Origin of the sequence: Streptomyces sp. S3(2020), assembly GCF_013044505.1 — a bacterium.
Classification (GTDB): Bacteria; Actinomycetota; Actinomycetes; order Streptomycetales; family Streptomycetaceae; genus Streptomyces.
Window position 1 is genome coordinate 1 of the sequence record NZ_JABERD010000062.1, and the last position, 48,874, is coordinate 48,874.

Sequence of the window (48,874 nt, forward strand, 5' to 3'; positions counted from 1 at the left end):
GATGGGTTCGACGGGGGTCGGAATGAGGCGGTTCGGGGTCGCTCTTGGCCTACTTTGAGGTGGGGTCGGTTCGGGTGCGAGAGAAGTGCGTCGGATGCGGTCCGGATCAGTCAGTTTCGGGCGGGATCAGTCGGCTGTGCGCAAGCCAGTCGGACGGTTGCCCGCGGACCGGACGGGCCGGACGGACCGGACGGGTGCAGACCGGTCAGGCGCTGACCAGTCGGCCGCGGGCCGACTGAGAGCAGGCCGGCTGAGCGCGGACCGGCAGGGCCCGGACTCGCAGGGCGCGACCGGTCGAGCGGTGTCGGTCGAAGGCGAACCTGCGAACAGGCGGCCAGCGCCGACCCAGGACACCCGGCCAGGGCCCGGCCCAGCACCTCCCCTCCACAGCGATGTCGCTCCGGCTTGCCACCGGACCGGAACCAGCTCGGAATGGGCTCGGAATCGGCTCGGAATCGGCTCAAAGAATGTGCGGCGCGAATGGGAACCGAGCCGGTACGAGCGGTGTACCAAAAGTGACACTGCCGCGACGTTGTGTCACATCAGATCGCGCAGGCATCGGTCTCGGACCATGAGGGCGGCCCGCTTGTCGGGCAGCTCGACCTCGGCGGAGAACCGGAAGCCGGCGCTCAGGAAGGCGGAGACGGAAGGGGTGTTTCGCATGGCGGGTTCGGCGATGACACGGGCACAGGCAGGGCGCTTGTCGAGCGCGAGGTCGGCGACGGCTCGGAGCAGTGCGCTGCCGAGACCGCGGCCACGGTCCGTGACCGCACCGATGAGAAGGTGGATGCCCGTGTCATGAGGTCGGGCGGGATAGTGGCGGGCCAAGGGATCGAGGTCGGCCCGGTAGATCTCCCAGTAGCTCATCGGCGTGCCGTCCAGGACGCCGAGGCAGGGGACGCTGCGGCCATCTCCGCCGAGTTGGGCATGCACGTGGTCCGCGGCCAGGCTCCGGGGGCCGGACAGTTGCCAGAACTCCGCGACGGCGGGGTCGTTCATCCAGCGGCTGATGAGCGGAAGGTCCTGTTCGGCCTGTACGGGGACGAGGTGCAACTCCCCCACGGGTGTGGCCACAGGTCCCCAGTCGGCGACACCGTCGAGGAGGTCTCCGCAGGCCCGGGTGGTCGAGCCGGACCCTGCCGCACCGCGCCGGCCGCACCGTTCCTCACCGCATCGTTCCTCACCGCATCGTTCCTCACCGCATCGTTCCTCACCGCATCGTTCCTCACCGCATCGTTCCTCACCGCTGTCGGAGGCTTCGTCCGCGATGAGTGCGAGGAGTTCGTCGGGCAGGCGCAGCTCAAGGGTGTCCTCGCTGTCCGAGCCCCAAGCTGGATCGGCGTCAGTACCCCGGACGGGATCGGTATCGGCACCCCGGACGGGATCACGATCGGCATCCCGCACAGGGTCGGCATCGGCGACGCTCAGGCCGATATCGACGGCGGTGCGGCGGTTGTCCAGGCCGGGGTTGGGACAGGTGCCGGCATCGGTGACGGGGACGGTACCGGCGTCGGCACGCGCGTCGGTGGGAGACACGGCGACGCTCCTCTCAGGAGACGGGTCGGGGCATGTTCCTCAGGAATGAAGGGGGTTGACGGTGATCACGAACGAAGGAGCGCCGGGGATGACGCGATACCCGACGGTGATCACGAGTGCAGGGGGTTGGCGATGGTGACGTACACGGACTGGGTGTCGACCGGACCGACGAGCTCATCGAGGCCATGCAGGCGGGTCAGGAGGTTGGCCTTGCAACGAAGAACGGGCGAGTCGAGCAGGCGGGCAGGCAGTGAGGTGCGCAGCGGGGCAGGTCCGGAGGCTGCCTCGCTCAGGAAGCGGCGGAAGGCGGCGAGCAGCAGACGTTCGTCGGCGAGGCGCTGGGAGCCGAAGGCACCGATGAGACCGAGGACGTTGTTGATGCCGAGGTAGTACGCGAAGCGCTCGTCGGTCACCTCGTCGGAGACGAATGTGTCGCTGTACTCGCCGATTCCGGGAAGTCTGGCGTCGAGTTCCGTGCGTCGGGACTCTCGGAAGTAGTAGCCCTGGTTGTCCCGGTAGCGGCCGCCCACGGGCCAGCCGTCGCCGTCCAGTTGGACCAGCGTGTTCTGCTGATGCGCCTCCAGGGCGATGCCCGCCTCCGCGTCGAACCACAGCACCGGACGCACGACCTGCTCCAGATAGCGCAGGAACCACTCCGCGGCGACGGCACCCAGCGGTCGACCGGTCCGGCCGGCGAGGCGTGTCACGACATCGGCGAGACGGGAGCGCATGGTCAGCGGGTCGGCCGTCCCACCGCCCTCGGTGCCGCCCGCCTGAGGGCAGGGCCTGGGCGAGACGAGCCCGGCCACGCAGGAGACATCGTCCGTAGAACGGAAGGGGTTGTGCCGGATCATCACGTCGAGTCCCGGCACAGGGCTGCCGTCCGGCCCGTCCACGGCCAGCCAGGCCGGGTCGCGGACGATATCGAAGCCGGGGTGAACGGCCTGCCACCGCTCGGCGAGCCCGCTGCGCAGAAGACGGTGGACCTCGACGCCTCGGTGGAGTTCCTTACGGAGGTTCTCGCGACGGGAGTTGGTGATGCGCAGCCCCAGCGAGAGCTTGAGCATGGCGAGGGCACCAGTGCGGTACACGGTGCGGACGGAGGAGGTGGGGTGCCACGCGGAGCCGAGTGCTCCGAGATCCCTGAGCAGTCCGGCGTCGAGCAGGGCCGCGGTCGCGGGATGGTGCCGGACTTCGCGCAACTGCCAGGGGTGGAGCGGCAGAGCCGCGTGACCGTCGGGCAGGGGCAGTCCGTTTCCCGCGAGGCGTGCTGTGAGTTGTGCCGCCGGGATGAGGCGTCCGCGTTCGGTCCAGGCCGAGTCGGTGGCGAGTACGGAAGGAGCGACGGCGATCCAGTGGAGGGGGAAGGAACCGTGCAACTCGGGTGAGTAGAGCGGCGCTTCGGCCTCGGAGAGACCCTCACGGCTCTTCGGGGCGGGGTGCAGCGGGTGTCCGAGCACCAGGGCCTGTTCGGCGGCGAGGAAGAGATCGGCCTTGTCGGAGGGATGTCTTCTGCGCTCGTCGATGAAGGTGCCGGTGCGGCGCACGGAGTCGGCGACGCGTGCGACGAGGTCGGTGCCGTCGGTGCCGTTCCTGGGCGTGGAGGTGGCTCGGCCTGCCGAGGAGGCGACGGCGGCCGGCTCAGTGACAGCGGCCAGCCCAGTGGAGGGGGCCGGGCTGGAGATCGCGGCTGACCCAGTGAGAGGGGCCGGGCTGGAGACCGCGGCCTGGGCACGGGCCTCGGGACTTCCTCCCGACGTCTCCCTGGTCAGCAGTGCCGCGACCGTGACGGCGTCGACGGGCGGGGAGTGTGGGGGAACGTCAGCCAGGCGGGCAGTGCCGAAGCGGTGCCAGCCTGTTGGGGACCAGTAGTGGACGGGGGCCAGCAGAGCGGTGCCGCTGGCGGGCAGGGGGATGCGGAGGGTGCCGTCGGCAGGAGCGGGGAGGTCGGCTTCGCGCACCCAGCAGCGGAGCAGGTTCTCCACGGCTGCGGCCTGGGCCGCGGTGTGCGGGTCGGGATGGTCCAGGGGTTCCGTGGCGGTGCTCCACAGCCGATCGACGCTCTGGCGGTTCCCCGGCGTGGAGGTCCCACCCTGGCCAGGAACATGGCCCGGAACTCGTTCCTGACCTCGGCTGTCGCCCCCGACGGAAGCCTTCCCTTCCTGTGGACCCCGTCCCTGTTCCGGAACCCGCTCCTGCGGGCGCGGGGCCGCAGCGGCCGTCGGTCCGGACTCGGGCTCCGGCTCGGGCCCGGACCCGGAACCGGGCTGCCGGAGAGTCTCCGTGGCGCAGGCGCCTCGGGCGGGTGGGTGGACCAGGCCGTCGGGTGCGGAGGTGCTGTTCAAGGCTGTTCCTCGTGAGCGGGTTCTGGGTCGTGAGAGCAGGCCGGGGTCATGTCGGGGTCTGTGAGTGCGTCGGTCGGTGGTGAGTCGAGTGGGGGTGTGATGCCGTTCCGGAGTTGGAGGAGTGAGTCGGGGTTGGTTCAAGTGGCGATGTGTGTATGGGTGCTCGGACGAGGCACGGCCGCGCCCGTGTCATCGACCGGCGGCCTGTTCCACGCGTGCGGAGCGATCGCCGTGACGGTGGTGCGCGGCCAGGCCGGCGTGACCCGATGGGTCCGTCTGGCGGTGCGAGGTGTGGCCGCGAGCCAACGTCTCCACGGCGTCGGACAGCCGGTCGAGCACCGCGTCCGCCTGCTCGTCGCTGATGGTCAGGGGTGGGAGGAGGCGCACGACGCTCGTGTGGCGGCCGCCGAGTTCGACGATGAGGCCGCGTCGCAGACACTCCCGCTGGACGGCGGCGGCGAGTTCGGGGGCAGCGGGATGGGGATCGGTAGCCGCACTCTCGGTAGCCCCGTACCGGCCGGCATCGGCCTCGGCAGGCCCGGACCCCGTCTCGGGATCCACCAGTTCGACCCCGAGCATCAAACCCCGCCCCCGTACCTCCCCCACACACGCAATCCGTCGTTCCAGATCCCGGAGTCGGCTGAGCATCCGCGCTCCCAGCACCGAGGCGCGCTCGGCGAGCCCGTTCTCGCGGACGTAGGCGAGCGTCGCGGTGCCCGCGGCCAGGGCGAGTTGGTTGCCGCGGAACGTGTCGGTGGGCGCGGCGCGTTCGAAGGGGGCGAGGTCGTCGCGGTGGACCAGGACGGCAAGCGGCAGGCTGCCACCGATGGCCTTGGAAAGGATCATCACGTCGGGGGTGATGCCGCTGTGCTCCACCGCCCAGAAGGCGCCGGTGCGACCGACACCCGTATGGATCTCGTCGGCGATCAGGGGGATGGAGCGGGCCGCCGTGATCTGCCGCATCCGCCGCATCCAGGCGTCCGGTGCGGGGATGACTCCGCCTTCGCTCTGTACAGGTTCGACGATCATCCCGGCAGGACCCGGGACACCCGACTCGGGGTCGTCGAGGAGGGACTCGGTCCAGCGGGCCGCGAGTTCCGCGCCGCGAGTGCCGCCGACACCGTACGGGCAGCGGTAGTCCTGCGGATAGGGCAGCCGTGTGACACGGACGTCGGCCGCCTCCTCGGATGCTTCGAGGGCCGTGGTGGTGATGCCGTGGCGGGAGCCGGTGAAGGCGAGCATGCCGGTGCCCCCTGCTGCTCGCACGAGCTTGAAGGCCGCCTCCACCGCGTCCGTGCCGCCCGGTCCGCAGAACTGCACGCGTGCGTGGTCGGCGAGACCGGCCGGCAGGGTGTGGAGCAGCTCGGTGACGAAAGCGTCCTCGGCGGGGGTCGCCAGGTCGAGAGCGTGCAGCGGCGCGCCCGAGTCGAGGACCTTGCGGATGGCCTCCAGCACCACGGGATGGTTGTGCCCGAGGGCCAAGGTTCCCGCACCGGAGAGACAGTCCAGGTAGCGTCGGCCGTCCGCGCCCTCGATGGTGAGTCCGCGCGCCCGCACGGGCACGATCGGCAGGGCACGCGCATAGGTGCGCGCCGCCGACTCGCGTGCCGACTGTCGGCGCGGACTCCCCTCGGACACGCACCCGCCGTACGAAGACTCGGCCACGTCTCGCTGCCCTCCCGCCGTCGTCCCACGCCCACGGGCGAGCCGAAGTCGCACCACGGGCACAGGGGACCGCCCACGGACAGCAGGCCCCACGGCTACCAACCCCGGACGGTTCACCCGGTTACGGGTTGCCTCAAGATCCTTGCCGTGACGGAACCGTTGCCGTTCCGTCGGGAGTCCCCCACAGCGAGCGCATAGTGTGTGTTGCCGTTCCAAGAGGCCGTGCGCCCACAGGAGATCGGCACCGGACGGACCAGAGCCGCCGGGGGTGTCGATGTGGGGATCACGGCCGCAGCGCCCAGTTCGTTCACCTCAGGGGGAGTCAGATCATGCGATCCATACGGCCGTTGTCCACCGTCCACCGGGAAAGGGGGGCGCGCCGCAGAACCTCCCCCGTGCTGGCCGCCGTCGCTCTCGCCTCGGCGCTCGCGCTCACCGCGACCGCCTGCGACTCGGGGGACGCCGAGGCAGGCGGCGGGTCCTCCGCCTCCGCCACGTCGGACGACGGGAAGATCACCATCCCGGACGACATCAAGGACCGGCTCAAGGAGCACGGGATCGACGTCGACAAGTGGAAGGACGGCGCCTGGAAGGACTGGAGCAAGGACGACTGGCTGCGCGAGGCCGAGGACTACATCAACCCGATCATCGAGGGCCTGTGGGACCCGGACCGGATGCGGGAGGCCGAGGAGCCGGACCAGGGAGTCGACGACAGCGACCTCGACGGTGACCAGGGAGTGACCGACCCGGAGCCGGCGCCGGTGGACGCGAAGGCCGTGTCGCCTACGTATCACGACAGTGTCCCCGAGGCGGGCAAGGTGTTCTTCGACTCCCCCGAAGGACAGATGGTCTGCTCGGCAACGGTCGTGCAGGACCCGGCCAACCCCGGCAAGTCCAACATGGTGTGGACGGCGGGCCACTGTGTCCACGCGGGCAAGAGCGGCGGCTGGTACCGCAACATCGCGTTCGTGCCGTCGTACAACGACAAGGGCCTGGCCACCGCGGAGTTGGAGAGTGCCTCCCGGGAGGAGGTCGCTCCGTACGGCGTGTGGTGGAGCGACTGGGCGCAGACCTCGGACCAGTGGATCGAGCAGGGCGGCACGACGGGCGGTGACGGTGCCTCGTACGACTTCTCCGTGCTCCATGTGACCCCGGAGGAGGGCGGCAGCGGCAAGTCCCTGGAGGAGACGGTCGGTTCGGCTCTGCCGGTGGACTTCAACGCTCCGGCCGCGACGAAGATCCAGAACATGACGGCGACCGGATACCCGGCGGCGGAACCCTTCGACGGCCAGACGCTGTACCAGTGCCAGGACAAGCCCGGTCGGCTCTCGCTCAGCGCCTCGGACCCGACGATGTACCGCATCGGGTGCACCATGACGGGTGGCTCGTCCGGCGGCGGCTGGGTCGCGACCGGTTCGGACGGCAAGCCCGCGCTGGTGTCCAACACCTCGATCGGCCCGGTGACCGCCGGCTGGCTGGCCGGACCGCGGCTGGGGGAGGTGGCCAAGGGCGTGTACGACTCGGTCAGCGACAAGTTCGCCGGTCAGTAGTGCTCGCGGCGGTGAGGTGGACCGGGAACCTTCACCAGCTCACCGCCGTTCGCCCTCAACTCCACGGGCATAGTGGGGTGTCACGCGGAGAGGCATCCACACGGACGGACCTCTTGCGCTGACAAGCACATGACACAGACGTTCCAACGGGGGTTACCGCACCATGCGTTCCACACGTACGTCCGCGACACCGAGCCGCAGGCGACGCACCGCTCTCGCCGTCACCGGTCTCGCCGCCGCCCTGGCGCTGACCGCGACCGCCTGCGAAGGCTCGGACACGGCGAGCGACAAGCCGGACGCCACCGCGTCCCAGGCCGCCGACAGCGGCAACGACAAGGTCCAGATCCCCGCCGACCTCGCCGACAGGCTCAAGGAGCACGGCATCGACGTCGACCAGTGGAAGGACGGCGCCTGGAAGGACTGGGACAAGGACAAGTGGCTCAGTGAGGCCAAGGACTTCGTCAACCCGGTGATCGAGGGCCTCTGGAAGCCGGAGCGGATGAAGTCCGCGAAGGAGGCCAACAAGACGTACTCGACGAAGGACGCGGCGGCCGACGCGGGCGTCAGCGACCCGGACCCGGCGCCCGTCGAGGCCTCGGCCGAGAAGACGCCATACCACGAGAACGCGGCCCCGGTCGGCAAGATCTTCTTCGACACTCCCGAGGGAGCGGCCGTCTGCTCGGGCACCGTCGTCAAGGACGTGAACCACCCGGGCAAGTCCAACCTGGTGTGGACGGCAGGCCATTGCGTGCACGCGGGCGACGGCGGCGGCTGGTACCGCAACATCATGTTCGTCCCGGCCTACAACGACTACGGCAAGTCCGAGGCGCAGCTGACGAATTCCGACGCCACCGAGATCGCGCCGTACGGCCAGTGGTGGGCGGACTGGGCGTCGACGTCGAACGAGTGGATCGCCGGCGGCTCGGAGACCGGCGGTGCCGGTGCCGCGTACGACTACTCGGTGCTGCATGTGAAGCCGGAGTCCGGTGCCAAGTCGCTGGAGGAGACGGTCGGGGCCGCGCTGGACGTGGACTTCTCCGCCCCGTCCGCGACCGAGGTCGCCAAGATGGGTGCCTGGGGCTACCCGCAGGCGGCGCCGTACAACGGTCTGAAGATGTTCAAGTGCATCGACCAGCCGGGACGGCTCTCGCTCAGCACGACGCTGCCGACGATGTACCGCATCGGCTGCACGATGACCGGCGGTTCGTCCGGCGGCGGCTGGTTCCGGGTGGTGGACGGCGAGACCAAGCTGGTCTCGAACACGTCGATCGGCCCGGCCGACAACACCTGGCTGGCCGGCCCGCAGCTGGGCCAGGAGGCCGAGGCGATCTACCAGAGCATGAGCAAGACGTACGGCGGTCAGTGACCGGAACATGATGAAGGCCCGCCCCCTGCGGAGGGGGCGGGCCTTCACTGCGTTCCTGAAACGCTACGGCCGTCAGGCGACCGATACCGGCACCGGAACGTACGGCGCGAGATCCGCCGCCAGCTCCTCGTGGACCCGCACCTTGAGCAGGGTGCCCTCCGGGGTGTGCTCCTCGGAGATCACCTCGCCCTCGGTGTGGGCGCGGGCGACGAGCTTGCCGAGCGTGTACGGCACGAGCGCCTCGACCTCGACCGACGGCCGCGGCAGCTCGTTGTCGATGAGGGCGAGCAACTCCTCGATGCCCTGGCCGGTACGGGCCGAGACCGCGATGGAGCGCTTCTCGATCCGCATCAGCCGCTGGAGCGTCAGCGGGTCCGCCGCGTCGGCCTTGTTGATCACGACGATCTCCGGCACACGCGTGGCGCCCACGTCCGTGATCACCTCGCGTACGGCGGCCAGCTGCTCCTCCGGGTTCGGGTGCGAGCCGTCCACCACGTGCAGGATCAGGTCGGACTCGCCGACCTCCTCCATGGTGGAGCGGAACGCCTCGACCAGGTGGTGCGGCAGGTGGCGTACGAAGCCGACGGTGTCCGCCAGCGTGTACAGCCGTCCGCTCGGGGTCTCGGCCCGGCGCACGGTCGGGTCGAGGGTCGCGAACAGGGAGTTCTCGACCAGCACACCGGCGCCCGTGAGGCGGTTGAGCAGCGAGGACTTGCCGGCGTTGGTGTAGCCCGCGATGGCCACGGACGGCACCTTGTTGCGCTTGCGTTCCTGGCGCTTGATCTCGCGGCCGGTCTTCATGTCCGCGATCTCCCGGCGCATCTTCGCCATCTTCTCGCGGATCCGTCGCCGGTCCGTCTCGATCTTGGTCTCACCGGGACCACGGGTGGCGAGGCCGCCGCCCTTGCCGCCGCCCATCTGACGGGACAGCGACTGACCCCAGCCGCGCAGTCGCGGCAGCATGTACTGCATCTGCGCGAGCGCGACCTGCGCCTTGCCCTCTCGGGACTTGGCGTGCTGGGCGAAGATGTCGAGGATCAGGGCCGTACGGTCGATGACCTTGACCTTGACGACGTCTTCGAGATGGATGAGCTGGCCCGGGCTGAGCTCACCGTCGCAGATGACCGTGTCGGCGCCGGTCTCCAGGACGATGTCCCTGAGCTCGGTGGCCTTGCCGGATCCGATGTAGGTGGCCGCGTCGGGCTTGTCGCGGCGCTGGATCACGCCGTCGAGCACGAGCGCGCCGGCGGTCTCCGCGAGGGCGGCGAGCTCCGCGAGGGAGTTGTCCGCGTCCTGCGCGGTCCCCGTGGTCCAGACGCCGACGAGCACGACCCGCTCCAGACGGAGCTGGCGGTACTCGACCTCGGTGACGTCCTCGAGCTCGGTGGAGAGGCCTGCCACGCGGCGCAGGGCCGCGCGCTCGGAGCGGTCGAACTGGTCGCCGTCCCGCTCTCCGTCGATCTCGTGGCTCCAGGCGACGTCCTCTTCCATCAGGGCATCGGCCCGAAGACCGTCGGGGTGTGTGTGCGCGAAGCGCTGCGAGTCCTGGGAAGGGGATGAAGAGGAGGTCATTGGGTCCTTACGTCGTTGGGGATGCCGGTTCGCCCGCCGTCACTGGTGACAACGCACGAGCACTCCGGGAGATTCCCGTGTCCCGTGCCGCGCCGACCTGAAGATGGTCGCACGGCACGGCCCGTCTCGTCATCGCCTTATTTCGCGGCTGCCCCACTGGGTGCGGCCGACTTCCAGTCCGGGTGGCCCGGCATCGGCGGGGTCTTCTCGCCGTAGAGCCAGTCCTGGAAGAAGCCCCCCAGGTCGCGGCCCGAGATCTCCTGGGCGAGCGCGACGAAGTCGGCGGTCGTGGCGACGCCGTCCTCGTGACGGCTCACCCAGGCCCGCTCCAGGTCCTCGAAGGACGGGCGGCCGATCTCCTCGCGCAGGGCGTAGAGGATCAGCGCGGCGCCGTCGTAGACGTTGGGGCGGAAGATGCTGATCTTCTGGCCGGGGTTCGGCGCCTTGGGCGCGGCCGGCGGTCCGCCTGCGGCGCGCCAGCGGTCGGAGGCGCCGTAGGCGGCCTTCATCCGCGTCTCCATGGGCTTGTCGGCCTTCTCCTCGGCGTACAGGGCCTCGTACCAGGTGGCGTGTCCCTCGTTGAGCCACAGGTCGGACCAGTTGCGGGGGCTGACGCTGTCGCCGAACCACTGGTGGGCCAGTTCGTGCACCATGATCGACTCGACGTACCACTTGGGGTAGGCGGGCTCGGTGAACAGGTCTCTCTCGAAGAGAGAGAGGGTCTGTGTCTCGAGTTCGAAGCCGGTGTCGGCGTCGGCCATGAGGAGGCCGTACGTCTCGAAGGGGTAGCGGCCGACCTTGCCCTCCATCCAGGAGATCTGGTCGGGGGTCTTCTCCAGCCAGGGTTCGAGCGCCTCACGGTGCTTGGTGGGCACGACGTCTCGGATCGGCAGTCCGTGCGGGCCGGTGCGGTGCAGCACGGTGGAGCGGCCGATGGACACCTGGGCGAGCTCGGTGGCCATGGGGTGTTGGGTCCGGTACGTCCACGTGGTCTCGCCGGCGACCCGGTCCACGCCGGTCGGCAGGCCGTTCGCGACGGCGGTGTAGCCGTTGGGCGCGGTGACCCGGATCGTGAACATCGCCTTGTCGGAGGGGTGGTCGTTGCACGGGAACACCAGATGGGCGGCGTCGGCCTGGTTGGCCATGGCGAGCCCGTCCGTGGTCCGCACCCAGCCGCCCTCCCGGTCCTCGCCGGACACGGGGTCGCTGGTGTGCTTCACGGTGATCCGCATCCAACTGCCGTCGGGCAGCGGTTCCTCGGGCGTGACGACCAGGTCCTCTCCGGCGCCGGTGAACGCGGCGGGCTCGCCGTCCACCTCGACCGACTCGACCTTGCCGTGGGCGAAGTCGAGGTTAATGCGGTCCAGTTCGGTGGTCGTCCAGGCGTCGATGGTCGTGACGGCCTGAAGCGGCTTGCTGTTGGAGCCGGGATAGGTGAAGGAGAGGTCGTACGACGCCACGTCGTACCCGGGGTTGCCCAGGTGCGGGAAGAGGCGGTCACCGACGCCCAGCGGGGCGGCGGGCGCGCTCGCGGCGACGAGACAGACGGAGACGGCGGAGGCGAGCAGCGCGGCCGCCTTCAGCCGGCGAGGGCTCCTGGCGTGGGGGGTGAGCAGCATGCACCACGGCTACCAGCGCGCGCGTGCCGTGCGGCGACGACTCGCGCCCGGCCCACCCGAACGGGTAACGGCCTGGTTGGATGCGGGCATGGACGTGCACGAGGAATCCGGACTCACGAAGGCGCTCTGGAGCGACGCCGATTTCGAGCAGATGGGGTGGCACGACGTCACCGTGCACGGCATGTACGTACAGCGAACCGATGACGTGCTGCCGCGCCTGCTGTTCGATCTCGACTACCTCACGCGCTGGGTCCATCCGGTCCCGCCGGAGACGTACTTCAGCTTCTGGATCGCGCCGTCGACGCTCGTCTTCGACGACGTCTGGGATCTCGAAGGGGATCTCGACTTCAAGGGCCTGGGCGTGGACCTGGAGATCGACGCGCTGCACCGGCTGACACCTCAGGACGACCGGCCCGGGTGGTCCGATGTGCCGCTCTGGCACATGGAGGGGCAGGCGTTCGATCTCACGTTCCGCGCCCCCGGCTTCCGCCAGTACGTACGGCAGCCGCCCCGTCTCTCGTCCCGCCTCGTCCTGGGCCACGCCGAGCGCGGCGGCTGCTCCTTCGCCGAGACGGCATTCGCGTAGCAGTCGCCGAGACGGCATTCGTGTAGCTGTTCGGTAGGACGAGCCGGTCACACACCCGTCGTCTGCGCCCGGCTCACGTCGTACACACCCGGGACGTTCCGCATCGCCCGCATGAGCGCGGGCAGCAGTGCCGCGTCCGGGAGCTGGACCGTATAGGTGTGGCGGACGCGCTGCTGGGTGGGGGGTTCGACGGTCGCCGAGACGATCTCCGCGCCTTCGAGTGCCATGGCCTCGGTGAGGTCGGCGAGCAGATGGGGGCGGCCGAACGATTCGGCGAACAGCGTGACCCGGCACTCCGTGGTGTCACCCCAGCGCACGTCGACCTCCGTGCGCCCCGCGTCCTTCATACGCGCCACCGCGGCGCATCCGACGCGGTGCACGGTGACCACTCCCCCGCGCACGGCGAAGCCGGTGATGTCGTCGGGCGGTACGGGCGTGCAGCAGCCGGCCAGCCGTACGGTCGCACCGGGCGGGTCGACGAGGACGTCGGCGCTGGTCGGGCGGGCGGCCGGACCGTCCGCGACCGGCGCTTCGGCGGCGGCCCGGGGCGCCGGCTCGCGCTCCTCGACCTCGTGCGACGCCTCGTTCGGCTCCTCATGCGTCGGGTGCGTCGCGATCCACCGCTGGATGGCGATCCGCGCGGCAGGCGTGTGCGCGTGCTCCAGCCACTCTCTGGAGGGCTCGGAGGCCGGGTCCTGGCCCATGAGGAGCTGGACGGTGTCGCCGTCCCGCAGAACGGTGCTGAGCGTCGCAAGCCGGCCGTTGACACGGGCACCGATGCACGCGTGCGCGTCCTCGCCGTACTGCTCGTAGGCGGCGTCCACACAGGTCGCCCCCTCGGGGAGACCGAGGGTGCCGCCGTCGGGCCGGAAGACGGTGATCTCGCGGTCCTGGGCAAGGTCCTCGCGCAGGGTGGACCAGAAGGTGTCGGGGTCGGGTGCGGCCTCCTGCCAGTCGAGGAGGCGGGAGAGCCAGCCGGGACGTGTGGGGTCCTCGCGCTCGCCGTCGGCGGACTCCTCCGATGGAGGAGCGTAGGGATTGGCGAGCGCGACGACGCCGGCCTCGGCGACCTTGTGCATCTGGTGGGTGCGGATGAGGACTTCGGCGACCTGGCCGTCGCCGCGGGCGACCGCGGTGTGCAGCGACTGGTACAGGTTGAACTTCGGTACGGCGATGAAGTCCTTGAACTCCGAGACGACGGGCGTCAGACAGGTGTGCAGCTCGCCGAGTACGCCGTAACAGTCGGCGTCCTCGTTGACCAGCACCAGCAGCCGACCGAAGTCGGCGCCGCGCAGCCGGCCGCGCTTGCGGGAGACGCGGTGCACGGAGACGAAGTGCCGGGGACGGATGACGACTTCGGCCTGGATGTCCGCGTCGCGCAGGACACCGCGCACCTCGTCGGCGATCTCCGCGAGGGGGTCGTCCGCGCGGGAGGCGTTGTCGACGATCAACTCCCTTGTGTGCTCGTACTCCTCGGGGTGCAGGATCGCGAAGACCAGGTCTTCCAGTTCGGTCTTGAGCGCCTGGACACCGAGCCGTTCGGCGAGCGGGATGAGGACGTCGCGGGTGACCTTGGCGATGCGCGCCTGTTTCTCGGGGCGCATCACGCCGAGGGTGCGCATGTTGTGCAGCCGGTCGGCGAGTTTGATCGACATCACCCGGACGTCGTTGCCGGTGGCGACGAGCATCTTGCGGAAGGTCTCGGGCTCGGCGGCGGCGCCGTAGTCGACCTTCTCCAGCTTCGTCACACCGTCGACGAGGAAGCGGACCTCCTCGCCGAACTGCTCCCGCACCTGATCGAGCGTCACATCGGTGTCCTCGACCGTGTCGTGGAGCAGAGACGCCGTCAAAGTCGTGGTCTCGGCGCCGAGTTCGGCGAGGATCAGGGTCACGGCGAGCGGGTGTGTGATGTACGGCTCACCGCTCTTGCGCATCTGGCCGCGGTGCGAGGACTCGGCCAGGACGTACGCGCGGCGCAGCGCTTCGAGGTCGGCGTCGGGATGATGGGCGCGGTGGGCCTCCGCGACGTGGCCGATGGCGTCGGGCAGCCGGTCGCGGGCGGCCGGGCCGAGCAGGGCGGCGCGGCCCAGGCGGCGCAGGTCGATCCGCGCCCGCCAGCGGGCCGCAGGTCCTGTTACCGGACCTGGGGTCGCGGGGTTCGTGGCCTCCGCACTCATGGGCACCTCCGGCTGCGTTAACCGGCGGACGGGGTGCCCCAGGGCGGACACGGCTCAGGGGATGGCATCAATCCCCCGTCCGGGCCGGTGCTTGATGCTACCGAGCCCACCACGCGCGGCTGACCGCCTCTCGTCGAGCGTGAAACGGATCACCCATTCGAGCGACGGTTCCGAGGTTTACGATTTCGCGCCAGCTGACCTGCGGTTCTCCGTCGTTTCGAATCGCCGCGGACACCTGGAGCTGCGGATCCCAACGTCCGAAGTCGCCGAACCCATGATTCGCGCGCTCAGCGGACCGCGTTTTCCAGCCATTCCGATTCGATCTCGCCCTCTGCGACGATCACCGCGGGACCGGTCATCTCGATCTCGCCGTCGGGCCGCTCGGTGATCACGAGGGTGCCGCCGGGCACATCGACGGTGTAGGTCACCGGCGTCCCGGTCACGGCCGGGTCGGTTCCGTCCCTGCGGGCGGTGGCCACGGCGACGGCGCACGCACCCGTGCCGCAGGACCGGGTCTCGCCGGAGCCGCGCTCATGCACGCGCAGGGCGACGTGACGGGGGCCACGGTCGACGACGAACTCCACATTGACCCCGTCCGGGTAGGCGGCGGCCGGGCTGAAGGGCGGCGGGGAGTAAAGGTTGCCCGCGTGGGCGAGGTCGTCCACGAAGGCCACGGCGTGCGGGTTGCCCATGTTCACGTTCCGCGCGGGCCAGCTGCGCTCGCCGACGCTCACGGTGACGTCCCCTTCGGGGAGCCGGGCCGTGCCCATGCCGACGGTGACGTCACCGTCCTTCGCGAGGTGCACGGTCTTCACGCCCCCGCGCGTGGCCACGGCCAGGTCACCCTCGGTGATGTGTCCGGCGTGCTGGAGGTAGCGCGCGAAGACGCGTACGCCGTTGCCGCACATCTCCGCGACGGAGCCGTCGCCGTTGCGGTAGTCCATGAACCACTCCGCCTCGGCGGCCATGTCCTGCGCCTCCGGATGGGCGGCGGATCGCACCACGTGCAGCAGGCCGTCACCGCCGATGCCGGCACGGCGGTCGCACAGGGCGGCGACGGCGGCCGGGGGGAGGTCGATGACGTTCTCGGGGTCCGGGACGATCACGAAGTCGTTCTCGGTGCCGTGGCCCTTGAGGAAGGCGATCCGCGTGCTCATTCCTCGATCGTACGGGGTGGGTACGACACCGGGTCACGGACGGCCGTACAGCGTCGCACGCGTACGTGGCCGTACGGCGTCGCACGCGTACGCACGTCACGCCACGCGCGCGTGGAGGTTCAGCGCAGCCGGGCCACGCGGAACACGGCCAGCGCGATCACCGCGGCCACGACCACGACGTACAGCAGCACCACACGCCAGTCGGGACGCCGCCCGGAGCCCCGCTGCGGCAGCCCGGGCCACGTGTAACCGACCCGGCGGGCGGCCATCATGCCCCACCCTGCCGCGCAGGAGCAGATCAGCAGGCCCAGCATGGCGATCACGGCCCCGCTGTCGCCGAAGTCGAAGGCCAGCGGGAAGGCGAACATCAGGGAGCCGACCGCGGCCAGGGCGACGATGGGCGCGAGCTGCCAGATGCGCATCCGGCGCTGCGGGCGCAGCTCGACCTCGACCTCCGGTCCGCCCGCGAACATCTCCTCGGGCTCGGGACCGTCGGCGGTCACACCGCCTTGGGTGTCGTCGGGCCCGTCGGGGCTCAGACGGTCCCCATCCTGCTCCGGTTCACCGCCGTCTGCGGTGAGGGGCTCGGTGTCTTGTGCGGTGTCGCGAGGGCCGGCCTCCATCGCCACGCGCCCTCCCAACTCGGACTCCACTTGGTCGATCGAAGCTCGATGATGGCACGGCGCCGGAGGGCCGGATGACGGCCTGAGCGTCCCGATGCCAGGACGTGATCAGGCTGTGACCGGTCGTTCGACCAACGCCAGCGCCAGCTGCGGAAGTTCTGTGAGATCCGCCGCAGCCCCACTCAACCAGTGCACCCGCGGATCGCGCCTGAACCATGAATCCTGGCGGCGCGCGAAGCGCTTCGTGGCACGGACGGTCTCGTCCCGCGCTTCCTCGATCGTGCACTCCCCGGCGAGCGCCGCGAGCACCTGCTGATACCCGAGCGCGCGCGAGGCCGTACGCCCCTCGCGCAACCCGTGCGCCTCCAGCGCCCGCACCTCGTCCACCAGGCCCGCGTCCCACATCCGGTCGACCCGGCGCGCGATGCGCTCGTCGAGCTCGGGGCGGGCGACGTCCACGCCGATCTGGAGGGTGTCGTAGACCGAGTCGTGGCCGGGGAGGTTGGCGGTGAAGGGCTTGCCGGTGATCTCGATGACCTCCAGGGCCCGGACGATCCGGCGACCGTTGCTGGGCAGGATCGCCTGACCGGCCTCGGGGTCGGCGGCGGCCAGGCGCGCGTGCAGGGCGCCGGAGCCGCGGAGCGTGAGCTCCTCCTCCAGGCGGGCCCTGACCTCGGGGTCGGTGCCGGGGAACTCCAGGTTGTCGACCGCGCCACGGACGTACAGCCCCGAGCCGCCAACCAGGACCGGCCAGCGTCCCTCGGCGAGCAGCGCGTCGATGCGCTCGCGCGCGATGCGCTGGTACTCGGCGACGGAGGCCGTGACGGTCACGTCCCAGATGTCCAGAAGGTGGTGCGGGACGCCGTCGCGCTCCTCGGGCGTCAGTTTGGCGGTGCCGATGTCCATCCCTCGGTACAGCTGCATGGAGTCGGCGTTGACGACCTCACCGCCGAGACGTCGGGCCAGGAAGACGCCCAGATCGGACTTTCCGGCCGCGGTCGGTCCGACGACGGCGATGACGCGGGGGGCGGGGGGTGCGCTGCTCACTGTCCCAGTCTCGCAAACGTCGGGGCATGGCCTCGAACGAGTTACGTGACGGCACGCGTACGGGGTCGTTGCCTGTTGCGAGATTTTCGCCGCCGGTTTCGAGGGGCGGCGCACCGGGTGACGCAAACGGACGCACCGGGCAACGCGGGATTTCGCCCGCACGAGTAACGTATGGAGTGGATATGGGCGTTTTCGCACGACTTCTCCGGAGGTCAAAGGCTGCGGAGGAGGCGTCAACCGCCGAGGCAGGGGCCGCCGCACCGACGGCCGAAGCCGAGGCGGAGCAGGCGGCAGAGGCGAAGGAGTCGGCCGAGGCGGAGACCACCGCCGCGACCGACGCCGGGGACACGGCAGAGCCGACGGCGACGGAGGCCGTCGATGCCGGTGCCGCCGAAGGCGTCGACATTCCCAAGCAGCAGTCCGCCGAGGAAGCGGCCGACAGCGAGGCCGGCGAGGGCGCCCGCACGTAACTGCCCCGCGCGGGAAGGTGAACGATGGGTCTCCTGGACAATTTGAAAGCCAAACTCAGCCCGGCCAAGGACAAGGTGTCCGGCCTCGCGCAGCAGCACGGGGACAAGATCCAGCACGGTCTCGACAAGGCCGCGAAGGTCGTCGACGAGAAGACCAAGGGCAAGTACAGCGACAAGATCCAGACGGGCACGGGCAAGGCCAAGGACGCCATGGACCGACTCGCACACAAGGACGACGGCACGGGTGGCGGCACGACCACGCCCCCGTCCTCACCGCCGCCCACTTCCTGAACGGCACACCGGCGGACGGCCGCGGGGCCTGAGCCTCCCGGCCGTCCGCCGTCTCCGGGGTGGTCAGGACCAGGTCGCGACCAGGTACCCCACACCGTAGGGCGCGTCCTCGTACAGGAGCCGCCCGCCGAGGCCCGCCCCCTCGGCCGCGCCCGCGAGGACCTGCCAGGGGGCCCGCCCGGACACCTTGAGCTCGTACGCCAGCTCGGCGTCGAGCGCTTCGAGGGCCGCCACGTCCGCCGCCCCCAGCGCCCGTGCGACCTCCGCGTCGAAGGGTGCCGCACGCTCGTCGAGGTAGCCGGGTGACTTGAGCGTGCGACAGGCGCTGGCGTCCCCCATCACCAGCAGCGCCACGCGCTCGGCCCGCGCGGCGATTTCCCTTCCGACTTCAGTACACCGCTCGGCGGCCAGAGGTTCCCCCACGCCGAGTCCCTCGATCGGGGCGTCCGCCCAACCGGTGCGTTCCAGCAGCCACGCGGCCACGGCGAGGGAGGGCGGAAGCACCCGCCCGGACGCGGCGCCCGCGCCCGGAGCCGAGGGGATCGTGTCCGCGCCCGGAGCCGAGGGGATCATGCCCGCGCCCAGCCTGACGTCGAGCTCCACGCCGAAGCCGCGGAAGGAACCCGCCGTGCCCTCCGGATGCGTACCGCGCCCGCTCCGCTCGGCCGGTCCGAGGACCACCAGCAGATCGGGCCGGGCGGCGGCGAGCACCCCGAGCGCGTCCGTGCACGCGGTCCGGGCCGCGTCCAGCTCGGGCGCGGCACCCGCGGCGACCTCGGGCACGAGGAGCGGCGGACAGGGGCACACAGCGGCGGCGACAAGCATGATCGGAGCCTACTGCCAGGGGTTCGGCTCGGTGTCGGTGCTCCACGCCAGTTCGGCCAGGCGGTACAGCACGTGGTGCGTGGAGATCTTGCCTTCGACGGTGACGAAGTACTCGTACCCGTCGCCGATCCGGTAGACCTTGCGGCTCTTCTGCCGCAGCCCGGTCCGCGGCCGGTGGGTGCAGGCGAGCTCGTACAGCCTCGCGCGGGCCCGTTCGAGGGTGTCCTCGATGTGCTCCACCTCGTCGAGGCTGTACGACTCCCCGTAGCCGGACTGCACCACGACCACCCAGCGCGGCATACCTCGCCCCATTCCTCGTCGGTCGACGAGTATGACGTGGGCTCAGTCGACCGCGCAGCCCCCCGTCACGGCCGGCAGCGGCTCCGGTACACCGATCTTCGGCAGCCCCAGCAGCACGCCCGCCGGCTTCGCCGCCTCGGCGGCGTTCCGCTTCTCCCAGGCGTCACCCGCGCGCGTGCGGCGGACCTTCAGGACCTCGCCCTCGGCGAGGAGGTGGTGCGGGGCGGCGTAGGTGATCTCGACCGTGACGACATCGCCGGGGCGGACTTCCCCGTCCGGCTTGGTGAAGTGGACCAGGCGGTTGTCGGGGGCGCGGCCGGAGAGGCGGTGGGTGGTGCCGTCCTTGCGGCCCTCGCCCTCGGCGACCATGAGGTCGAGGGTGCGGCCGACCTGCTTCTTGTTCTCCTCCCAGGAGATCTCCTCCTGGAGGGCGACGAGACGCTCGTAGCGCGCCTGGACGACCTCCTTGGGGATCTGCCCGTCCATGGTCGCCGCGGGGGTTCCGGGGCGCTTGGAGTACTGGAAGGTGAAGGCGTTCGTGAAGCGGGCCTCGCGGACCGCGTGCATGGTCTGCTCGAAGTCCTCCTCGGTCTCGCCGGGGAAGCCCACGATGATGTCGGTCGAGATCGCGGCGTCCGGCATGGCGGCACGCACCTTCTCGATGATCCCGAGGAAACGCTCCTGCCGGTACGAGCGGCGCATCGCCTTCAGCACGGTGTCCGAGCCGGACTGCATCGGCATGTGGAGCTGCGGCATCACGTTCGGCGTCTCGGCCATGGCCGCGATCACGTCGTCGGTGAAGTCGCGAGGGTGCGGGGACGTGAAGCGCACGCGCTCCAGGCCCTCGATCTTCCCGCAGGCCCGCAGCAGCTTGCTGAACGCCTCGCGGTCGCCGATGTCGGAGCCGTACGCGTTGACGTTCTGCCCGAGCAGCGTGATCTCGGAGACGCCCTCGCCGACCAGAGCCTCGATCTCGGCGAGGATGTCGCCGGTACGGCGGTCCTTCTCCTTGCCGCGCAGCGCCGGGACGATGCAGAAGGTGCAGGTGTTGTTGCAGCCGACGGAGATCGACACCCACGCCGCGTACGCGCTCTCGCGCCGGGTGGGCAGCGTGGAGGGGAACGCCTCCAGGGACTCGGCGATCTCGACCTGCGCCTCCTCCTGCACGCGCGCGCGTTCCAGCAGGACGGGCAGCTTGCCGATGTTGTGCGTGCCGAAGACGACGTCGACCCAGGGTGCCCGCTGCACGATGGTGTCGCGGTCCTTCTGCGCCAGACAGCCGCCGACCGCGATCTGCATCCCGGGGCGCCTGGTCTTCATGGGGGCGAGGCGGCCGAGGTTGCCGTACAGCCTGTTGTCGGCGTTCTCACGGACCGCGCAGGTGTTGAAGACGACGACGTCCGCGTCGCCGTCGGAACCCTCCGGCGCCTTCACATAACCGGCGCCTTCGAGCAGCCCGGACAATCGCTCGGAATCGTGGACGTTCATCTGGCACCCGTAGGTGCGCACTTCGTAGGTCTTGGAAGAGGAGACGTCCACTGCCTGGCTCCGGTCGATGCTGCTCATGTGACAAGGGTAGGCGGTGCCGGAAGCGGCTCCGGTCGTCCTGTGGACAACCGGGTCCTCAGGGCTCGATCAGCCCGGCCCGTATCGCGTACCTCGTGAGTTCGAGGCGGTCGCGCATTCCCAGCTTCTGGAGCAGGTTCGCGCGGTGGCGTTCGACCGTCTTCGCGCTGATGAACAGCAGCTCGCCGATCTCCTTGGACGTGTGCCCCTCGGCGACGAGCTTGAGGATCTCCTCCTCGCGTTCGGTGACGGCCCGCTCGGGCAGGGAGTCGCCACGGTGGAGGCGCTCCAGGTAGGAGCGGACGAGGGCGCGTTCGGCGCCCGGGTAGACGAACGGCCGGTCGCGGACGGCCGCGCGGCACGCCTCGACCAGATCGCGGTCGGCGACGGACTTGAGGACGTAGCCGCTGGCCCCGGCCTTGAGGGCCTCGAAGAAGTACTGCTCGTTGTCGTACATGGTCAGGATGAGAATGCGCAGGTCGGGCAGGCGGCGGGAGAGCTCGCGGGCGGCCTGGAGGCCGGTCATCCGGGGCATGGCGATGTCCAGGACGGCCAGATCGACGTCACGCGCGCGTGCCAGCTCGACGGCCTCCGCCCCGTCACCGGCCTCGGCGACGACCGTGAGGTCGTCCTCGCCGTCGAGGATGAGGCGGACTCCTCGTCGTACGAGGGTGTGGTCGTCGGCGAGCAGAACCCGCACAGGGGTGCGTGGGGTCATCGGTGTCCTCCCACGCGCAGGCGTACGTCCGTGCCCCCGCCCGGTGCCCCGGCGACCGTGAGCTCCGCTCCTATCAGCAGCGCACGCTCGCGCATGCCCCGTATCCCCGCCCCTTCCGTGGCCTCGCCCAGACCCCTGCCGTTGTCGCGGACGAGCAGTTCGACACCGCCGTCGATCTGCTGGAGGCGGACCTCGGCGTGGTCGGCGGCGGCGTGCCGGGCGGTGTTGGTGAGGCCCTCCTGGGCCACCCGGTAGAGCACGAGTTCCGACTCCTCGGTCAGGGGCGGCAGTCCGCCGGGGACGCGGTGGCGCACGGTCAGACCATGGGCGCTGAACTCACCGGCGAGCGAGCGCAGGGCGCTGGCCAGGCCGAGTTCCTCCAGGACACCGGGGCGCAGCCGACGGGCGATGAACCGGATCTCGTCGAGCCCCGCGCGCGTGGCCTCCTGGGCCTGGCCGACCTCCTCGCGCAGCCCCTCGGGAGCCCGGTCGGCGACCCGCTTGAGCTGAAGGAGGACCGCGGTCAGGGTCTGGCCGACCTCGTCGTGCAGCTCTCGCGCGATCCGGTGGCGCTCTCGCTCCTGCGCGGACAGGGCACGGGCCGCCCCGGCGGCACGTTCGGCCTCCAGCCGGTCGAGCATCGTGTTGTACGTCGTGATGAGCTCGGCCGCTTCGGCGGGACCGGCGACGTCCGCGCGGGCGCCGGGCCGCAGCAGGTCGGCGGTGGACATGGCCCGGCCGAGCCGCTTGAGCGGAGCGAGGCCCACCCGCAGGACCAGGGCGTTGGCGACCAGCAGCAGGGCGAGGCCGATGAGGACGACCAGCGCCTCGGCCTGTCTGATCGGCGTCGACACGGTGACCGGGCCCAGCAGCAGCGCGGCGGCCACGACCAGGCCGGCGGCGTTGAGCGAGAAGATCCGCCAGAACAGTGACACGTGCGTCTTCTCGCCCTCCTCGCCCCTCCCGCATGATCCTTCCCTGACCAGCTTCACCGCCCGGCGCCGGTCGCGCATATCCGTGGCAACACCCATATCGCCACCGTACGGGCCGATGGCAGCATGCGGACTCGGCACCCACGATCACGCTTAGTACATAGGCCCAGCACAAGGGGAGAAACGTGTCTGCACCGCGCCTGAGGGCGACGCCGCTACCAGGGATCGGAGTCCAGTACGACCTCGTGACGCGGGAACACCGCCATCTGTCCGTGGTGGCGCACCGCGACGGTGCCCGGACGGTGAGCGTGTACCGGGCCGACGACCCCGACTCCTGCGCCCAGTCGCTGCGGCTGACCGGCGCCGAGGCGGGCTCGCTGATCGACGCCCTGATGCCGTCCCACCACAGCGCGAGCCTGCTCTACACCACGGATCTGGGGCTGGTCGCCGAGCGCATCGAGGTGGCCGCGACCTCTCGCTGGAACGGGCGGGTGCTGGGCGAGACCCGGATGCGCACGGACACGGGCGCGTCGATCGTGGCGGTGCTGCGCCGGGCCGAGGCGATTCCCTCGCCGACGCCGGACTTCCGGCTGGCGGGCGGGGACACCCTGATCGTCGTCGGTACGCGTGAGGGCGTCGACGCCGCCGCGGCGATACTCGGGCGGGAGTGAACGGGTGCACTCCGCGGTCCTGCTCATCGAGTTCGGTTCCATCATTCTCGGCCTCGGCCTGCTCGGCCGGTTCGCCGCCAGGTTCCGGCTCTCCCCCATCCCGCTCTACCTCCTCGCCGGTCTCGCCTTCGGGGAGGGCGGGCTGCTGCCGCTGGGCGCGAGCGAGGAGTTCGTCTCCATCGGTGCCGAGATCGGCGTCATCCTGCTGCTGTTGATGCTCGGCCTGGAGTACTCGGCGGGCGATCTCGTCACCAACCTCAAAGCGCACTATCCGTCGGGGCTGGTCGACTGCGCGCTCAACGCCGTGCCGGGCGCGCTGGCCGCGCTGCTGCTGGGCTGGGGGCCGGTGGCCGCCGTGGTCCTGGCGGGCGTCACCTGGATCTCGTCGTCCGGCGTCATCGCGAAGGTGCTCGGCGATCTGGGCCGGGTGGGCAACCGGGAGACGCCGGTGATCCTCAGCGTGCTGGTCCTGGAGGACCTGGCGATGGCGGTGTACCTGCCCATCGTCACCGCGCTGGTGGCCGGGGCCGGACTGCTGGCGGGGAGCGTGACGCTGGCGATCGCGCTGGGGGCGGCGGGTCTGGTGCTGTTCGTGGCGGTGCGCTACGGGCGGCTGATCTCGCGGTTCGTGTCGAGCGACGATCCGGAGAAGCTGCTGCTGGTGGTGCTCGGGCTGACGATCCTGGTCGCGGGCGTGGCCCAGCAGCTTCAGGTGTCGGCGGCCGTCGGTGCCTTCCTGGTCGGCATCGCGCTGTCCGGGGAGGTCGCGGAGGGGGCGCACACGCTGCTGAGCCCGCTGCGGGACCTGTTCGCCGCGGTGTTCTTCGTCTTCTTCGGGCTGCACACCGACCCGGCGAGCATCCCGCCCGTCCTGCTGCCCGCCCTGGCGCTGGCCGTGCTCACCGCGGCGACGAAGATCGCCACGGGCTACTGGGCCGCCCGGCGCGCCGGGATCTCCGTCAAGGGCCGCTGGCGTACGGGGGGCGCGCTGGTCGCCCGCGGTGAGTTCTCGATCGTCATCGCGGGGCTCGCGGTGAGCGCCGGCATCGAACCGTCGCTGGGCCCGCTGGCCACGGCGTACGTCCTGATCCTGGTCGTCCTGGGCCCGCTGACCGCGCGCTACACGGAGCCGCTGGCGTCCTGGTGGACACGGCGTTCCGAGGAGCGTCGGACGGTTCGGGAGGACACGTCGACGGTCGCGGAGGCGTCGGTGGCGGACTGACGGACGGCGTAGGGCGAGGCACCGTGCGAGTGGCGTCGGGCGGGTGGCGTGGGACCCAGCCGCCCGACGAGCCCTCGCTCCTCAGGCGACCCCCTCCGGGGCCCACCCCTGTCTCCGCAGTACGCCCGACACATCCGGGGCCTCGTAGTGCTCCCCCTTGAGGACCTTGCCGTCGGCCCGGCGGGCGACATGGCCGTCGGGTCCCAGCTTGGTCATGTTGGAGCGATGGATCTCGGCGATCACCGCGTCGAGGTCGATGCCGTGGACCAGGGCCGTGCCGTAGGCGATATAGACCACGTCGGCGAGTTCGTGCGCGAGCCGGTCGAGCGGCCCCTCGACGGCCACCTCGGCGACCTCTGCGGCCTCCTCCGCGAGCAGCTCGCCGCGGTGGGCGGCCAGCTCCGGCGACACCGCGGTCGGCGTAGCACGGGCGTCCAGTCCGAAGGCGAGGTGGAACTGACGGACCAGGTCAGCGGGCGATGAGCTCATACGGCGACTCTACCGATCACCACTGACAGCCCGGCGGTCTCCACCGACCCCGACGGCACCCGCTCCCCTACCAGGCACCGCGCGGACACCCCCTACGACCCCGGCTCTGGCCGGCACCGCTCCCCTCCCGGCAACCCGCGCGGACACCCCCTGTGACCCCCGCCCTGGTCAGCACCGCGTCCCTGCTGGCAGGATCGCGCGCATGTCCAAGGTGTTCCCCCGTATGAGCAGGAGCCGGGCGCTGCAAGGCGCGGCCGCCGGTTTCGTGGTCTTCGGGCTGTTGCTGTGGTGGCTGCTGCCGGGCGAGGAGCCGCCGGGCGGGTCGATCTCCTTCAGCACGGGCTCACGCGGCGGGGTGTACGAGGCCTACGGCAAGGACCTCAGCGACGAGTTCGCCAAGGACATGCCCGACCTCGAGGTGGACCTGGAGACCAGCGACGGATCACAGGACAACGTCACGCGCGTGGCGACCGGCGAGGCCGACTTCGCCATCGCCGCGGCGGACGCGGTGGAGTCGTTCGCGATCGAGCATCCGGTAGAGGCCGCCCGACTGCGCGGAGTCGCACGTCTGTACGACGACTACGTTCAGCTCATCGTCCCGCGGAACTCGGACATCGACTCCCTGGCCGACCTGAAGCACAAGCGCGTCGCCATAGGGCCCGAGAAATCGGGTGTGCGGCTGATCGCCGACCGGGTGCTGCGAGCCGAGGGCATGGACCCGGCCACGGACATCAAGCCGTTCCCGTACGGCATCAAGGACGTCGAACAGCTCGGGCACACCATCGACGCGTTCTTCTGGTCGGGCGGACTGCCGACGAACGGGCTGAAGGCGCTCGCCAAGACGTCGTCCTTCAAGTTCGTACCGATCAAGGCCGACTTCGTCGCCAAACTCCACACCCAGAGCGCCGCCAACCGCTACTACCGTCCGGCCAACATCCCGGAGTCGGCCTACGACGGCCAGGACGCGTACGCCGTGCCGACCATCGCCGTGTCCAACCTGTTGATCACCCGCGAGGACCTGGACCCGCGGCTCACCGAGTGGCTGACCCGGACCGTGATCCGCAGCCGGGACGACATCGGCGGCAAGGTGCACTCCGCCCAGCTGGTCGACCTGCGCACGGCGATCTACACCTCCCCGCTGACCCTGCACGAGGGCGCGCGGCGCTACTACCGCTCCGTCAAGCCGTAGCGGCGCTGCGGGGCACGGACACCGTCACCGTCAGGCCGTGCGGTTCGTGATGGCCGTAGGAGATCGTGCCGCCGCCGGCGTGCAGCAGGGTCCGGGAGATGGACAGGCCGAGGCCGGAGCCCTTGATGTTCTGGTGGCGGTTGCTGCGCCAGAAGCGGTCGCCGATGCGGGCGAGTTCCTCGGCGGTCAGACCGGGGCCGTTGTCGGTGACGACGACGGTCGCCGTCTCGCCGTTGGAGGAGACCGTCACCTCGACGCACTCGTCCTCGGGCGTGAACTTGACCGCGTTGTCGATGACCGCGTCCAGCGCGCTGGAGAGGGTGACCGGGTCGGCCCAGCCGGTGATGGGCGGGCAGTCGCCCACCAGGCGTACGCCCTTGGCCTCGGCGGTCGGCGCCCAGGCCGCCACCCGCTCGGCGGCCAGCGCACCGATGTCGGTGATCCGCAGATGCGCGTCCGTGTGCTCGGCCAGGGCCAGGTCGAGCAGGTCGTCCAGGACCTGCGCGAGCCGCTTGCCCTCCGTCTGGACGGAGGCGATCTCCTTGTTGCCTGCCGGGAGTTCGAAGGCGAGCAGTTCGATGCGCAGCAGCAGCGCGGCGAGGGGGTTGCGCAGCTGGTGCGAGGCGTCGGCGACGAAGGCGCGCTGCTGCTCCAGGACGTCCTCGACGTTGTCCGCCATCTCGTTGAACGACCGGGCCAGGCGCTGGAGTTCCGGCGGACCGCCGGCGGCCGCGACCCGCGACTTCAGACGGCCGCTCGCGATCGCGTGCGTGGTGGCGTCGAGCACGCGCACCGGCCTGAGCACCCACCCGGTCAGCCGCAGGGCGGCACCGACAGCCACCAGCATCGCGGCCATCAGGCCCGTGCCGATGACCAGCCAGCCGTGCAGGATCCGCGAACGCATCTCCCCCGTGGGCGAGTCGGTGACGACGACCGCGACGACGTCACCGTCCCGGATGACCGGGGAGGCGACCACGAGCCGCCCCTGCTGCCAGGGAAAGATCTGCGGCGGATCCTCGCTGCGCCTGCTGAGCAACGCCTCGTCGAACGCCGCCCGCACCTCGCCGGTGTCGGGGATGAACAAGGTCATGGGGGCGTTCGCCATGATGCTCTTGTTCTGGTAGAAGACGCCGACGCGGATGCGGTAGACCTCGTAATAGCTGTCGAGTTCGCTCTGCAACGTCTTCTGGCGCTCGCCGCCCTCGCCGGTGACGTACTGGGCGAGGGCCGCGAAGTGCGCGGTGTCGTCGATCCGGTCGACGACCACTTTCTGCTGCTGGGCCGCGGCCACGCTGAAGCCGAGCGGGATGCCGAGCGCCAGCAGCACGGCCGCCATCAGGACGATGAGCAGCGGGAGGAGTCTTGTGCGCACCCGGACCCGCTACGAGGACGGGGCGACGAGCCGGTAGCCGACGCCGCGTACGGTCTCGATGAGGGCCGGCATGCGCAGCTTGGCGCGCAGGGAGGCGACGTGCACCTCCAGAGTGCGCCCGGTCCCCTCCCAACTGGTGCGCCACACCTCGCTGATGATCTGCTCCCGGCGGAAGACGACTCCGGGGCGCTGGGCCAGCAGGGCGAGCAAGTCGAACTCCTTGCGGGTCAGTTGGACAATCGAACCGTCCACACTCACCTGACGGGTCGGCAGCTCGATACGGACCGGGCCGAGGTGCAGCGCGGCCTCCGCCTCCGCGGCGGGGTCCTCGTGGGCGGTGCGCCGGCTGACGGCGTGGATCCGGGCGAGCAGCTCTCCGGTGTCGTACGGCTTCACCACATAGTCGTCCGCGCCGAGGTTGAGGCCATGGATGCGGGAACGGACGTCGGAGCGGGCGGTGACCATGATCACCGGGGTGCTGGTGCGCTTGCGGATCTTGCCGCAGACCTCGTATCCGTCCTGGTCGGGCAGGCCCAGGTCGAGGAGGACGACTCCGAAGCCGGCGCCCTCCGGGACGAGCGCCTGGAGGGCTTCCTCGCCACTGCGCGCGTGGGTGACGTCGAATCCGTGCCGTGCCAGAACCGCGGACAGAGCGGCGGCGACGTGATTGTCGTCCTCCACGAGGAGCAGTCTCATCCGGGCCTCCTTCGGTTCATCGGCCGTACGATCTGAATGAGGGCAAAAGTACGATCTGGGTGCGGACAAAAACGCGTGCACGCGCGCGCGTGCACCTTGTGAAGTCACGCCGATGGAAGAGGACGACGTCAAGTGGGTTCCGGTTGCGAGCCGCTTCCGTTACCCGGCCGATATGCGCCCTGCTCACAACTGCTACGACACGTGTCCGATTGCTATCGGATCGTGATGCTCAGATTCCCCTCAAAGGTAATGACGCAGGTCGCATGGGGTCACTACTGTCCTCCGAAACCGAGGAGGACGGAGCCCGATAGCGATGACCGAAGTATCGGTGGCCAAGGAAGATGTGGCCGCGACCGGCGAACTGGTCGTCCTGAAGAGCGTCAACAAGCACTTCGGCGCGTTGCATGTTCTCCAGGACATCGATCTCACGATCGCCCGCGGCGAGGTCGTCGTGGTCATCGGACCCTCCGGGTCCGGGAAGTCCACGCTGTGCCGGACCATCAACCGCCTGGAGACGATCGACTCCGGCACGATCGCCATCGACGGCAAGCCCCTGCCCGCGGAGGGCAAGGAGCTGGCCCGGCTGCGCGCCGACGTCGGGATGGTCTTCCAGTCCTTCAACCTCTTCGCGCACAAGACCGTGCTCGAGAACGTGATGCTCGGCCAGATCAAGGTCCGCAAGGCGGACAAGAAGAAGGCCGAGGAGACTGCTCGCGCCCTGCTCGACCGGGTCGGTGTGGCGAGCCAGGCGGACAAGTACCCCGCGCAGCTCTCCGGCGGCCAGCAGCAGCGTGTCGCCATCGCCCGGGCGCTGGCCATGGGTCCCAAGGTCATGCTCTTCGACGAGCCCACCTCGGCGCTCGACCCCGAGATGATCAACGAGGTCCTCGAGGTCATGCAGCAGCTGGCCCGCGACGGCATGACCATGATCGTCGTCACCCATGAAATGGGGTTCGCCCGTTCGGCCGCGAACCGGGTGGTGTTCATGGCGGACGGCCGGATCGTCGAGGAGGCTGTGCCGGACCAGTTCTTCAGCGCCCCACGCAGCGACCGCGCCAAGGACTTCCTGTCCAAGATCCTGCATCACTGACAGCGCGTCACGACCCGCGTCACCCGCCGCCCCGTCTCGACGGACCGCATCTCTCATCACACAAAGGATGTTCACCATGAAGCTCCGCAAGGTCACCGCCGCGGCCGCCGCTGCGCTGGTCCTCTCCCTGACCGCGACCGCGTGCGGCGGAGACGACGGCGACAGCGACAGCGCCGACTCGGGCTCCAGTGGCGGCGGGAAGATCAAGATCGGCATCAAGTACGACCAGCCCGGTCTGGGCCTGAAGGAGCCCGACGGTTCCTTCTCCGGCTTCGACGTGGACGTCGCGACGTACGTGGCCAAGCAGCTCGGCTACGACGCCGACCAGATCGAGTTCGTCGAGACCAAGAGCGCCGACCGCGAGAACGCGCTCGCTCGTGGTGACGTCAAGTTCATCGCCGCCACCTACTCGATCAACGACGAGCGCAAGGAGAAGGTCGACTTCGCCGGCCCGTACCTGCTGGCGCACCAGGACCTGCTGGTCAAGAGCGACTCCGACATCGCCGAGGGCACCGACCTCAACGGCAAGAAGCTGTGTTCCGTGACCGGCTCGACCTCGGCGCAGAACGTCCAGAAGGACATCGCCCCGAAGGCCCAGCTGAAGCAGTACAGCGGCTACTCGGAGTGCATCGCGGCCCTGCAGAGCGGTGCCGTCGACGCGGTGACCACGGACGACTCGATCCTCGCGGGCTTCGCCGCGCAGGACAAGTACAAGGGTCAGTTCAAGCTCGCCGGCCTCAAGCTGAGCAACGAGAACTACGGCATCGGTGTCAAGAAGGGCGACACCGCGACCACCGACAAGATCAACACCGCGCTCGAGAAGATGGTCAGCGACGGCGCCTGGGACACCGCCGTCAAGGACAACTTCGGTCCGGCCGACTACAAGAACGAGCCCGCCCCGAAGATCGGCGTGATCGTCAAGTAACACCGGGATCCACTGGCGCGCCGCCGCCCGCCGCGATCAGGGCGGCGGCGCGCCGCGCCCCTCCACGTACCCCAGACACCCGGAAGCGCGGGAGATCGTGTTCGACTTTCTTGATGGTTACGACGTCCTAGGGGCGTTCTGGATGACGGTGAAACTCACCGTCCTCTCCGCCCTCGGCTCCCTGATCTGGGGCACCCTGCTGGCCGCGATGCGGGTCAGCCCGGTCCCGTTGATGCGCGGGTTCGGCACCGTCTACGTGAACATCGTCCGGAACATTCCGCTGACGGTGATCATCGTCTTCAACTCGCTCGGTCTCGCCGACGTCTTCGGCGTGACGCTGGGCGCGGCGGACGACTTCGACGTGCAGGGCTTCCGGCTGGCCGTTTTCGGCTTCATCGCCTACACCGCGGCCTTCGTCTGCGAGGCGATCCGCTCCGGCATCAACACCGTGCCCGTCGGACAGGCCGAGGCGGCCCGTGCCATCGGGCTGAACTTCAGCCAGGTCCTGCGGCTCATCGTGCTGCCGCAGGCCTTCCGCGCGGTCATCGGTCCGCTGGCCAACGTACTGATCGCCCTGACGAAGAACACCACCGTCGCGGCCGCGATCGGTGTGGCCGAGGCGGCCCTCCTGATGAAGACCATGATCGAGAACGAGGCCCAGACGCTCGCCATCGGCGCCGTCTTCGCCTTCGGATTCGTGGTCCTGACCCTGCCGACCGGCCTCTTCCTCGGATGGCTGAGCAAGCGACTGGCGGTGAAGCGATGAGCTCCGTTCTGTACGACACTCCCGGCCCCCGCGCCAAACGGCGCAACGTCCTGGTCTCGGTGGTCTTCTTCCTCCTGCTGGCCCTCCTGCTGTGGTGGATCTGGCAGAAGATGGACGACAAGAACCAGCTGGAGTGGGACCTCTGGGAACCGTTCACCACCGACCAGGCCTGGTCGACGTATCTGCTGCCGGGACTCGGCAACACACTGAAGGCCGCGGCCCTCGCCATGGTGATCGCCCTCCCGCTGGGCGCCTTCTTCGGCATCGCACGCCTCTCCGACCACCGCTGGGTACGCGGCGCGGCCGGCACCGTGGTCGAGTTCTTCCGGGCCATCCCGGTGCTGCTGCTGATGCTGTTCGCCAACGAGTTCTACGTCCGCTCCACCGACATCAGCAGCGAGCAGCGGCCCCTGTACGCGGTCGTCACCGGCCTGGTGCTCTACAACGCCTCCGTCCTCGCCGAGGTCGTCCGGGCCGGCATCCTCTCCCTGCCCAGGGGCCAGACCGAGGCCGCCTACGCGGTCGGCCTGCGCAAGGGCCAGACGATGACCAGCATCCTGCTGCCGCAGGCCGTCACCGCGATGCTGCCGGCCATCGTCAGCCAGCTCGTCGTCATCGTGAAGGACACCGCGCTGGGCGGTGTGATGCTCGGCTTCCCCGAGCTGCTCAACTCGCGCCAGACGCTGGCCGCCAACTACGCCAACGTCATCCCCAGCTTCATCGTCGTCGCGATCGTCTTCATCGTCGTGAACTTCATCCTCACGAGCTTCGCGAGCTGGCTCGAACAGCGGCTGCGGCGCAGCAAGAAGAGCACGGGCGCGGTTCTCGGCGCCGAGGACATGGAGGAGCTCAACCCGGCCGCGGTCGGTGGCACCTTCGGGACCGGTGGTGAGGGTGGTGGCCTGCCGGGCACCGGGACCTACACCGACCGAAAAAAGCTATAACTGACGGTCAGTCAAGCAGCGTGCACCCTACGGAGGCAGTGGCATGATCGCCACTGCCTCCGTCACTTGACGCAAGCACCGGCAATGGGTTGCATACGTTCTGTGATCGTGCACCCTGCTCCAACCTCCTGTTCACATACGTCTCTCGGGACGCCCTCACGGGCAGGGGGCGCCGCGTCGTGGACCCGGTGATCGTCGTCGGAGCGGGGCCCGTCGGGCTCACGCTCGCCCTCGCGCTGGCCCGCCAGGAGGTGCCGTCCGTCGTCCTGGACGAGGGTCCCGGCAAGGACGAACCGCGTCCCGCCCGCACCGTCGTCCTGCGCGAGGACACCGCCGCCCTGATGGAACGTCTGACCGGCGTCCCGCTCTCCGAGGCCGGCTGCCGCTGGGCCGGATGGCGGTCGTTGCGCCGCAAGCAGGTGATGCGCGAGGTCACCTTCGACGGCACCTCCGAGCACGCTTCGGGCGAGGCCGGGCCCGCGCCCCTGCACATCGCCCAGCACGTGCTGACCGGCGCCCTGCGTGCGGCCTGCGCCGAGGCGCGGCTGGTCAAGGTCTGTGTGGACAGCCGGCTCGACACCGTCGAGCAGGAGCCCTCCGGTGTCACCGCCCACACCCGCGGCACCAAGGGCACCTGGTGGCGCGGCAGTCACCTGGTCGGCTGCGACGGCCCGCGCTCGACGGTACGCAAACTCCTCGACATCCGTTTTCCCGGCCGTACGGCGGTGGAGCGGCACGCGGTCGCCGCGCTGCGCACGGAACTTCCGTGGGAGGACGAAGCGTTGCTCCATCGGATGCCGCCGTGGCGGACGTCCGGACCCTCTGCGGGGGAGGTCACCGGACGCCCCCTCCCCGACGGCGTCTGGCGCCTCGACTGGCTGCTGCCACCCGGCAAGGACCTGGTCACGCCCGAACTCCTGGTGGCCCGGGTCCGGGAGACCCTCGCCGGCTGGACGGGCGGCCCGACACCGCCGTACGAACTCCTCGACACCGGCGTGCACACCGTGCACCACCGTCTCGCGCGCCGCTGGCGGGCCGGGCGGGTGTTCCTCGCCGGGGACGCGGCGCATCTGCTCGGCGCGCTCGGCACGCAGGGGCTCGACGAGGGGCTCAGGGATGCCGACAACCTCGCCTGGAAACTGGCCCTGGCCTGGCATCACGGGCCGCACGAAGCGTTGCTCGACAGTTACCAGGCCGAGCGGCGCGCGGTCGTCGCCGCCCGGCTGCGCGCCGCCGACCAGGCCCTGCCGCTGGTGCGTGGCGGCGGAGGGCTGCGGGCCGTCGTCCCGGGTTCCGCGCGGGGTCACGACGCGCTGCTCACGGACGGTCACCTGGGGCGCGGGGCGCTCGGTGCGCCGGGGGCGTACGCCACCTCGCCGCTCGCGCCCCGGCATCTGGAGGCGGAGGTCCCGGTGGACACCGCGCCGGGTGCGCCGGTCGCCGATGTCCGGGTCACCGCCGAGGACGGTTCCTTCGTACGGCTGCGGGACCGGCTCGGGCGTGGGGCACTGCTCGTGGTGCTGATCGCGCCGGGCACCGGGGTGTGGGAGCGCAAGCACTGGGTGGGCGCCGGGCTCATGCCCCGCCTCGCGGCCGCGGTGACGGCGCTGCCGCATCCGGCCGAGCTGCTGGTCGCGGAGAGCTATCCGGGCGCGGCGGCGCACAGTGTGCTGCTGGTACGGCCCGACGGTCACCTGGTGACCGCGCTGAACGGCGTGCGGCCGGCCGATCTGTACGCGGCCGCCGAGGCCACGCTGGGCGGGCCCGCGAAGACGGAGGCGGAGGCGGGAGCGGGGGCGCGCTGACGGCGCCGGGGAGCTCGTGCGGGAGCGGAATCCCGCTCGCGTCGACGGTGTCGGACGGCTCGGGCCGCGGTCGTCGCGGGGTCGGGTCCGAGTGGTGCGGAAGGCTCGGCCCGAGCTCACGGGGCCGAGCCGCGCGGGCCCTCGCCGCCGTACGTACCGTCACCGTGAGGTCCACATAGTGACAGTGAGTTGACCGGCCTGCACCGCCATGGTGTACTCCGGATCGTGACCGACACCTGCGTGCACCTGTGGCGGAGGGTCCATATGGACCTCGTCCGCTATGCGGGCTGCGTGTGTCGCGAGTCCTGCTGAATTCGCATCTCTCTTCTCCAGCGCGCGCCTCTTCGGTGCTGCCGCGCGCTTCCCGCGAACGCTCATCAGGACGGTGCCCGTGTCTGTCTCCCCTTCTGTGTCCGCCGTTTCCACGCCGACGCAGGCGGAACTCCTCGATTTCGTACGGCGGACCGCCGCCGACGCCCAGCTGATCTCCTCGCTCCCGCTCGACCCCGAGGGCCGCACCTGGGTGCGCCTGGAGGGGCCCGGCGGCAGCGAGGCCTGGCTGATCGGCTGGCCGCCCGGTACGGGCACCGGCTGGCACGACCACGCCGAGTCCGTCGGCGCCTTCGTGACGGCTTCCGGTGAGCTCAAGGAGAACTCGCTCACCGCGCGGCTCCCCGCGGACGGCTGGAAGACCCTGGAACTCACCGAGGGCATCGACCGGGAGCGGCGGCTTCCGGCGGGCAAGGGGCGCTCCTTCGGGCAGCACCACGTCCACGAGGTGCTCAACGAGTCCACCGCCGAGCACGCGATCTCCGTCCACGCCTACTACCCGCCCCTGCCGCAGATCCGCCGCTACAGCCGCACCGGGCACGTGCTGCGCCTGGAGCACGTGGAGCGCCCGGAGGACTGGCAGTGACCGGAGGACCGGCAGTGAGTGGCTCGGGCACGCGCGAGGAGCGGCGGGCGGGCGTTCCCGGCGACGGCGACGGCTCGGGGGAACTCCCGGTCGGCATCGACGAGTTGCTGGAGCGGGTCCGCGAGGGCTACGAGCGGATCGAGGCACGCGAGGCCTACGACGCCGCGCGGCGCGGGGAGGCGCTGCTGGTCGACATCCGCTACGCCGCCCTGCGCGAACGGGACGGACGGGTGCCCGGCGCCCTCGTCGTCGAGCGCAACGAGCTGGAGTGGCGCCTCGACCCGCGGGGCAGCCATCGCGCCCCCGAGGCCACGGGGCACGACCTGCGTGTCGTGGTGATCTGCAACGAGGGTTACGCCTCCAGTCTGGCGGCCGAGTCGCTGCACCGGCTGGGGCTGCGCCGGGCCACGGACCTGGTGGGCGGGTTCCAGGCGTGGCGGGCCGCGGGGCTGCCCGTGGCGTCGTAGGGGCGGGGCCACGGCCGCCTGTGGTGGCGGAGTCTCAGTCGATCTCTGGGTCGCAGTAGAGCGGGGCCGTGTCGGCGCTGCCCTTGGTGACCAGGCGGACCCGGGTCGTGGCGACCTTGGCACCGCCCTCGACGTCTTCGCCCCGCAGCAGGGCGAGGGTGTTGTCCACCGCCAACTCTCCGGTGTCCGCAGCCGAGTTGGCGACCGTGGCCGCGAAGCGTCCGTCCTTCAGCGCGGCCAGGCCCTCGTCGGTGCCGTTGACGGTCACGATCCTGACGTCCTCGGCGCCGGCCGCGTCGAAGGCCTTGCGGACGGCGAAGGCCATCTCCTCGTTGGCGACGAAGGCGTAGTCGAGGTCGGGGTGGGCCTGGATCATGCTCTCGGCGACCTTCCCGGCCTTGCTGGGGTCGAACATGCCGGGCTCGTTCGCGACGACCGTGGCGTTGGCGGGCAGAGCGTCCTTGAAGCCGCCCACCAGCAGGTCGGAGGCGGCGCCGGGCGCACCGGCGACGATGCCGACCTGCACGCCCTTCCCGGCGGCGTCCCTCGCGATCCAACGGGCGTCCAGGGCGCCCACGTTCTTCAGGTCGACGACGACGGCTCCGAGGATGTCGGAGGTGTCGTCGGGGACGATCGAGGTGAGGAAGATCGGAACACCGGCCTCCTTCGCCTTGGCGATGTCGTCCTTGAGGGCATCGACGTCGACGGTCTGCACGATCAGCGCGTCCACGTGCCGGGCGATCATGTCCTTGATGTTCGCCAACTCGGTGTTGGCGTCCTGCCCGGACTCGGCCGTGTGGATCAGGGTGGTGTTGTTGGCGGCGGTGTCCTCGACGGCCTCCTGCAGACAGCGGTGGAAGCGGGTGGAACCGCCGTTGACGAACCCCAGCGTGATCGTGCCGTCGAGCGACTCTCCCGAGTCTTCGCCCCAGTCGAGGCCACAGCCGCTCAGGGCCAGGCTGCCTCCGAGGACGGACGCGACCAGCGCCCTGCGGGCGCGGGCGGTTCTGGGCATGGCGGGGCCACCTTCCGGACGTACCTGTGCGGGTTCGGCTCACCGACCGGCTCCGGTGAGACGGCGGCAGAAGAGGCGCACGGGTACGGACGGCCGCGCGACGGCAGCAGACGGTACCGGCGGGCGGGGAAGGCTCACCCCTCGTGGAACGCAAGGTAAGGCTGCGCCGGCTGAGCGGTGACGCCTGGACACGGAAGCCGTACCGGACGGGCACCTGTGCCGACGGCGTCGACCCTCTGTCGGTGCCTTCGCGGCCCTCGGAAGCCTTCGCAAGCCCGAGGCCTGGCCCAAGCCCGAGTCCCAGCCCAGCCCAGCCCCGGCACACGACCTGGCCCCAACTCCCCGCCGAACTCAACCCGCGGGTCTCAGAACCCCTCGTCCTGGAGGAACTCGGCGTCCTCGCCCTCCTCTTCGAGCGCCTGCCGGACCACCCTCAGAGCCATGCCCTCGGGGTACCCCTTGCGGGCGAGCATGCCCGCGAGGCGGCGCAGGCGCTTGTCGCGGTCGAGGCCACGCGTGGAACGCAGCTTGCGGGCGACGAGGTCGCGCGCGGTCTCTTCCTCCTGCTCGGAGTCGAGCTGCGAGACGGCCGCGTCGATCAGCGTGGAGTCGACGCCCTTGGTGCGCAGTTCCTGGGCGAGGGCGCGCCGGGCGAGTCCCCGGCCGTGGTGCCGGGACTCCACCCAGGCCTCGGCGAACGCGCTGTCGTTGATCAGCCCGACCTCCTCGAACCGCGACAGCACCTCCTGCGCCGCCTCGTCCGGGATCCCCTTCTTGCTCAGGGCGTCCGCGAGCTGTTTCCGCGTACGCGGGGTCCCGGTGAGCAGGCGCAGACAGATAGCCCGTGCCCGCTCGACCGGGTCCCCTGAAGACTCCCCCTGCTCGGCCCTCGACGAGGAGGGGGCGCCTTCGTCCGTACCGGACGGCTCCCCGCCGCGTCGCTGTCGACGCCCACGGGAACCGCCCTCGCCACGGGCGGCACGGCCCCCACGGGAGCCACCGCGCCCACGGCGGGAGCCTCCGCCTGACGGCACCGAGCCGTCGCCCGGCCCGTCGTCGTACGGCGCGTCATGGCCGTACGGCTGTCCGGCACGGTAGTCGCCGTCGTCGCCGTACGTTCCCCCGGCGCCGTACGAGCCACCGCTGCCGTACGACGCGGCGCGGCCGTGTCCCCCGTCCGCACCGCGCCCCGCATCGTCCCTGTACGCATCGTCCCCGTACGCATCGCCGCCCGGTCCGGAGGATCCCCCGTCGCCTGCCCCGCCCCGCTCGCGCGGAGCGTCCTGGTAGGCGTACTCGGCCCAGTCGGTTCGTCGTGTCACGGGATCAGCTCTTGGCAGCCGCGGCCTTGGGCTTGGCGGCCTTGGCCGCCGGTGCCGGCACCGTCTTCGCGGCGTCGTCCGCGGAGGTGGCGCCCGCCGCGTCCGCGCCCGGCTCGGCGGTCGGCTCCTGCGGTCGTACGCCGACGCCCAGCTTCTCCAGGATCTTCTTCTCGATCTCGTTGGCCAGGTCGGGGTTGTCCTTCAGGAAGTTGCGCGCGTTCTCCTTGCCCTGGCCGAGCTGGTCGCCCTCGTACGTGTACCAGGCGCCGGCCTTGCGCACGAAGCCGTGCTCCACGCCCATGTCGATCAGGCCGCCCTCGCGGCTGATGCCGTGGCCGTAGAGGATGTCGAACTCGGCCTGCTTGAAGGGCGGCGCGACCTTGTTCTTGACGACCTTCACGCGGGTGCGGTTGCCGACCGCGTCCGTGCCGTCCTTCAGGGTCTCGATGCGGCGGATGTCGAGCCGCACCGAGGCGTAGAACTTCAGCGCGCGGCCACCGGTCGTGGTCTCCGGGGAGCCGAACATCACGCCGATCTTCTCGCGGAGCTGGTTGATGAAGATCGCGGTGGTCTTGGACTGATTGAGGGCGCTGGTGATCTTCCGCAGCGCCTGGCTCATCAGACGGGCCTGGAGGCCGACGTGGCTGTCGCCCATCTCGCCCTCGATCTCCGCGCGCGGGACGAGCGCGGCGACGGAGTCGATGACGATGAGGTCGAGGGCGCCGGAGCGGACCAGCATGTCCACGATCTCCAGGGCCTGCTCGCCGTTGTCCGGCTGGGACAGGATCAGGTTGTCGATGTCGACGCCGAGCTTCTTCGCGTACTCGGGGTCGAGGGCGTGCTCCGCGTCCACGAACGCGACCTGGCCGCCCGCCTTCTGCGCGTTCGCCACCGCGTGCAGCGTCAGCGTGGTCTTGCCGGAGGACTCCGGTCCGTACACCTCCACCACGCGGCCGCGCGGCAGGCCGCCGACGCCGAGGGCGACGTCGAGCGCGGTCGACCCGGTCGGGATGACCTCGATGGGCTCCATCGACCGCTCGCCCATGCGCATGACCGCGCCCTTGCCGAATTGCCGTTCAATCTGTGCGAGAGCGGCATCCAGGGCCTTCTCGCGGTCGGTTCCTGCCATGGGTTCCACCCGGTTTGCTTGAGTCGATCGCTTCACGTCAAAGACGCTAACGCCTGCCACTGACAATGCGCCCCGACGCCCGTCCAGCCTGTGGATAACTAGGGGACTTCTCGACCGAAACCGTGCGGAAATCCCCGCCGAGAGTCTCGCCGGAGCTTCTATAAGAATGGATGTTCGATTTTTGTGTCAAGCGCACCACGCGGCACTTCCGGGCGTATGTGTGGGGGCGTTGTGAAGCCGGCTCTACAGGGCAGAACACGCCGGGGCAGGCCCATGGGCGGCGCTGCCCTCACAGGCCGAAGCGGTCCGGGAGGGCGAGACGGGAGTGCAAGTGGACGAGGCGCGTGCCGGCAGGTCGTGGACTTCGCCGACATGGAGTACCCGCGGATGGAGTACCCGCGGACCTTCCGCAGCGCCGCGCCCGACGATCGGGACGGCACGCACTTCGCCCTGTTCCACGCCCATCACCCGCTGGTCGCCTTCGTGGCCGAGCGGCGCTCCTGGTACGTCCCCGACGCGTTCCTGGACCCACCCGCCCGGGCCGCCACCCTCACCGGCTTCGGCTTCGCTCCCCTGGCCAGGTCACAGCTCCTGCTCCCGCTCCACGAGGCGGACACCTCCGCCCTGACCGTCGGACCGTCGGGGAGTGGCAGCACATCAGGTACTGGCGACCGGACACCGTAGGCGAGGTGCTCTTCAACTCCTGGGACCGACAAGGGCGACCGGGGGTCCCGGCCGACGTGCTTCCCACGGCGTACCGCCGGTGTCTCCACCTGGACGACGACGGGACGGACGCCCCGCGCGAGTCTGTGGACATGGAGACCACGAAGAGCACCCGAGAGTCCGTGAAGCCCCCGGGGGAGAGCACCGCGTCGGCACGCCCTCCCGCTGTCACCGCCGCACTCGCCGCCCTGCTCCTGCTGGCCGCGTCCATAGTCGGCCAGATCGCCGCCGGCGCGGACTACCCCGTCGTCCCACCGGGCCTCGTCATTCCGCTGGTGGCAGCGGGCCTGCTGTTCTGGCGCGTGAACCGCTGGACGACCGGGCTCGCTCTCACGGTCGGCCTGTTCATCGGCACGGGCGCGTTCCTGACTCCGAACACCGGCGACCACCTCTCGTCGGGGGACACCGCGCTCGTCGTCTCGACCGGTGCCGAGATCATCGCCCTCGCCGGGCTGGTCGTCGCAGGTGCCGTCGCCACGCTGCGAAAGGCCACGAGGGCCTGACCGGCACGCCTCTCAGGAGGAGTCGTCCGTCGAGTCCCGCTCCCCGGGCCGCCTCGTCCACAGCGCACGCGCGCGCGTGAAGAGGTTGGACTCCGACAGACGGTGACCGTGGACCCGGGGGTCGTCCGTGACGTCGTACCGCTTCACATACGCCCCCAGGAACGCCTGGAGCGTCGCGACCGCGGGAATGGCGATCAGCGCGCCCACCGCACCGAGAAGGGCGGTACCGGCGATGACCGAGCCGAAGGCGACGGCGGGATGGACGTCGACGGTCTTCGAGGTCAGCTTGGGCTGCAGCACATAGTTCTCGAACTGCTGGTAGATCACGACGAAGATCAGCACCCACAGCGCGTACCAGGGGTCGACCGTGAAGGCGATCAGCATCGGCAGGGCGCCCGCGAGATACGTACCGATCGTCGGGATGAACTGCGAGACCAACCCCACCCAGACGGCGAGCACGGGCGCGTTGGGCACCGCCAGGGCCTGGAGCAGGATGTAGTGCGCGACACCGGAGATCAGCGCCATCAGACCGCGCGAGTACAGATAGCCGCCGGTCTTGTTGACCGCGATCTCCCAGGCCCGCAGCACCTCCGCCTGCTTGGCGGGCGGCAGGACCGAGCAGAGCGCACGGCGCAGCCGCGGGCCGTCCGCGGCGAAGTAGAACGAGAACAGCGCGATCGTCAGCAGCTGGAAGAGTCCGCCGAGAACCTGGGCGGACACGTCCAGGACGCCGGTGGCGCTGTTCTGCACGTAGTTGCGCAGCCAGTCGGAGCGCAGCAGCCCCTCCTGCACGTCCACCCGCTTCAGATCCGTGTGGAAGTGCGTGTTGATCCAGTTGATGACGGAGTCGATATAGGCGGGGAAATCCTCGACGATCTTGATGATCTGGTTCGCCAGCATGGTGCCGAGCAGGGTGACGAAGCCCGCGGACACGACCAGCACGGCGAGGAAGACGAGGAAGGTACCGAGCCCCCGGCGCAGCCCGCGCGAGGCCATCCAGCTCACCGCCGGTTCGATGGCCAGGGCCAGGAAGAACGCGATGACGATGTTGATCAGCAGCCCGGTGAGCTGGTGGAAGGCCCAGGTACCCAGCTGGAAGGTGGCGTAGAGGGCGAGCGTGAGCACCACCGCGCGCGGCAGCCAGCGTGGCATACGGGAGTTCGCCCCGGCAGGACCGTCGGCCGGAGGCCGGGTGGGCGGCGTCGTCCCGAACGGGGACGCGTGCTGGGGGACCTCGTCGGTCTCGTCGGTGGGGGCCACGGAGCAAGTTTCGCCCACATGGCCGACAATCCGCTGCCCCCGTCCGATCTTAGTGACCGGTCAGCGCTGTTCTTGTGGCACGTTCATGACGCTGCACACCACACGCCACACGTCCTTGGCCTCCCAGCCACCGTCCAGCGCCTCGTACACGGTGCGCCCGCCGAGCTCCGCCATGACATGGTCACGCGCGAAGGTGTCGGCGGAGCCCGGACCGAAGTGCTCCGCCATCCGCTCCCAGAAGACCGTCAACCGCATGACACCAGTATCCCGCCCCTGAGAGTGGGCCTCGGCCGGGACCGCTTGCCGAGAACGCTTTCCGTCCTACGGTCTGACGCATGGCCGAAACAGGAGCTTCCCCACTCCCCCCGACGCCCCCGGCGCACTCCCCGCTCTTCCGCGCCGAGCACTTCGTCTGGCTCACCGCGCGCGTGCTGGAACAACGCCTCTTCGCACACCACTTCCTGCACGGGAACGCCGACCCGGTGGAGACCGCGCTGGACGCCTACCGCAACGAGGACGGCGGCTACGGCCACGCCCTGGAGCCCGACCTGCGCGGCCCGGTCAGCCAGCCGCTGCACGCCGGTCACGCGCTGCGCGTCCTGGACGCCATCGGCCGCTGCGGCGGACAGCGCGTGGAACGGGTGTGCCGCTATCTGACGTCGGTCTCCACCCGGGACGGCGCCCTGCCGGCGATCCGTCCCGGCCAGCGCGGCTATCCCGCGGCTCCGTTCATCCCGATCGTGGACGACCCGCCCAGCGAGCTCCTCGCCACCGGCCCGGTGGTGGGCCTGCTGCACCGCAACGAGGTGTGGCACGCGTGGCTGTTCCGGGCCACGGACTTCTGCTGGCACGCGGTCGAGTCCCTGCGGGAGTCGCACCCGTACGAGGTGCGGGCCGCCGTGGCCTTCCTGGACTCCGCTCCCGACCGTCCCCGCGCGGAGGCGTCCGCCGACCGGCTGGGCCGCCTGGTGCGCGAGCGCCGCCTCGCGGCACTGGACCCGGAGCGCCTGGACACCTACCCGGTGTCGCCCGGTTACGCCCCGGGCGAGCTCCACTTCCCGCACGACTACGCGAAGTCACCGCACTCGCTCGCGCGCGCGTGGTTCACGGACGAGGAGATGGAACGCTCCCTGGACTTCCTCACGGGCGAACAGCAGGAGGACGGCGGCTGGCCGATCCGCTGGCGCCAGTGGACCCCGAGCGCGGCCCTGGAGGCACGCTCCATAGTCACGATCGATGCGCTACGGACCCTGAGGGCATACGGCCGCTCGATCGGCTGACCCCGATGCGAGGCCCCGCCCGGTCAGCTGACCCCGATGCGACGGCCCGCCCGGTCGACTGAGCTCCTCATGCCGGCCCGCTCCGTCGGCTGACCCCGACACGCCGGCCCGCTCGGTCGACTGAGCTCCACGCGCCGGGCCCGCTGCGCCACCGATCCTCACCCGATGGCCCGCACACCCGCCGTCACCACCACAGCCGCCGTGACAACGAGCAGGAAGGGGGCGCGCAACACCAGCGCGAGCGCGGCCGCCGCAAGCCCCGCGACCCTGGCGTCCAGCACGAGGTCGTGCCCGTCGGCGAAGGTCTGCTGAGCCGTGAGCGCGGCAAGGAGGGCGACCGGCAACAGGGCGGCGAGCCGCCTGACGAGAGGCCGCTCCAGGGCGCCCGCGGGAACGAGCAGCCCGACAAGCTTGACGACGTAGCAGCCGAGCGCGGTGACACCGATGGCGATCCAGACGTTCACCGCTCGTCCCCCTGACGACGTCCCTGGACCCACAGCACGAGGGGCGCCGCGAGAGCGGCCGCCAGGACGGGCACTCCAGCGGGCAGAACAGGCAGCAGACCGAGCCCCAGCAGGACGGCGAGCCCGGCGACGGCACGCTCGGTGGCGGTCGTGAGCATCGGCGCGAGCAACGCCAGGAACACGGCGGGCCCGGCCGCGTCGAGGCCCCACGCGTCCGTGTCGCCGATCGCCTCGGCGCCCAGCGCACCGAGCAGAGTCGTGAGGTTCCACAGCACGTACAGGCTGAGCCCCGTTACGGCGAAACCGATGCGCACACTGCGCCGGGTGGGCTGGGCCAGCGCGACGGCCGCCGTCTCGTCGATGACCCACTGCGCGGCAAAGGGCCGCACCGCGCGCGGAAGGGCGAGCAATTGCGAAAGCCGCAGCCCGTAGAAGGCGTTGCGCACACCCAGGAAGAACGCTCCGGCTGCCGCGGTGAGCGGGTTGCCACCGGCGGCGAGCGCCCCCACGAGCGCGAACTGGGACGCCCCGGTGAACACCAGGAGGCTGAGCGCACAGGTCTGCAGCAGGGTGAGCCCGCTGCCCGCCGAGGTCACCCCGAAGGCGAACCCCGACAGTCCTACGGCGACCCCGACCCCGAGGGCGTCCCGTACGACGGCGGCGTCCGGCTTTCCTCCGTCGTCGGCGCGTGTGTCTGGGAGTGCTGTCTGTTCTGCCACGCATCGGACGGTAGGACCAGCCCCCGCCCACCGTCTTGTACGTTCTTGCGCTCGCGCTGGTACGCCCCGGGAGGCACCCCGACGATCCGGGTGAAGTGCCGGTTCAGATGCGGCTGGTCGGTGAACCCCACCGCGATGGCGGCCTCGGCCGGAGAGATCCCCGAGTCCAGCAGCCTCCGGGCCCGCCGCACCCGCGCATCGGTCAGCCAGGCATGCGGCGGCATCCCGTACGCGTCCCGGAAGGCCCGTAGCAACGCGAACGGACCGGCACCGAGCTCCACGGCCAGCCGCTCCAGGGTCGGCGGCGCGACCATCCGCTCCTCCAGCACACCACGCGCCCGTGCCGCGACCCGCGCCCCCGCCGTCCGCACCTCCCGCTCCGGCAACGTCCCACCGTTGAGCCGCAGCAACCGCGTCACGGCAACCCGCAGCAACGTGTCGGCGGCCAGCGCGTTCCCCTCGTCCGCGGCCCGCAGCACCTGATGCACGAGCCCGGCGGCATAAGGATCGTCGAGAACCGGACTGACGAACCCCGGGGTCCCACGAATGCCCGTGGTCTCACCAGCTATCTCCGCCACCAGCTCGGGCGACGGATACACCGCCCCGTAACGCCACCCCTCGGGCACCCCCGCCCGCCCGGTATGAGCGGTGTCAGGATTGACCAGCGCAAGCGAACCGGCGCCCGCGTACCGATCGGCCCCCCGGTAGTGAAAGACCTCCACACCGTCCGCGATGGCGGCGATCACGAAGTTCTCATGGGTGTGCCGCACAAAGTTCTTCCGCACATACCGGGCCCGCAGCAGATCGACCCCCGGCAACTCGGCGTACTGCCAGTGCCGCGCCCGCTCACGAGAACCCACCATGGAGCCATTGTCCGCCTGGCCACGCACCCCCGCGGCGCCGCGCTTGCGCAACGGCGAGCGGGGGACGTACCGGGGGGGCCGCCCGCAGCGTCGGGCGCCCGACCCACCTCGCCGCTCCAGCACACCGCACCGCCCGACCGAGGACGGACACCTCCCGGTGCGGCACCGACCCACAACGAACCGCACTGCACGACGCACACCCCCACAGAAGCCGCCACGGGCCGCCGCAGGCAGACAAGACGCGCCCCAACCGGCGGAAACCGCAGGTCAGACCCGAATGTCAGTACCCGGGTGCAGGATGGACACATGGTCAGCGACGCACGCCGAGCCCTGGACGGCTTCTCCCCCGCCACCCGCGGCTGGTTCACGGGCGCCTTCGACGCGCCCACCGCGGCCCAGGCAGGCGCGTGGAACGCCATCAAGGAGGGCTCCGACGTCCTGGTCGTCGCCCCCACCGGCTCCGGCAAGACCCTGGCCGCCTTCCTGGCCGCCCTGGACCAGCTGACCTCCACACCCCCGCCCGCCGACCCGCGCAAGCGCTGCCGGGTCCTCTACGTCTCCCCCCTCAAGGCCCTCGCGGTCGACGTGGAGCGCAACCTCCGCAGCCCCCTGACCGGCATCCGCCAGGAATCCGTCCGCCTCGGCCTCCCCGAGCCCGAGGTCAAGGTGGGCATCCGCTCCGGCGACACCCCCGCCGCGGAGCGCCGCGCCCTGGCCACCCGCCCTCCGGACATCCTGATCACCACCCCGGAGTCCCTGTTCCTGATGCTGACGTCGGCCACCCGCGACGCGCTGACCGGCATCGAAACGGTCATCCTCGACGAGGTGCACGCCGTCGCGGGCACCAAACGCGGCGCCCACCTCGCCCTCTCCCTGGAGCGCCTCGACGAACTCCTCCCGAGGCCGGCCCGCCGCATCGGTCTCTCCGCGACTGTGCGCCCGGTCGACGAGGTCGCCCGCTACCTCTCCCCTCACCGCAAGGTGGAGATCGTCCAGCCGAAGTCCGGCAAGGAATTCGACCTGTCCGTCGTGGTCCCCGTGGAGGATCTCGGCGAACTGGGCGGCTCCCCGGTGGCCGACGGCACAGAGGGAGCGGAACGCCCCTCGATCTGGCCCCATGTAGAGGAACGCATCACCGACCTCGTCCAGTCCCACCGCTCGACGATCGTCTTCGCCAACTCCCGGCGCCTGGCGGAACGCCTCTGCAACCGTCTCAACGAGATCGCCTACGAACGGGCAACAGGCGAAACCCTGGACGAGCACCACGCCCCCGCGGAACTCATGGGCGGCTCAGGCGCGGCCCAGGGCGCACCCCCGGTCATCGCCCGCGCCCACCACGGCTCGGTCTCCAAGGAACAGCGCGCCCTCGTCGAAGAGGACCTCAAGGCGGGCCGCCTCCCCGCCGTGGTCGCCACCTCCAGCCTCGAACTCGGCATCGACATGGGCGCCGTCGACCTGGTCGTCCAGGTCGAGTCACCCCCTTCCGTGGCCTCCGGCCTCCAGCGCGTGGGCCGCGCGGGCCACCAGGTAGGCGCGGTCTCCACGGGCGTGGTGTTCCCGAAGTACCGAGGCGACCTGGTCCAGGCGGCCGTGGTCACCGAACGCATGCGCACCGGCTCGATCGAGTCCTTGAGGGTCCCCGCCAACCCCCTCGACGTACTGGCCCAGCAACTCGTCGCGATGACGTCGATGGACACCTGGCAGCTGGACGACCTCCTCGCCATGGTCCGCCGAGCCGCCCCCTTCGCCTCCCTCCCCGACTCCGCCTTCACCGCGGTTCTCGACATGCTCGCCGGCCGCTACCCGTCCGACGCCTTCGCGGAGCTGCGCCCGCGCGTGGTCTGGGACCGGGTCGCCGGCACGATCACCGGCCGCCCCGGCGCCCAGCGCCTCGCCGTCACCTCCGGCGGCACGATCCCCGACCGCGGCCTCTTCGGAGTGTTCCTCGCCGGAGCCGACCCGAAGAAGGGCGGCGGAAGGGTGGGCGAGCTCGACGAGGAGATGGTCTACGAGTCACGAGTCGGCGACGTCTTCACACTCGGCACCAGCTCCTGGCGCATCGAGGACATCACCCGCGACCGCGTCCTGGTCTCCCCCGCCCCCGGCGTCCCGGGCCGGCTCCCCTTCTGGAAGGGCGACCAGCTGGGCCGCCCGCTCGAACTGGGCCGCGCGGTCGGCGCGTTCCTCCGCGAGGTCGGCTCGCTCCCCAAGGACAAGGCCCGCACCCGCCTCCTCGCGGCGGGCCTGGACACCTGGGCGGCCGACAATGTCCTGGCGTACCTCGACGAACAGCGCGAGGCGTGCGGCCACATCCCCGACGACCGCACGATCGTCGTGGAACGCTTCCGCGACGAACTCGGCGACTGGCGCGTGGTCGTCCACTCCCCCTTCGGCGCCCAGGTGCACGCCCCGTGGGCCCTCGCCCTGGGCGCCAAGCTCTCCGAGCGGTACGGCATGGACGCCCAGGTCATGCACGCGGACGACGGCATCGTCCTGCGGCTGCCCGACGCCGACCTGATGGGCCTGGACCTGCTCGACCAGGAACCGGCCAGGCTCGGCACGGAGTACGACGCGGACCAGGCCCCCGTGGGCGCCGCGGACGTCGTCTTCGACAAGGGCGAGGTCGACCAGGTCGTCACCGAGCAGGTCGGCGGATCGGCCCTGTTCGCGTCCCGCTTCCGCGAGTGCGCCGCCCGCGCGCTCCTGCTGCCGCGCCGCAGCCCGGGCAAACGCACCCCGTTGTGGCAGCAACGCCAGCGCGCCGCCCAGCTGCTCCAGGTGGCGAGCGAGTTCGGCTCGTTCCCGATCGTCCTGGAGGCGGTCCGCGAGTGCCTCCAGGACGTCTTCGACGTTCCCGGTCTCGTCGAGCTGATGGGCGACCTGGAGTCCCGCAAGGTCCGTCTGGTCGAGGTCACCACCCCCGAGCCGTCCCCCTTCGCCCGCTCCCTCCTCTTCGGATACGTCGCCCAGTTCCTGTACGAGGGGGACTCACCGCTCGCCGAGCGTCGCGCGGCGGCCCTGTCCCTGGACTCCCGCCTGCTGGCCGAACTGCTCGGCCAGGCGGAGCTGCGCGAACTGCTCGACGCCGAGGTGCTGGCCGAACTGGAACAAGAACTCCAGTGGCTCACCGAGGACCGTCGGATCAAGGACGCCGAGGGCGTCGCGGACCTCCTCCGCCTCCTGGGCCCCCTCACGGACGCGGAGTTGGCCGAGCGGGGCGCGGAGAAACCGTGGGCGCAGGAACTCGCCCGGGCTCGGCGCGCGATCAAGGTCCGTATCGCGGGCATCGACCGCTGGGCGGCGATCGAGGACGCCGGCCGCCTGCGTGACGCACTGGGCACAGCTCTGCCGGTCGGCGTGCCCGAGGCCTTCACGGAGCCGGTCAAGGATCCGCTCGGCGACCTCCTCGCCCGCCATGCCCGCACCCACGGCCCGTTCACCTCGGCGACCGCGGCGGCCCGGTTCGGCCTCGGCGTGGCGGTCACGGAAGGCGCGTTGCAGCGCCTCTCCGCGAACGGACGTGTCGTGCAAGGCGAGTTCCACCCGGCGGGCATCGGCCAGGAGTGGTGCGACGCCACCGTACTGCGCCGTCTGCGCCGCCGGTCCCTGGCCGCCCTGCGCCATGAGTTGGAGCCGGTGTCCCCACCCGCCCTCGCCCAGTTCCTGCCCCAGTGGCAGCACATCGGCAAGGGGCACGGTCTGCGCGGCATCGACGGACTGGCGCGCGCGGTCGAGCAGTTGCAGGGCGCCTCCGTGCCCGCCTCCGCCCTGGAGAAGCTGGTCCTGCCGTCGCGCGTCGCGAACTACACCCCGGCGATGCTGGACGAACTCACCTCCGCGGGCGAGCTGGTGTGGGCCGGTGCGGGCTCCCTGCCCGGCAAGGACGGCTGGGTCTCCCTCTATCTCGCCGACGCGGCGCCCCTGCTCCTGCCACCACCGCACCCCTTGGAGCTGACGGCGCTGCACGAGTCCGTACTGACCGCCCTCTCGGGCGGCTACGGACTGTTCTTCCGCCAGATCACCGACCAGGTCCGCGCGACCACCCACCCCGACGTCACCGATCCCCAACTCGCCGACGCCGTCTGGGACCTGGCCTGGTCCGGCCGCCTGACCAGCGACACGCTCACGCCCATGCGCTCCCTGCTGGGCTCAGGACGCACGGCCGGCTCCACGGCCCACCGCGCCAAACGCACGGTCCCGCGCGGCCGCTACGGCTCCCTCACCGCCGCCGCCCGCCCCGCCTCCCGAACCGGTCCGCCCACGGTCGCCGGCCGCTGGTCTCTGCTGCCCGGCCGGGAGCCCGACCCCACCCTGCGGGCCCACGCGCTGGCCCGCACCCTCCTCGACCGGCACGGTGTGGTGACCCGGGGCGCGGTCTCCGCGGAAGGCGTCGAGGGCGGCTTCTCGGCGACGTACCGCATCCTGTCCGCCTTCGAGGAGACGGGCCAGGCCCGCCGCGGCTACGTCGTGGAAGGCCTCGGCGCCGCCCAGTTCGCCATGGACGGCGCGGTCGACCGCCTCCGCGCGGTGGCCAACGCCCGCGAACGAGAAGAGGGCCTGCCGGGCACCGGCTTCGGCACCCCCGGCGCGCAGGATGACTTCAAGGCACCCCCCGCCGACGACTTCGCCGACTTCGACTGGCTGGACGAGGCCCCACGCTCCCCCGGCGACTAGATCTCCCCACGCGACCTCGCCTCAC

45 protein-coding genes are annotated in these 48,874 nt (G+C 70.8%); 20 read left to right on the forward strand and 25 right to left on the reverse strand.

Going from position 1 to position 48,874, the window contains the following annotated elements; genetic code table 11:
* Positions 1 to 537: 537 nt before the first annotated feature.
* The 3 genes from HLK59_RS20905 to HLK59_RS20915 form a co-directional block, all read right to left on the reverse strand.
* Entirely contained in the window at positions 538 to 1,299 is a 762-nt protein-coding gene (locus HLK59_RS20905) for a GNAT family N-acetyltransferase (protein ID WP_240982551.1), read from the reverse strand.
* A gap of 347 nt (positions 1,300 to 1,646) precedes the next feature.
* A complete protein-coding gene (locus HLK59_RS20910; RefSeq protein ID WP_171143050.1) occupies positions 1,647 to 3,587 on the reverse strand; it encodes an IucA/IucC family protein in 1,941 nt (646 codons plus the stop codon).
* A 483-nt stretch (positions 3,588 to 4,070) separates the two neighbouring features.
* A complete protein-coding gene (locus tag HLK59_RS20915; protein ID WP_346779784.1) occupies positions 4,071 to 5,519 on the reverse strand; it encodes a diaminobutyrate--2-oxoglutarate transaminase family protein in 1,449 nt (482 codons plus the stop codon).
* A gap of 356 nt (positions 5,520 to 5,875) precedes the next feature.
* Here HLK59_RS20915 and HLK59_RS20920 point away from each other — a divergent pair, with 356 nt between their 5' ends.
* Both HLK59_RS20920 and HLK59_RS20925 read left to right on the forward strand, forming a co-directional pair.
* Positions 5,876 to 7,096, forward strand: a complete 1,221-nt coding sequence (locus tag HLK59_RS20920) for a hypothetical protein (protein ID WP_171143011.1) — start codon at positions 5,876 to 5,878, stop codon at positions 7,094 to 7,096.
* A 163-nt stretch (positions 7,097 to 7,259) separates the two neighbouring features.
* Positions 7,260 to 8,462, forward strand: a complete 1,203-nt coding sequence (locus tag HLK59_RS20925) for a hypothetical protein (protein ID WP_171143012.1) — start codon at positions 7,260 to 7,262, stop codon at positions 8,460 to 8,462.
* Positions 8,463 to 8,534: 72 nt separating this feature from the next.
* Here HLK59_RS20925 and hflX read toward each other — a convergent pair whose 3' ends face one another.
* Positions 8,535 to 10,034 (reverse strand): GTPase HflX, encoded by a 1,500-nt coding sequence (hflX, locus tag HLK59_RS20930; RefSeq protein ID WP_171143013.1) that lies wholly within the window; start codon positions 10,032 to 10,034, stop codon positions 8,535 to 8,537.
* A gap of 137 nt (positions 10,035 to 10,171) precedes the next feature.
* Positions 10,172 to 11,653 carry a M1 family metallopeptidase gene (locus HLK59_RS20935; protein WP_171143014.1) on the reverse strand — a complete coding sequence of 494 codons (1,482 nt, stop codon included), beginning with the start codon at positions 11,651 to 11,653 and terminating at the stop codon, positions 10,172 to 10,174.
* An 88-nt stretch (positions 11,654 to 11,741) separates the two neighbouring features.
* Here HLK59_RS20935 and HLK59_RS20940 point away from each other — a divergent pair, with 88 nt between their 5' ends.
* Positions 11,742 to 12,239: a hypothetical protein gene (locus HLK59_RS20940; RefSeq protein WP_171143015.1), complete on the forward strand. Its 498-nt coding sequence runs from the start codon at positions 11,742 to 11,744 to the stop codon at positions 12,237 to 12,239.
* A 47-nt stretch (positions 12,240 to 12,286) separates the two neighbouring features.
* Here the strand turns inward: HLK59_RS20940 and HLK59_RS20945 are convergent, their stop codons facing one another.
* The 4 genes from HLK59_RS20945 to miaA all read right to left on the reverse strand — a co-directional run bounded on the left by HLK59_RS20945 (position 12,287) and on the right by miaA (position 17,243).
* The gene (locus HLK59_RS20945) at positions 12,287 to 14,416 is read right to left on the reverse strand and encodes an HD domain-containing protein (RefSeq protein WP_171143016.1); all 2,130 of its coding nucleotides are present in this window, start codon (positions 14,414 to 14,416) and stop codon (positions 12,287 to 12,289) included.
* Positions 14,417 to 14,703: 287 nt separating this feature from the next.
* Positions 14,704 to 15,573 carry a diaminopimelate epimerase gene (gene dapF, locus HLK59_RS20950; RefSeq protein ID WP_171143017.1) on the reverse strand — a complete coding sequence of 290 codons (870 nt, stop codon included), beginning with the start codon at positions 15,571 to 15,573 and terminating at the stop codon, positions 14,704 to 14,706.
* Positions 15,574 to 15,692: 119 nt separating this feature from the next.
* Positions 15,693 to 16,196 (reverse strand): hypothetical protein, encoded by a 504-nt coding sequence (locus tag HLK59_RS20955; protein WP_171143051.1) that lies wholly within the window; start codon positions 16,194 to 16,196, stop codon positions 15,693 to 15,695.
* A 108-nt stretch (positions 16,197 to 16,304) separates the two neighbouring features.
* Positions 16,305 to 17,243: a tRNA (adenosine(37)-N6)-dimethylallyltransferase MiaA gene (gene miaA, locus HLK59_RS20960; RefSeq protein WP_171143018.1), complete on the reverse strand. Its 939-nt coding sequence runs from the start codon at positions 17,241 to 17,243 to the stop codon at positions 16,305 to 16,307.
* A 182-nt stretch (positions 17,244 to 17,425) separates the two neighbouring features.
* Here miaA and HLK59_RS20965 point away from each other — a divergent pair, with 182 nt between their 5' ends.
* Entirely contained in the window at positions 17,426 to 17,713 is a 288-nt protein-coding gene (locus HLK59_RS20965) for a hypothetical protein (protein WP_171143019.1), read from the forward strand.
* 24 nt (positions 17,714 to 17,737) lie between these two features.
* Positions 17,738 to 18,004: an antitoxin gene (locus HLK59_RS20970; protein ID WP_171143020.1), complete on the forward strand. Its 267-nt coding sequence runs from the start codon at positions 17,738 to 17,740 to the stop codon at positions 18,002 to 18,004.
* 63 nt (positions 18,005 to 18,067) lie between these two features.
* Here HLK59_RS20970 and HLK59_RS20975 read toward each other — a convergent pair whose 3' ends face one another.
* The 5 genes from HLK59_RS20975 to HLK59_RS20995 are packed head-to-tail and all read right to left on the reverse strand — an operon-like array spanning position 18,068 to position 22,444.
* Entirely contained in the window at positions 18,068 to 18,829 is a 762-nt protein-coding gene (locus HLK59_RS20975) for a class III extradiol dioxygenase subunit B-like domain-containing protein (protein ID WP_171143021.1), read from the reverse strand.
* A gap of 9 nt (positions 18,830 to 18,838) precedes the next feature.
* Positions 18,839 to 19,129, reverse strand: coding sequence for a hypothetical protein (locus HLK59_RS20980; protein ID WP_171143022.1), 291 nt, complete (start codon positions 19,127 to 19,129; stop codon positions 18,839 to 18,841).
* A gap of 42 nt (positions 19,130 to 19,171) precedes the next feature.
* Positions 19,172 to 20,695, reverse strand: a complete 1,524-nt coding sequence (miaB, locus tag HLK59_RS20985; protein ID WP_171143023.1) for a tRNA (N6-isopentenyl adenosine(37)-C2)-methylthiotransferase MiaB — start codon at positions 20,693 to 20,695, stop codon at positions 19,172 to 19,174.
* 58 nt (positions 20,696 to 20,753) lie between these two features.
* Positions 20,754 to 21,413, reverse strand: coding sequence for a response regulator transcription factor (locus HLK59_RS20990; RefSeq protein WP_171143024.1), 660 nt, complete (start codon positions 21,411 to 21,413; stop codon positions 20,754 to 20,756).
* Positions 21,410 to 22,444 (reverse strand): sensor histidine kinase, encoded by a 1,035-nt coding sequence (locus HLK59_RS20995; protein WP_171143025.1) that lies wholly within the window; start codon positions 22,442 to 22,444, stop codon positions 21,410 to 21,412. The genes HLK59_RS20990 and HLK59_RS20995 overlap by 4 nt, the downstream gene beginning before the upstream one ends.
* A gap of 86 nt (positions 22,445 to 22,530) precedes the next feature.
* Between HLK59_RS20995 and HLK59_RS21000 the strand changes: the two genes are divergently transcribed.
* Both HLK59_RS21000 and HLK59_RS21005 read left to right on the forward strand, forming a co-directional pair.
* Positions 22,531 to 23,016 carry a cation:proton antiporter regulatory subunit gene (locus HLK59_RS21000; protein ID WP_171143026.1) on the forward strand — a complete coding sequence of 162 codons (486 nt, stop codon included), beginning with the start codon at positions 22,531 to 22,533 and terminating at the stop codon, positions 23,014 to 23,016.
* A gap of 4 nt (positions 23,017 to 23,020) precedes the next feature.
* Positions 23,021 to 24,238, forward strand: coding sequence for a cation:proton antiporter (locus HLK59_RS21005; RefSeq protein WP_171143027.1), 1,218 nt, complete (start codon positions 23,021 to 23,023; stop codon positions 24,236 to 24,238).
* Between the two features lie 81 nt (positions 24,239 to 24,319).
* Here HLK59_RS21005 and HLK59_RS21010 read toward each other — a convergent pair whose 3' ends face one another.
* The gene (locus tag HLK59_RS21010) at positions 24,320 to 24,727 is read right to left on the reverse strand and encodes a MazG nucleotide pyrophosphohydrolase domain-containing protein (RefSeq protein ID WP_171143028.1); all 408 of its coding nucleotides are present in this window, start codon (positions 24,725 to 24,727) and stop codon (positions 24,320 to 24,322) included.
* A 202-nt stretch (positions 24,728 to 24,929) separates the two neighbouring features.
* On the opposite strand from HLK59_RS21010, the gene HLK59_RS21015 reads away from it, so the two are divergent.
* Complete coding sequence (locus HLK59_RS21015) at positions 24,930 to 25,916, forward strand: TAXI family TRAP transporter solute-binding subunit (RefSeq protein WP_171143029.1); 987 nt, start codon at positions 24,930 to 24,932, stop codon at positions 25,914 to 25,916.
* Here HLK59_RS21015 and HLK59_RS21020 read toward each other — a convergent pair.
* Together HLK59_RS21020 and HLK59_RS21025 are read right to left on the reverse strand one after the other, a co-directional pair.
* Positions 25,906 to 27,288: a HAMP domain-containing sensor histidine kinase gene (locus HLK59_RS21020; RefSeq protein WP_171143030.1), complete on the reverse strand. Its 1,383-nt coding sequence runs from the start codon at positions 27,286 to 27,288 to the stop codon at positions 25,906 to 25,908. The genes HLK59_RS21015 and HLK59_RS21020 overlap by 11 nt on opposite strands.
* Positions 27,289 to 27,297: 9 nt before the next feature.
* Positions 27,298 to 27,984 (reverse strand): response regulator transcription factor, encoded by a 687-nt coding sequence (locus HLK59_RS21025; RefSeq protein ID WP_171143031.1) that lies wholly within the window; start codon positions 27,982 to 27,984, stop codon positions 27,298 to 27,300.
* A 313-nt stretch (positions 27,985 to 28,297) separates the two neighbouring features.
* On the opposite strand from HLK59_RS21025, the gene HLK59_RS21030 reads away from it, so the two are divergent.
* The 8 genes from HLK59_RS21030 to HLK59_RS21060 all read left to right on the forward strand — a co-directional run bounded on the left by HLK59_RS21030 (position 28,298) and on the right by HLK59_RS21060 (position 34,897).
* Complete coding sequence (locus tag HLK59_RS21030; protein ID WP_171143032.1) at positions 28,298 to 29,074, forward strand: amino acid ABC transporter ATP-binding protein; 777 nt, start codon at positions 28,298 to 28,300, stop codon at positions 29,072 to 29,074.
* Between the two features lie 76 nt (positions 29,075 to 29,150).
* The gene (locus HLK59_RS21035; RefSeq protein ID WP_171143033.1) at positions 29,151 to 29,999 is read left to right on the forward strand and encodes a glutamate ABC transporter substrate-binding protein; all 849 of its coding nucleotides are present in this window, start codon (positions 29,151 to 29,153) and stop codon (positions 29,997 to 29,999) included.
* A 97-nt stretch (positions 30,000 to 30,096) separates the two neighbouring features.
* Positions 30,097 to 30,765 carry an amino acid ABC transporter permease gene (locus HLK59_RS21040; RefSeq protein WP_171143034.1) on the forward strand — a complete coding sequence of 223 codons (669 nt, stop codon included), beginning with the start codon at positions 30,097 to 30,099 and terminating at the stop codon, positions 30,763 to 30,765.
* The gene (locus tag HLK59_RS21045; RefSeq protein ID WP_171143035.1) at positions 30,762 to 31,709 is read left to right on the forward strand and encodes an amino acid ABC transporter permease; all 948 of its coding nucleotides are present in this window, start codon (positions 30,762 to 30,764) and stop codon (positions 31,707 to 31,709) included. Before HLK59_RS21040 ends, HLK59_RS21045 begins: the two co-directional genes overlap by 4 nt.
* Before the next feature lie 179 nt (positions 31,710 to 31,888).
* Entirely contained in the window at positions 31,889 to 33,514 is a 1,626-nt protein-coding gene (locus HLK59_RS21050) for an FAD-dependent monooxygenase (protein ID WP_171143036.1), read from the forward strand.
* A 240-nt stretch (positions 33,515 to 33,754) separates the two neighbouring features.
* The gene (locus HLK59_RS52425; RefSeq protein ID WP_346779785.1) at positions 33,755 to 33,826 is read left to right on the forward strand and encodes a putative leader peptide; all 72 of its coding nucleotides are present in this window, start codon (positions 33,755 to 33,757) and stop codon (positions 33,824 to 33,826) included.
* A gap of 79 nt (positions 33,827 to 33,905) precedes the next feature.
* On the forward strand, positions 33,906 to 34,430 hold the full coding sequence (locus tag HLK59_RS21055; RefSeq protein WP_171143037.1) for a cysteine dioxygenase: 525 nt from the start codon (positions 33,906 to 33,908) through the stop codon (positions 34,428 to 34,430).
* 95 nt (positions 34,431 to 34,525) lie between these two features.
* The gene (locus tag HLK59_RS21060; protein ID WP_171143052.1) at positions 34,526 to 34,897 is read left to right on the forward strand and encodes a rhodanese-like domain-containing protein; all 372 of its coding nucleotides are present in this window, start codon (positions 34,526 to 34,528) and stop codon (positions 34,895 to 34,897) included.
* 34 nt (positions 34,898 to 34,931) lie between these two features.
* Here the strand turns inward: HLK59_RS21060 and HLK59_RS21065 are convergent, their stop codons facing one another.
* The 3 genes from HLK59_RS21065 to recA form a co-directional block, all read right to left on the reverse strand.
* Positions 34,932 to 35,912: a sugar ABC transporter substrate-binding protein gene (locus HLK59_RS21065; protein WP_171143038.1), complete on the reverse strand. Its 981-nt coding sequence runs from the start codon at positions 35,910 to 35,912 to the stop codon at positions 34,932 to 34,934.
* Between the two features lie 365 nt (positions 35,913 to 36,277).
* Positions 36,278 to 37,234 carry a recombination regulator RecX gene (recX, locus tag HLK59_RS21070; protein WP_171143039.1) on the reverse strand — a complete coding sequence of 319 codons (957 nt, stop codon included), beginning with the start codon at positions 37,232 to 37,234 and terminating at the stop codon, positions 36,278 to 36,280.
* Between the two features lie 4 nt (positions 37,235 to 37,238).
* Entirely contained in the window at positions 37,239 to 38,363 is a 1,125-nt protein-coding gene (gene recA / locus HLK59_RS21075; RefSeq protein WP_171143040.1) for a recombinase RecA, read from the reverse strand.
* 357 nt (positions 38,364 to 38,720) lie between these two features.
* Between recA and HLK59_RS21080 the strand changes: the two genes are divergently transcribed.
* Both HLK59_RS21080 and HLK59_RS21085 read left to right on the forward strand, forming a co-directional pair.
* Positions 38,721 to 39,047: a hypothetical protein gene (locus tag HLK59_RS21080; RefSeq protein ID WP_171143041.1), complete on the forward strand. Its 327-nt coding sequence runs from the start codon at positions 38,721 to 38,723 to the stop codon at positions 39,045 to 39,047.
* A 131-nt stretch (positions 39,048 to 39,178) separates the two neighbouring features.
* Complete coding sequence (locus HLK59_RS21085) at positions 39,179 to 39,589, forward strand: hypothetical protein (protein WP_171143042.1); 411 nt, start codon at positions 39,179 to 39,181, stop codon at positions 39,587 to 39,589.
* A 12-nt stretch (positions 39,590 to 39,601) separates the two neighbouring features.
* On the opposite strand, the gene HLK59_RS21090 is transcribed toward HLK59_RS21085, so the two are convergent.
* Both HLK59_RS21090 and HLK59_RS21095 read right to left on the reverse strand, forming a co-directional pair.
* Positions 39,602 to 40,849, reverse strand: a complete 1,248-nt coding sequence (locus tag HLK59_RS21090; RefSeq protein WP_171143043.1) for an AI-2E family transporter — start codon at positions 40,847 to 40,849, stop codon at positions 39,602 to 39,604.
* 60 nt (positions 40,850 to 40,909) lie between these two features.
* Positions 40,910 to 41,104 (reverse strand): DUF3046 domain-containing protein, encoded by a 195-nt coding sequence (locus tag HLK59_RS21095; protein WP_171143044.1) that lies wholly within the window; start codon positions 41,102 to 41,104, stop codon positions 40,910 to 40,912.
* 80 nt (positions 41,105 to 41,184) lie between these two features.
* Here HLK59_RS21095 and HLK59_RS21100 point away from each other — a divergent pair, with 80 nt between their 5' ends.
* Entirely contained in the window at positions 41,185 to 42,129 is a 945-nt protein-coding gene (locus tag HLK59_RS21100; protein WP_171143045.1) for a hypothetical protein, read from the forward strand.
* A gap of 158 nt (positions 42,130 to 42,287) precedes the next feature.
* Here HLK59_RS21100 and HLK59_RS21105 read toward each other — a convergent pair whose 3' ends face one another.
* Genes HLK59_RS21105 through HLK59_RS21115 form a run of 3 tightly spaced genes read right to left on the reverse strand, consistent with a single transcriptional unit; the run spans position 42,288 to position 44,175 of the window.
* Positions 42,288 to 42,593, reverse strand: a complete 306-nt coding sequence (locus HLK59_RS21105) for an AzlD domain-containing protein (protein ID WP_171143046.1) — start codon at positions 42,591 to 42,593, stop codon at positions 42,288 to 42,290.
* Positions 42,590 to 43,312, reverse strand: coding sequence for an AzlC family ABC transporter permease (locus HLK59_RS21110; protein WP_171143047.1), 723 nt, complete (start codon positions 43,310 to 43,312; stop codon positions 42,590 to 42,592). The genes HLK59_RS21105 and HLK59_RS21110 overlap by 4 nt, the downstream gene beginning before the upstream one ends.
* The gene (locus HLK59_RS21115) at positions 43,213 to 44,175 is read right to left on the reverse strand and encodes an AraC family transcriptional regulator (RefSeq protein WP_171143048.1); all 963 of its coding nucleotides are present in this window, start codon (positions 44,173 to 44,175) and stop codon (positions 43,213 to 43,215) included. The genes HLK59_RS21110 and HLK59_RS21115 overlap by 100 nt, the downstream gene beginning before the upstream one ends.
* A 306-nt stretch (positions 44,176 to 44,481) precedes the next feature.
* Here HLK59_RS21115 and HLK59_RS21120 point away from each other — a divergent pair, with 306 nt between their 5' ends.
* Positions 44,482 to 48,849 carry an ATP-dependent helicase gene (locus tag HLK59_RS21120; RefSeq protein WP_240982550.1) on the forward strand — a complete coding sequence of 1,456 codons (4,368 nt, stop codon included), beginning with the start codon at positions 44,482 to 44,484 and terminating at the stop codon, positions 48,847 to 48,849.
* Positions 48,850 to 48,874 lie beyond the last annotated feature (25 nt).

What these genes read in the sequence shown, in the direction of transcription:
- HLK59_RS21035 (WP_171143033.1), top strand. Translation starts at nt 29,151, where the DNA reads ATGAAGCTCCGCAAGGTCACCGCCGCGGCCGCCGCTGCGCTGGTCCTC.
- recA (WP_171143040.1), bottom strand. Translation starts at nt 38,363, where the DNA reads ATGGCAGGAACCGACCGCGAGAAGGCCCTGGATGCCGCTCTCGCACAG.
- HLK59_RS21010 (WP_171143028.1), bottom strand. Translation starts at nt 24,727, where the DNA reads ATGAGCTCATCGCCCGCTGACCTGGTCCGTCAGTTCCACCTCGCCTTC.
- HLK59_RS20955 (WP_171143051.1), bottom strand. Translation starts at nt 16,196, where the DNA reads ATGGAGGCCGGCCCTCGCGACACCGCACAAGACACCGAGCCCCTCACC.
- HLK59_RS21045 (WP_171143035.1), top strand. Translation starts at nt 30,762, where the DNA reads ATGAGCTCCGTTCTGTACGACACTCCCGGCCCCCGCGCCAAACGGCGC.
- HLK59_RS21065 (WP_171143038.1), bottom strand. Translation starts at nt 35,912, where the DNA reads ATGCCCAGAACCGCCCGCGCCCGCAGGGCGCTGGTCGCGTCCGTCCTC.
- HLK59_RS20990 (WP_171143024.1), bottom strand. Translation starts at nt 21,413, where the DNA reads ATGACCCCACGCACCCCTGTGCGGGTTCTGCTCGCCGACGACCACACC.
- HLK59_RS20965 (WP_171143019.1), top strand. Translation starts at nt 17,426, where the DNA reads ATGGGCGTTTTCGCACGACTTCTCCGGAGGTCAAAGGCTGCGGAGGAG.
- HLK59_RS20925 (WP_171143012.1), top strand. Translation starts at nt 7,260, where the DNA reads ATGCGTTCCACACGTACGTCCGCGACACCGAGCCGCAGGCGACGCACC.
- HLK59_RS20935 (WP_171143014.1), bottom strand. Translation starts at nt 11,653, where the DNA reads ATGCTGCTCACCCCCCACGCCAGGAGCCCTCGCCGGCTGAAGGCGGCC.
- miaB (WP_171143023.1), bottom strand. Translation starts at nt 20,695, where the DNA reads ATGAGCAGCATCGACCGGAGCCAGGCAGTGGACGTCTCCTCTTCCAAG.
- HLK59_RS21100 (WP_171143045.1), top strand. Translation starts at nt 41,185, where the DNA reads ATGGCCGAAACAGGAGCTTCCCCACTCCCCCCGACGCCCCCGGCGCAC.
- HLK59_RS20970 (WP_171143020.1), top strand. Translation starts at nt 17,738, where the DNA reads ATGGGTCTCCTGGACAATTTGAAAGCCAAACTCAGCCCGGCCAAGGAC.
- HLK59_RS20940 (WP_171143015.1), top strand. Translation starts at nt 11,742, where the DNA reads ATGGACGTGCACGAGGAATCCGGACTCACGAAGGCGCTCTGGAGCGAC.
- HLK59_RS21120 (WP_240982550.1), top strand. Translation starts at nt 44,482, where the DNA reads ATGGTCAGCGACGCACGCCGAGCCCTGGACGGCTTCTCCCCCGCCACC.
- HLK59_RS20945 (WP_171143016.1), bottom strand. Translation starts at nt 14,416, where the DNA reads ATGAGTGCGGAGGCCACGAACCCCGCGACCCCAGGTCCGGTAACAGGA.
- HLK59_RS20995 (WP_171143025.1), bottom strand. Translation starts at nt 22,444, where the DNA reads ATGGGTGTTGCCACGGATATGCGCGACCGGCGCCGGGCGGTGAAGCTG.
- HLK59_RS21030 (WP_171143032.1), top strand. Translation starts at nt 28,298, where the DNA reads ATGACCGAAGTATCGGTGGCCAAGGAAGATGTGGCCGCGACCGGCGAA.
- dapF (WP_171143017.1), bottom strand. Translation starts at nt 15,573, where the DNA reads ATGAGCACGCGGATCGCCTTCCTCAAGGGCCACGGCACCGAGAACGAC.
- HLK59_RS21115 (WP_171143048.1), bottom strand. Translation starts at nt 44,175, where the DNA reads ATGGTGGGTTCTCGTGAGCGGGCGCGGCACTGGCAGTACGCCGAGTTG.
- HLK59_RS21095 (WP_171143044.1), bottom strand. Translation starts at nt 41,104, where the DNA reads ATGCGGTTGACGGTCTTCTGGGAGCGGATGGCGGAGCACTTCGGTCCG.
- HLK59_RS21085 (WP_171143042.1), top strand. Translation starts at nt 39,179, where the DNA reads ATGGAGACCACGAAGAGCACCCGAGAGTCCGTGAAGCCCCCGGGGGAG.
- HLK59_RS20980 (WP_171143022.1), bottom strand. Translation starts at nt 19,129, where the DNA reads ATGCCGCGCTGGGTGGTCGTGGTGCAGTCCGGCTACGGGGAGTCGTAC.
- HLK59_RS21025 (WP_171143031.1), bottom strand. Translation starts at nt 27,984, where the DNA reads ATGAGACTGCTCCTCGTGGAGGACGACAATCACGTCGCCGCCGCTCTG.
- HLK59_RS20920 (WP_171143011.1), top strand. Translation starts at nt 5,876, where the DNA reads ATGCGATCCATACGGCCGTTGTCCACCGTCCACCGGGAAAGGGGGGCG.
- hflX (WP_171143013.1), bottom strand. Translation starts at nt 10,034, where the DNA reads ATGACCTCCTCTTCATCCCCTTCCCAGGACTCGCAGCGCTTCGCGCAC.
- HLK59_RS20975 (WP_171143021.1), bottom strand. Translation starts at nt 18,829, where the DNA reads ATGCTTGTCGCCGCCGCTGTGTGCCCCTGTCCGCCGCTCCTCGTGCCC.
- HLK59_RS21015 (WP_171143029.1), top strand. Translation starts at nt 24,930, where the DNA reads ATGTCCAAGGTGTTCCCCCGTATGAGCAGGAGCCGGGCGCTGCAAGGC.